Source organism: Psychromonas sp. SA13A (assembly GCF_011378715.1).
In the GTDB taxonomy this organism is placed as follows: Bacteria; Pseudomonadota; Gammaproteobacteria; order Enterobacterales; family Psychromonadaceae; genus Psychromonas.
In genome coordinates, this window is the sequence record NZ_WTKU01000001.1 from 403,701 (window position 1) to 461,371 (window position 57,671).

At 39.0% G+C, this 57,671-nt stretch carries 45 protein-coding genes (2 of these 45 cut by a window edge); 31 read left to right on the forward strand and 14 right to left on the reverse strand.

From position 1 onward, the window contains the following. The 3 genes in view from GQR44_RS01770 to galM are tightly spaced (at most 18 nt apart) and all read left to right on the forward strand, a layout consistent with a single transcriptional unit that may run on beyond the window. A protein-coding gene (locus GQR44_RS01770; protein WP_166368612.1) for a UDP-glucose--hexose-1-phosphate uridylyltransferase crosses the window boundary here: on the forward strand, positions 1-662 show its 3' portion. Its footprint begins 394 nt before the window's first position; only the last 662 of its 1,056 coding nucleotides appear in the window; its start codon lies off the left edge, out of view; its stop codon occupies positions 660-662. Between the two features lie 18 nt (positions 663-680). After that, the gene (gene galK, locus GQR44_RS01775; RefSeq protein ID WP_166368614.1) at positions 681-1,838 is read left to right on the forward strand and encodes a galactokinase; all 1,158 of its coding nucleotides are present in this window, start codon (positions 681-683) and stop codon (positions 1,836-1,838) included. 17 nt (positions 1,839-1,855) lie between these two features. Continuing rightward, positions 1,856-2,908, forward strand: coding sequence for a galactose-1-epimerase (gene galM, locus GQR44_RS01780; RefSeq protein WP_166368616.1), 1,053 nt, complete (start codon positions 1,856-1,858; stop codon positions 2,906-2,908). 64 nt (positions 2,909-2,972) lie between these two features. Here galM and GQR44_RS01785 read toward each other — a convergent pair whose 3' ends face one another. Further along, positions 2,973-3,980 (reverse strand): substrate-binding domain-containing protein, encoded by a 1,008-nt coding sequence (locus GQR44_RS01785; protein ID WP_166368618.1) that lies wholly within the window; start codon positions 3,978-3,980, stop codon positions 2,973-2,975. 365 nt (positions 3,981-4,345) lie between these two features. Here GQR44_RS01785 and GQR44_RS01790 point away from each other — a divergent pair, with 365 nt between their 5' ends. Beyond that, a complete protein-coding gene (locus GQR44_RS01790) occupies positions 4,346-6,448 on the forward strand; it encodes an alpha-galactosidase (RefSeq protein WP_166368620.1) in 2,103 nt (700 codons plus the stop codon). A gap of 257 nt (positions 6,449-6,705) precedes the next feature. Further along, positions 6,706-8,136, forward strand: a complete 1,431-nt coding sequence (gene pyk, locus GQR44_RS01795) for a pyruvate kinase (RefSeq protein ID WP_166368622.1) — start codon at positions 6,706-6,708, stop codon at positions 8,134-8,136. Positions 8,137-8,204: 68 nt separating this feature from the next. Here the strand turns inward: pyk and GQR44_RS01800 are convergent, their stop codons facing one another. Beyond that, positions 8,205-9,272, reverse strand: coding sequence for a LacI family DNA-binding transcriptional regulator (locus GQR44_RS01800; protein WP_166368624.1), 1,068 nt, complete (start codon positions 9,270-9,272; stop codon positions 8,205-8,207). Positions 9,273-9,519: 247 nt separating this feature from the next. Next, the gene (locus tag GQR44_RS01805) at positions 9,520-11,292 is read right to left on the reverse strand and encodes a solute:sodium symporter family transporter (RefSeq protein WP_166368626.1); all 1,773 of its coding nucleotides are present in this window, start codon (positions 11,290-11,292) and stop codon (positions 9,520-9,522) included. A 628-nt stretch (positions 11,293-11,920) separates the two neighbouring features. On the opposite strand from GQR44_RS01805, the gene GQR44_RS01810 reads away from it, so the two are divergent. The 16 genes from GQR44_RS01810 to GQR44_RS01885 all read left to right on the forward strand — a co-directional run bounded on the left by GQR44_RS01810 (position 11,921) and on the right by GQR44_RS01885 (position 31,076). Then, positions 11,921-13,288: a paraquat-inducible protein A gene (locus GQR44_RS01810; protein WP_346774307.1), complete on the forward strand. Its 1,368-nt coding sequence runs from the start codon at positions 11,921-11,923 to the stop codon at positions 13,286-13,288. Beyond that, a complete protein-coding gene (gene pqiB / locus GQR44_RS01815) occupies positions 13,278-14,927 on the forward strand; it encodes an intermembrane transport protein PqiB (RefSeq protein ID WP_166368628.1) in 1,650 nt (549 codons plus the stop codon). Before GQR44_RS01810 ends, pqiB begins: the two co-directional genes overlap by 11 nt. After that, complete coding sequence (locus GQR44_RS01820) at positions 14,927-15,487, forward strand: ABC-type transport auxiliary lipoprotein family protein (protein ID WP_166368630.1); 561 nt, start codon at positions 14,927-14,929, stop codon at positions 15,485-15,487. Before pqiB ends, GQR44_RS01820 begins: the two co-directional genes overlap by 1 nt. Before the next feature lie 431 nt (positions 15,488-15,918). Beyond that, positions 15,919-16,857: a LysR family transcriptional regulator gene (locus GQR44_RS01825; protein ID WP_166368632.1), complete on the forward strand. Its 939-nt coding sequence runs from the start codon at positions 15,919-15,921 to the stop codon at positions 16,855-16,857. A gap of 324 nt (positions 16,858-17,181) precedes the next feature. Beyond that, on the forward strand, positions 17,182-19,161 hold the full coding sequence (locus GQR44_RS01830; RefSeq protein WP_166368634.1) for a TonB-dependent receptor: 1,980 nt from the start codon (positions 17,182-17,184) through the stop codon (positions 19,159-19,161). A 109-nt stretch (positions 19,162-19,270) separates the two neighbouring features. Beyond that, entirely contained in the window at positions 19,271-20,191 is a 921-nt protein-coding gene (locus GQR44_RS01835) for an ABC transporter substrate-binding protein (RefSeq protein WP_166368636.1), read from the forward strand. A 72-nt stretch (positions 20,192-20,263) separates the two neighbouring features. After that, a complete protein-coding gene (locus GQR44_RS01840) occupies positions 20,264-21,220 on the forward strand; it encodes an ABC transporter permease (protein ID WP_166368638.1) in 957 nt (318 codons plus the stop codon). Then, positions 21,213-22,163, forward strand: coding sequence for an iron chelate uptake ABC transporter family permease subunit (locus GQR44_RS01845; protein WP_166368640.1), 951 nt, complete (start codon positions 21,213-21,215; stop codon positions 22,161-22,163). The genes GQR44_RS01840 and GQR44_RS01845 overlap by 8 nt, the downstream gene beginning before the upstream one ends. An 11-nt stretch (positions 22,164-22,174) precedes the next feature. Beyond that, positions 22,175-22,933, forward strand: a complete 759-nt coding sequence (locus tag GQR44_RS01850; RefSeq protein ID WP_166368642.1) for an ATP-binding cassette domain-containing protein — start codon at positions 22,175-22,177, stop codon at positions 22,931-22,933. A gap of 558 nt (positions 22,934-23,491) precedes the next feature. Beyond that, positions 23,492-24,226, forward strand: a complete 735-nt coding sequence (locus GQR44_RS01855; protein WP_166368644.1) for a ribonuclease activity regulator RraA — start codon at positions 23,492-23,494, stop codon at positions 24,224-24,226. Positions 24,227-24,349: 123 nt separating this feature from the next. Beyond that, on the forward strand, positions 24,350-25,315 hold the full coding sequence (locus GQR44_RS01860; RefSeq protein ID WP_166368646.1) for a tripartite tricarboxylate transporter substrate binding protein: 966 nt from the start codon (positions 24,350-24,352) through the stop codon (positions 25,313-25,315). 51 nt (positions 25,316-25,366) lie between these two features. Further along, complete coding sequence (locus GQR44_RS01865; protein ID WP_166368648.1) at positions 25,367-25,849, forward strand: tripartite tricarboxylate transporter TctB family protein; 483 nt, start codon at positions 25,367-25,369, stop codon at positions 25,847-25,849. Positions 25,850-25,852: 3 nt separating this feature from the next. Continuing rightward, positions 25,853-27,364 carry a tripartite tricarboxylate transporter permease gene (locus GQR44_RS01870; RefSeq protein WP_166368650.1) on the forward strand — a complete coding sequence of 504 codons (1,512 nt, stop codon included), beginning with the start codon at positions 25,853-25,855 and terminating at the stop codon, positions 27,362-27,364. 64 nt (positions 27,365-27,428) lie between these two features. Then, complete coding sequence (locus tag GQR44_RS01875; protein ID WP_166368652.1) at positions 27,429-29,006, forward strand: aldehyde dehydrogenase (NADP(+)); 1,578 nt, start codon at positions 27,429-27,431, stop codon at positions 29,004-29,006. Between the two features lie 96 nt (positions 29,007-29,102). After that, positions 29,103-30,044: a 2-hydroxyacid dehydrogenase gene (locus GQR44_RS01880; protein ID WP_166368654.1), complete on the forward strand. Its 942-nt coding sequence runs from the start codon at positions 29,103-29,105 to the stop codon at positions 30,042-30,044. Positions 30,045-30,365: 321 nt separating this feature from the next. Further along, complete coding sequence (locus GQR44_RS01885; protein WP_166368656.1) at positions 30,366-31,076, forward strand: FadR/GntR family transcriptional regulator; 711 nt, start codon at positions 30,366-30,368, stop codon at positions 31,074-31,076. Positions 31,077-31,431: 355 nt separating this feature from the next. Here GQR44_RS01885 and GQR44_RS01890 read toward each other — a convergent pair whose 3' ends face one another. The 6 genes from GQR44_RS01890 to GQR44_RS01915 all read right to left on the reverse strand — a co-directional run bounded on the left by GQR44_RS01890 (position 31,432) and on the right by GQR44_RS01915 (position 41,843). Next, positions 31,432-32,385 (reverse strand): NADPH:quinone reductase, encoded by a 954-nt coding sequence (locus GQR44_RS01890; RefSeq protein ID WP_166368658.1) that lies wholly within the window; start codon positions 32,383-32,385, stop codon positions 31,432-31,434. Positions 32,386-32,568: 183 nt separating this feature from the next. Beyond that, positions 32,569-33,522, reverse strand: a complete 954-nt coding sequence (locus tag GQR44_RS01895) for an alpha-E domain-containing protein (protein WP_166368660.1) — start codon at positions 33,520-33,522, stop codon at positions 32,569-32,571. A 4-nt stretch (positions 33,523-33,526) separates the two neighbouring features. Continuing rightward, on the reverse strand, positions 33,527-34,978 hold the full coding sequence (locus GQR44_RS01900) for a circularly permuted type 2 ATP-grasp protein (RefSeq protein WP_166368662.1): 1,452 nt from the start codon (positions 34,976-34,978) through the stop codon (positions 33,527-33,529). A 45-nt stretch (positions 34,979-35,023) separates the two neighbouring features. Then, positions 35,024-35,902 (reverse strand): transglutaminase family protein, encoded by an 879-nt coding sequence (locus GQR44_RS01905; protein WP_028868041.1) that lies wholly within the window; start codon positions 35,900-35,902, stop codon positions 35,024-35,026. Next, complete coding sequence (locus GQR44_RS01910) at positions 35,899-38,418, reverse strand: circularly permuted type 2 ATP-grasp protein (RefSeq protein ID WP_166368664.1); 2,520 nt, start codon at positions 38,416-38,418, stop codon at positions 35,899-35,901. Before GQR44_RS01910 ends, GQR44_RS01905 begins: the two co-directional genes overlap by 4 nt. Positions 38,419-38,531: 113 nt before the next feature. Continuing rightward, on the reverse strand, positions 38,532-41,843 hold the full coding sequence (locus GQR44_RS01915; RefSeq protein WP_166368666.1) for a transglutaminase family protein: 3,312 nt from the start codon (positions 41,841-41,843) through the stop codon (positions 38,532-38,534). A gap of 961 nt (positions 41,844-42,804) precedes the next feature. Between GQR44_RS01915 and GQR44_RS19680 the strand changes: the two genes are divergently transcribed. The 5 genes from GQR44_RS19680 to GQR44_RS01940 all read left to right on the forward strand — a co-directional run bounded on the left by GQR44_RS19680 (position 42,805) and on the right by GQR44_RS01940 (position 48,817). Next, complete coding sequence (locus GQR44_RS19680; RefSeq protein WP_166368668.1) at positions 42,805-43,686, forward strand: SHOCT domain-containing protein; 882 nt, start codon at positions 42,805-42,807, stop codon at positions 43,684-43,686. Between the two features lie 69 nt (positions 43,687-43,755). Further along, entirely contained in the window at positions 43,756-45,003 is a 1,248-nt protein-coding gene (locus GQR44_RS01925; RefSeq protein ID WP_166368669.1) for a putative zinc-binding metallopeptidase, read from the forward strand. A 162-nt stretch (positions 45,004-45,165) separates the two neighbouring features. Then, positions 45,166-46,539, forward strand: coding sequence for a PepSY-associated TM helix domain-containing protein (locus tag GQR44_RS01930; RefSeq protein ID WP_166368671.1), 1,374 nt, complete (start codon positions 45,166-45,168; stop codon positions 46,537-46,539). Positions 46,540-46,725: 186 nt separating this feature from the next. After that, entirely contained in the window at positions 46,726-47,724 is a 999-nt protein-coding gene (gene gntR / locus GQR44_RS01935) for a gluconate operon transcriptional repressor GntR (RefSeq protein ID WP_205962930.1), read from the forward strand. Positions 47,725-47,932: 208 nt separating this feature from the next. After that, positions 47,933-48,817, forward strand: a complete 885-nt coding sequence (locus GQR44_RS01940; RefSeq protein ID WP_166368675.1) for an AEC family transporter — start codon at positions 47,933-47,935, stop codon at positions 48,815-48,817. Here GQR44_RS01940 and GQR44_RS01945 read toward each other — a convergent pair. After that, positions 48,812-49,339 carry a gluconokinase gene (locus GQR44_RS01945; protein WP_166368677.1) on the reverse strand — a complete coding sequence of 176 codons (528 nt, stop codon included), beginning with the start codon at positions 49,337-49,339 and terminating at the stop codon, positions 48,812-48,814. The two genes, GQR44_RS01940 and GQR44_RS01945, sit on opposite strands and share 6 nt — an antisense overlap. A 450-nt stretch (positions 49,340-49,789) precedes the next feature. On the opposite strand from GQR44_RS01945, the gene GQR44_RS01950 reads away from it, so the two are divergent. The 4 genes from GQR44_RS01950 (at position 49,790) to gndA (ending at position 54,398) form a co-directional block, all read left to right on the forward strand. Beyond that, positions 49,790-50,806, forward strand: a complete 1,017-nt coding sequence (locus GQR44_RS01950) for a TRAP transporter substrate-binding protein (RefSeq protein ID WP_028868048.1) — start codon at positions 49,790-49,792, stop codon at positions 50,804-50,806. A gap of 61 nt (positions 50,807-50,867) precedes the next feature. Beyond that, positions 50,868-51,425, forward strand: coding sequence for a TRAP transporter small permease subunit (locus tag GQR44_RS01955; RefSeq protein WP_028868049.1), 558 nt, complete (start codon positions 50,868-50,870; stop codon positions 51,423-51,425). Next, positions 51,418-52,740 (forward strand): TRAP transporter large permease subunit, encoded by a 1,323-nt coding sequence (locus GQR44_RS01960; RefSeq protein ID WP_166368679.1) that lies wholly within the window; start codon positions 51,418-51,420, stop codon positions 52,738-52,740. Before GQR44_RS01955 ends, GQR44_RS01960 begins: the two co-directional genes overlap by 8 nt. A gap of 155 nt (positions 52,741-52,895) precedes the next feature. Then, positions 52,896-54,398, forward strand: a complete 1,503-nt coding sequence (gene gndA, locus GQR44_RS01965) for an NADP-dependent phosphogluconate dehydrogenase (protein WP_166368681.1) — start codon at positions 52,896-52,898, stop codon at positions 54,396-54,398. 191 nt (positions 54,399-54,589) lie between these two features. On the opposite strand, the gene GQR44_RS01970 is transcribed toward gndA, so the two are convergent. Continuing rightward, on the reverse strand, positions 54,590-55,459 hold the full coding sequence (locus tag GQR44_RS01970) for a DMT family transporter (RefSeq protein ID WP_166368683.1): 870 nt from the start codon (positions 55,457-55,459) through the stop codon (positions 54,590-54,592). Between the two features lie 432 nt (positions 55,460-55,891). Between GQR44_RS01970 and GQR44_RS01975 the strand changes: the two genes are divergently transcribed. Continuing rightward, positions 55,892-56,530, forward strand: a complete 639-nt coding sequence (locus tag GQR44_RS01975) for a hypothetical protein (RefSeq protein ID WP_166368685.1) — start codon at positions 55,892-55,894, stop codon at positions 56,528-56,530. A 161-nt stretch (positions 56,531-56,691) separates the two neighbouring features. Here the strand turns inward: GQR44_RS01975 and GQR44_RS01980 are convergent, their stop codons facing one another. The 3 genes in view from GQR44_RS01980 to GQR44_RS01990 are tightly spaced (at most 9 nt apart) and all read right to left on the reverse strand, a layout consistent with a single transcriptional unit that may run on beyond the window. Further along, complete coding sequence (locus tag GQR44_RS01980) at positions 56,692-57,057, reverse strand: Na+/H+ antiporter subunit G (RefSeq protein ID WP_166368687.1); 366 nt, start codon at positions 57,055-57,057, stop codon at positions 56,692-56,694. A gap of 9 nt (positions 57,058-57,066) precedes the next feature. Then, a complete protein-coding gene (locus GQR44_RS01985; protein ID WP_166368689.1) occupies positions 57,067-57,336 on the reverse strand; it encodes a K+/H+ antiporter subunit F in 270 nt (89 codons plus the stop codon). Further along, on the reverse strand, positions 57,330-57,671 hold the 3' portion of the coding sequence (locus tag GQR44_RS01990; protein WP_166368691.1) for a Na+/H+ antiporter subunit E. The gene runs 159 nt beyond the window's last position; only the last 342 of its 501 coding nucleotides appear in the window; its start codon lies off the right edge, out of view — the gene reads right to left on this strand; the stop codon is at positions 57,330-57,332. Before GQR44_RS01990 ends, GQR44_RS01985 begins: the two co-directional genes overlap by 7 nt.

The window sequence follows — 57,671 nt, forward strand, 5'->3', positions numbered from 1 at the left end:
TTATTGATACTTGGAACGAGCAGATTGAAGAATTAGGTAAAGATTACGTTTGGGTGCAAGCTTTTGAAAATAAAGGCGAGACAATGGGTTGTTCACAACCGCATCCACACGGTCAAATCTGGGCAAACAGTTTCCTGCCTAATGAAATTGAACGCAAAGAAAAACACCTTAAAGAATATTACGACCAACAGGGTTCAAACCTGTTACTTGATTATGTGCAAGCTGAAATGAAAGACGGTGAACGTACCGTTGTTGAAACAGAGCATTGGATTGCTGTTGTTCCTTATTGGGCTGCATGGCCATTTGAAACCATGTTATTACCAAAAACAGCGATTCGCCGCATGAGTGAGCTTTCTAGTGAACAACGTGATGACCTTGCCATTGCAATCAAGAAATTAACCAGTCGTTATGACAATCTATTCCAGTGTTCTTTCCCTTATTCAATGGGTTGGCACTATGCTCCCTTCTTTGAAGCAGGAACGGATATTGACCATTGGCAATTACATGCCATTTTCTATCCACCACTACTACGCTCTGCGTCAGTTCGTAAATTTATGGTGGGCTATGAAATGTTGGCTGAATCGCAACGCGATCTAACCGCAGAACAAGCCGCTCAGAAGTTACGTGATGTCAGCGATGTTCACTACAAAGAACAACAATAAGGGACGGAGATTTACTGTATGCCAAGCACTCACTTAAAACAACGCGCAGCAAACGTATTCCAAGATGTATGTGGTTATCCTGCAACAACATTTGTACAAGCGCCCGGCCGCGTTAACCTGATCGGTGAACATACCGATTACAATGACGGTTTTGTTATGCCCTGTGCCATTGATTATCAAGCCGTTATTGCCTGCGCTAAACGCGACGATGGTGTGATCCGTTTAATTTCGGTGGATTATGATCATATTCAAGATTCATTTGTTGTTAACCAAGAAATAAAACCAACTGAAGATAAGCTATGGGCTAATTATATGCGTGGTGTGGTTCATTTCTTAAAAGAAAAGGGCTACTCACTTGGCGGCGCAGATATTGCTATTACTGGCAATGTTCCACTAGGCTCTGGTTTAAGTTCTTCAGCTGCACTTGAGGTAGTTACAGGTCAGGCCATGAAAGCGCTCTATGAATTAGATGTTACTCAGTCTGATTTAGCACTTATTGGCCAAGCATCTGAGCATAATTTTGCAGGTTGTAAATGTGGCATTATGGATCAGATGATTTCTGCCTGTGGTGAAAAAGGCCATGCGCTATTGCTTGATTGTCGAAGCCTAGAAACAAAATCTGTGCATATTCCCGAAGGTGTTAGCATTATGATCGTTAACTCTAATGTCACGCATAGCTTAGTTGATGGAGCCTATAATGCACTGCGAGAACAGTGTGAAGAAGCTTCTCGTTTGCTTGGTAAAGTGGCATTGCGTGATGCAACGTTAGCAGAATTAGGTGCATCAAGTATTAAAAAAGGCTCAGATGTTTATAAGCGTGCACATCATGTTATTTCTGAAAATGAACGAACTGTAGCCTGTGCTGATGCACTAATTGCAGGTGATTTACAAAAAGTCGGTGAATATATGTATGCTTCGCATGCTTCTATGCGTGATGACTTTGAAATTACTGTGCCAGAGATTGACTATATTGTTGAAGTATTAACTGAAGCATTAGGTAACAAAGGTGGTGCACGCATGACTGGCGGTGGTTTTGGTGGATGTTGTGTTGCTTTGATGCCAACAGAAATGGTGCCTCAAGTTCAGGCAGCTATTGAAGCTAAGTATCAAGCAAAAACAGGCATTAAAGAATCTATTTATATTTGCACACCACAAAATGGTGCAGGCGTTATTTAATACGAAAGGTAATCATCATGTCGAATACACTTTTTAAAACCATGACTGAAGAAGTCGCTTTTGATGGTCAACCTGCAAAATTAGTTAAATTGCAGAATAAAAATGGCCTATCGGTTATTTTTATGGACATCGGTGCAACTTGGCTGAGTTGTGAAGTACCCGTTGCCGATCAGCAGCGAGAGGTTTTATTAGGTGTATCTACAATGGCTGATTTTAAAAAACAAGGCACCTATTTGGGTGCGACAGTGGGCCGTTTTGGCAATCGTATTGCAGATGGGCAATTTAGTATTAATGGTTATCCCTACCAATTATCAATCAATCAAGATGGTAATACACTGCATGGTGGGGTTGATGGTTTCGATAAACGTCGTTGGGAAATAGAACAGCAGACGCAAGGGTTCGTTCGCTTTGCTCTTGTATCAGAGGATGGTGACCAAGGTTTTCCAGGGCAATTACAAGTATCAGTATGCTATCAATTAACCGATGATAATCAGGTTATTATCAGTTATCACGCAATCACTGACAAACCCACGCCAATTAACCTAACTAACCATGCTTATTTTAACCTTGCCGGTGCTGAATCAGGTGAGGACTGCAGAAATCATAGGCTACAGATAGATGCAGACCATTACCTGCCAACTAATAAAGTCGGAATTCCACTCGATGGACCTGCTTCTGTAGATAAAAACAGCTTTGATTTCCGTCAGCCTAAAGTCATTACAAGTGATTTTCTGACCGAGCCACAACAGCAATTAGCAAAAGGTTATGACCATGCTTTTTTGCTTAACAAACCTTGCCAACAAGGTGCCCGTGCAGCATTGCTTAGTAGTGCAGATAATGATCTGTCACTAGAGGTATTTACCAATAAACCTGCGCTGCAACTTTACACTGGGAATTGGTTAGAAGGAACGCCTAATCGCAATGGTGGAGAGTATCAAGACTATGCTGGCATAGCTTTAGAGACAGAGTTTTTACCGGATGCTGTCAACCATCCAGAATGGCAGCCTAGCGCTATTTTACAAGCGGGACAAGAATACCATTATCAAACCACCTATCGATTTATTACTTGAATTCAAGCAAACAAAAAACTGCACCAAGAGCAGTAATTTTCCTGCTCACTGCACCCAATTATATTCACTCTGCGTCATGCTTGCTAACCGACAAACGCTTCACCAGTGTCGGTGAAAAAATACGAGTTTCGGGAGTATATTGTTCTTTTTTAGCAAGTTTAAGTGCCAGTTCTGTTGCTTGTTTAGCCATAATCTCAATGGGATAATTAATGGTTGTTAATTTAGGATGAACATAACGGGAAATTAAGCTGTTATCAAAACCTATTAACGATATTTTTTCAGGTACCGCAATATTATTTTCTTCCAGTGCGCTAAGTACACCAGCAGCCATAAAATCGTTGTAAGTTAACACCGCACTAATTGGGATATTTTTAGATAACAATTCGATCATTGCAGATTTACCGCCTTGATCATTGCTATCTGCAGCAGCAATATATTGCATTGGTGAAGGTAAATTATGGTCCTTCAAAGCCTTTAGATAACCAGCTTGGCGTTCCGAAGCATCATCAATTTGATGATTAGAGTTAATATAAGCAATATGCTTATGGCCATTATTAATCAGAAATTCCGTCGCCATATAGGTCCCTTGAAAATTGTCAAAGGCAATACAGCGATCCGCAATTTCAGGAATATATCGATTAATTAATACTAACCCCGGCACTTCTTTAGCAAAACCAATCAACTCTTCTGCACTTAATGCTTTAGCATGAATAATAAGCGACTCTCGGCAGCTATTAATCAACAGCTCAATCGCTTCTCGTTCACTATCGGCGTCATGGTAACCATTGCCAATTAACAGATGTTTATGATTTTCCCGTGCAACTTGATCCGCTGCTTTGATTAAAGTACCAAAAAAGGGATCTGAAATATCACTCACCAACACGCCAATAGTATTAGAGTTTTGGCTGACCAAAGCGCGTGCGTTAACGTTAGGACGATAGCCCAATTTTTTCATAGCACACTGCACTGCACTGATTGATGATTTCCCTGCTTTAGGGGAATTATTTATCACCCTTGATACAGTCGCAATGGATACACCAGCTTCTCTAGCTACATCTTTAATGGTTGCCATTTGATTCTCTTAAAAGAAGTTTATTTAGTTTCATTATTGCAATCATTATAACGTTATCGATACTCAAAATCAGAAGATGTTAACGTTTCCAATTTTTTAATTAAAAAATACAAAAATAAAGCCTGAAAATTAACAGACTCTAATCGTATTAACAGATTTTATGTTACAAAAGACTTATCATTTACTTTAAAGTTAAACAAAAGTTCAACCCATGTTTTCAAAAACAATTGGTTACATAAAATCTATTGTTTCATATCACATATACCAACTTAAAGGCTGACAAAACCTTTAAAAGGTGACAATCTAACCATAATGTTTACGCAAACAACTTACTTTTTCAATATTCTTTACGTACTGGAGATAAAATGAGCGAAATTATTCACCTAACGAGTAAAAATTGTAGCCTAATAATCAAGGTTGATCGCACTCCTGAGGTGCTACATTGGGGCGCAAAAATAAGTCAGATTGACCCTGATATTATGTTATCTACTGAGCGCCCTATCTCTCAAGCGCGCCTTGATGTTGATGTTCCTTTGTCTTTATGTCCTGAGTTAGGCAGTGGGCACTTTAATGCGCCAGGTATAGAAGGTCATCGTAATAGCCATGATTGGGCACCGGTTTTTTCAGTAATCGATCAAGTAGTTACAGAGCAATCTGTCACCTTCACATTACAAGATGATGTTGCCAAACTACAATTAGATATTGAGCTGAAGCTTGATTTTGAAAGCGATGTTGTGCAAAAACGTGTAACCGTCACTAATGTTGGTGAAGGAAAATACCATCTCACCAAGCTTTCTTCTACGTTACCAGTGCCAAACCATGCGAATGAATTAATGACTTTCTACGGTCGCTGGACACGAGAATTCCAAACTCACCGTCAATCATTCTCACACGGTGGTTTCATGCAAGAAAACCGCCGCGGTAGAACCTCTCATGAAAACTTTCCTGGTTTATTCGTTGGCACGGATCACTTTACTGAACAAAATGGACAGGTTTGGGGTTTTCACTTAGGTTGGAGCGGTAATCATCAACTACGTGCTGATGTTAAAAGTGATGGTCGTCGTTTTGTACAAGCAGGTGAATTACTGCTGGCGGGTGAAACCGTTCTTGAACAATCACAAAGCTATACAACGCCTTGGTTATACGCAACTTACAGTGCCAACGGTTTAAATGGTATTTCTGAACATTTCCACCACTTTGTACGCAACAACATTTTAAAATTCCCCGTTGATAAACCACGTCCAGTGCACCTTAATACGTGGGAAGGTATCTACTTCGAACATGATCCTGAATACATAATGAAAATGGCAACTGAAGCTGCTGTTATGGGTGTTGAACGCTTTATTATTGATGATGGTTGGTTCATAGGTCGAGATGATGATCGCACGTCGTTAGGCGATTGGTATTTGGATGAGAAAAAATACCCAAATGGTTTAGAGCCAGTGATCGAACACGTTAACAATCAAGGCATGGAGTTTGGTCTGTGGGTTGAACCAGAGATGATTAGCCAAGACTCAAATCTTTACCGCGCACATCCTGATTGGGTTTTAGAGCTGAAGGGTTATCATCAACCATCGGGTCGTTGGCAGTATCTGCTGGATCTACAAAATCCAGATTGTTTTAACTACTTATTTGATCGCCTCAATGATCTACTCACTACCTACAATATCTCATACTTAAAATGGGATATGAACCGTGAGTTAGTTCAACCAGGTCACGAAGGTAAACCAGCGGTAAACGGCCAAACTAAAGCATTATATGCATTATTAGATAAATTATTAGCAGCACATAGTGAAGTAGAAATTGAGTCTTGTTCATCGGGCGGTGGTCGAATTGACTTTGAAATCCTTAAACGTACTCATCGTTTTTGGGCATCAGATTGTAACGATGCGTTAGAGCGTCAAGCAATCCAACGTGGTATGAGTTATTTCTTTCCTCCAGAAGTAATGGGATCACATATTGGGCCTGAAGAATGTCATTCAACTAATCGTCGTCACCATATCAATATGCGTGGTATTACAGCCCTAGGTGGCCATATGGGTGTTGAATTAGACCCAGTAAAAGTACCTGAAGATGAAAGACAAGCATTTGCTAAGTACATCGCGTTACATAAACAATACCGTGAATTATTGCACAGTGGCCGTAGTTTCCGTTTAGATACTCCCGATAAGCGTCAAAACATCTACGGTGTACAAAATGAGAATGAGATGTTGTTGACTGTTTGTCAGCTAACCATGCCTGATTATGCATTGCCATCGCCACTGCGTATTAGCTGTATTGATGCAGATGCACAGTATCAAGTGCAAATAGTTGAGATGCCAGAGACTAGCTTCCAATTAATGAAACAGCGTCCGCAATGGTTAGACAAAACATTAACCTTAAGCGGTGAAAACATTAAAGAAATTGGCTTAACACTACCAATCCTTGATCCTGAATCTGCACTCATGCTTTCTGTTAAAAAAATCTAAGCCCCTCTTTATGTCGGCTAACTATATCAATCGTTAGCCGACATAAATTAAATCTAGCAATTCAAACAAATCATTAAAGCTAATAATTCAAACTAAGAGTTCAAACTATCATTTTAGACTTTGACTTCAAACCGTAAGATAAATCAGCGAATATGTTTATAGCAACTCCTAAGATGAGTACAATAAACACACAATACAGGGTACCCTGAGTAGCGCTTTTTTACCTTCATGAGAAAATATATTAATAAGGAATTCACATGACTAGACGTACAAAAATAGTGACAACATTAGGTCCAGCAACTGACCGCGATAATAACCTAGAAAAAATTATAGCCGCCGGCGCCAATATGGTGCGTATGAACTTTTCACATGGTGAGCCAGCGGATCATATAAAACGTGCCAAAGAAGTGCGTGAAATAGCCAAACGCTTAGGCATTGAAGTTGCCATTATGGGTGATTTACAAGGCCCCAAGATCCGCGTTTCCACCTTTAAAGAAGGAAAGATTCAACTTGCCGTAGATGATAAGTTTATATTAGACAGTGATATCGACAAGGGACAAGGTGATCAACAAGCAGTAGGTTTAGATTACAAAACATTGCCACAAGAAGTAGCAGCAGGCGATGTCTTATTATTAGATGATGGGCGTATTCAGCTTATTGTTGAAAAAGTCACTGGCAACCAAGTACACACAACCGTCTCTATTGGTGGCACTTTATCTAATAATAAAGGGATCAATAAAAAAGGCGGTGGTTTATCTGCGGCAGCTTTAACACCAAAAGACAAAAAAGATATTATTACTGCTGCTGAAATTGGTTGTGATTACCTAGCAGTTTCATTCCCACGCAATGGTGAAGATATTCACTATGCTCGCCGATTAGCAAAAGAAGCAGGTTGCCATGCTAAAATTGTTGCTAAGGTAGAACGTGCAGAAGCAGTAGAAACACAGGAAGCATTAGAAGATATTGTCAAAGCTTCTGATGTGGTGATGGTAGCACGTGGTGATTTAGGCGTTGAAATTGGTGATGCACGATTAGTTGGTGTACAAAAAAATATGATCCGTACTGCTCGCCGTTTAAATAGAGTCGTGATCACTGCAACACAAATGATGGAATCGATGATCAGCGCGCCAATGCCGACTCGTGCAGAAGTAATGGATGTCGCTAATGCCGTATTAGATGGTACAGATGCAGTGATGTTATCGGGCGAAACAGCGGCAGGTGAGTATCCTCTAGAAACCGTTAAAGCCATGAGTGACGTTTGTATCGGGGCAGAAAAGCACCCAAGCATTAACATCTCAACCAATCGTATGGATTGTACCTTTGATGACCCAACTGAAGCATTAGCAATGACAGCCATGTTTGCGGCAAATCATACGGTTGGTATCAAAGCGATCATCGCTTTAACTGAATCAGGCAGCACACCATTATTAATGTCACGCTTAAGCTCTGGGTTACCTATTTTTGCACTTTCAAGTAGCACCCAAACTCTTAATTACTGTGCTTTATATCGTGGTGTCACACCGATTAGGTTTAGTTCGACTGCAACCAATAACAGTGATTATGTTCGCAACGCAATTGATACATTAAAAAATGCGGGTTACCTAAAAACGGACGATCTTATATTGATTACTCATGGAGATGACCATTCTGCAGGCTCAACGAATACCTGTAAGATCATAAAAGTGTAAATCACCAATATTGATAATCTTAGATATATCCTTTAATTAGCAGTTGGCTTAACAGGATATTGAACAGATTAATCAAGCAGTTGTTCGCATTGTTTGAGTAACGCACGCAATTGCTGTTTATCACTCAGGTTTTTTTGGTAGGCCTGAGTGCTTTTTCTTTCAATAATTTCAGTAACAATCGATTCTTGCTTAAACTCAGCATCAGACTCCTCTTCCATGCTCAACGCCATTAAAACACTACGCTCTCCGATCAATAAAAAATCTTGTCTTATCGTGGTTAACGGTGGGGAAAAATACGCACTATCTGCCGTATCATCAAAACCAATAACAGACACTTGCTGTGGAACGCTCAAGTTAAACTCATTTAATGCTCTTAACACCCCAAGCGCCATCTGGTCACTTCCCACTAACACCGCATCGAAATGGACACCATTAGTCAATGCGTGATGTGTATGCAAATAACCACTATCCGCTTGCCAATCACCTTCAAATTGGCTGATAACTTTAACATCAGGATATTCATTAAGCACATCTAACCATCCTTTTAAACGTTGTTCAGCAGCACTTGAGTAAAGTGGACCTGTGATGATTAAAAAATGTTTTCTTTGTAATGTGATCATCAATTCAGCAGCTTTCTTTGCGCCCTCATAATTAGCACCACATACGATATTAACTTGGCTATCAAGTGGCACATCAATAAATACAAAATGAATACCAACATAACGTTCGATTAATATTTCTGATTCTTCTTTGCTGAGCGGAATATTCATGATGATAAACTCTACTTGCTGAGATTTTAGTTCATCTATGGCCGCCGTAATTTTATTCAAGGAGTGCGTCGAAACCACCGCTAACGAGGTCCCATAACCTAACCTTCTTGCCTGTTTACGGATACCATTGGCAATCAATGATGCACCATGCAACAAAATATCAAGGGTCACAACGCCAATCATATTTGATTTAGCACGGCCTAATATCTGCGCGCCTTTATTGGGAATATAACCAAGTTCTTTAATCGCAGCATTCACTTTGATGCGTGTTTCTTCAGCCACATTAGACGAGCCATTAGTGACACGAGAAACAGTTTGCGTCGATACATTCGCTAGTTTAGCAACGTCTTTAAAAGTTACATTCATAATCTCTTTCCATCTCTGTTAATGTGAATACTAAACACATAATAATAGCCTCACTTCCTTGTTACGCTAAACAAACTTCTTAGGCGGGAATAGGTTTTATTCAACCAGACCTTCATTTTACACACTTATTAAAAAAGAGGACATTCATCAGATTAAGGTTTTTGATTCTAAGCAGATTAGGTCATTTTTAAAACGAAAAAAGCAGAGTTAAATAACTCTGCTTTTGGGAAGGGTAAAATATTACCTATTATTTAGCAGATAACGCTTCCATTTCGCGCATGCTTTTATGTTTTGTTTTAATTCTGAAGTACATACCAACAAGAAGAACCAAACCAACGATGCCGTAAATAACCATCAAGCCTTTATCTCCAGTAACAAGACCAAGGTCAGAGAATACAATGTATGCACCTAATACCATATAAAGAATGATACCTGAAGCTTCAAAGCGGAATGCCCAAGGTGTGATATCAATATTTTCGTTAACAGGCATTACGTAGGCAGTTTCACGAGGACGCAATTTACCGATAACATACATAATTCCACAACAGATAACGAATAGTACCGCTAGTTGATGGAAGAAATGTAACTCTGCAAGCGGTTTAAGTGGGCCTAATGAATCTTGGAATTGAGTTGGTGTAAACTGAATAATACCGTAAGCAACCACGAAGAATGCTAACGAAACTTTTGCAGCAACAGCAGGCACATACTTGGTTAAGTAACCCATGAATACGATAGTAAAGATTGGCACACTAAATAGACCAGCAAGACGTTGCAATAGATCGAATAGACCATTTGGTGCATACATAACGAATGGGGCAATAACAACTGATGAGATTGCAATTAACACACCAAATATACGTCCTTTATGTACTAACTCTAGGTCAGAAAGCTTGTTTTCTTTATCAAAGAAAGGCTTATATACATTTAGCGTAAACAGCGTTGTTGATGAGTTCAATACACCGTTAAAGGTAGATAGAATTGCACCGAACATCGCTGCGATGAAGAAACCTACTAATGGTTTAGGCAATACTTCGCCAACTAAACGTGTGTACATCGTATCTGCTTCAAACGCTTGTCCAGCAGCATCGGTAGTACCAAACATATGATAAGCAATAATACCTGGGATGATTAAGAATAACGGTGTAATTACTTTAATCGCACCGGCTAAAATAACCCCTTTTTGACCTTCTTTAAGATTCTTTGCACCAAGAGCACGTTGAATAATCGCTTGGTCAGTACCCCAGTAATATAAGTTAACAAGTAATAAACCCGTAAACATAGTTGAGAATGGTACGTTCGGATCATCTGATGCACCAACAGCTTGTAATTTATCTGTTGCTTGGGTTGTGATTATTGTAAAACCGTCCATGAAGCTACCATCACCTAGGACATAAAGACCAAAGATAGGGATCATCAAACCACCAACAATAAGACCAACACCATTCATACTATCTGCAATAACAACGGCTTTTAAACCACCGTAAATAGCGTAGAACAAACCTAAAAATCCGATAATAGCAGAGATAAGTAACACCGACTGGAAGCGGTCAATACCTAGTAGCGCTTCAACATCAAAGATACCACCGATTACCATTGCACCAGCATAAAGCGTGTTAGGTAATAAGTTAATAACGTAACTTAACAGGAACAGAATCGTTACAAATTTCTTTACCGACATGTCATAACGCGACTCTAAGAAATCAGGAATAGTTGTTATCCCCTGCTTCAAGTAACGCGGCACTAGAAACAGTGCAATGATGACTAGGGTAATACCCGATGCCACTTCGTAGCCCATTACTGACATGTTGCCTTTGTATGCAAGTGCGCTCATGCCAACAAAACTAGTCGCTGAAAGGTTGGTAAGGATTAGTGAACTTGCAATAAGACCACCTGTTAAACTACGACCACCAAGGAAGTAGCCATCTTTAGAGTCATTTTTATCTGCCTTTACACGAGTCCATGTGACAAAAACCACAAGGCCGGTAAAGAACAGAAATGACAAAAGAATTGTTATTGGCATGATGTTTCTCCGGTTTATTTAAAGTAATAAGGAAGCTCTCGAATGTTTTCGAAAACATTGGTTAATATAGTAGCAGTATTCGCGATATGGTCTCGATTATAGAGGTCATATTGAGAGGTAGCTCACCTTACTAAATGACATAATGAGATCCAGATAACGTTAAAAATGATTGCGTAAACATAACTGATTGATATGTGAAATTACAGCGTAAAAAGAGATAAATTGTCGATTACCTCTTAATTGTTACTTTCATCGCTAGAAAGTGCTTTTACAATGAAAAAACACAATTTCATGTTTTTGAAAACATAATTTAATATTGTTGAGGACATGAATTAATATTCTTGAAAATATAATTTAATATGGTTGAAGGCACAGCTTAATGTTATTGAAAATATAATGCAGCTAATTGGTAGGATTAACGCTAAATACAATAGTTCTGTTATTATGTTGCTTAGATCTTCACCTTTATGTCTATAATCTGTTCACCTCACGTCTTACTGACTTTTACACCTTAGAGGGTGATGGGGATATACCCACCAGCAGTTTTAAATTAACCAGTACCAGTTTCAAATTAACCATTAGCAATTTTAAATTAGCCAATAGAAAAATAAGTGAGCCCATCAATAACGTGACAATAGACATCAACAAGACACCAGTTAATTTAATGATCCCTTGTGAGGAATGCGGGTTAGTTGTAGCTGTGCCTAAATTACACCAAGCGCAGAAAGCACACTGCCCAAGATGCGCGCACATGCTGACACAAACTATCGCTAAACCTCATCAAACTGCGATTGCTTATGCATCGGCCTGTTTACTAATGATGGTGCTAAGCGTTAGTTTCCCATTTATGTCATTTTCAGTGCAGGGATTGACGCAACAAATAACCTTGCTTCATGCAGTGCAAATGCTCGACCAATTTCAAAATTCATTACTCGCCTTGTTGTTATTAGCCACTGTGATTGTATTACCGACCCTATACATCAGTTCAATGCTGTATCTGTATTTTATGGCGGCCAAAAATAAGCCTAACCTCGTTGTAAAATCATCGCAAAAGCATATTAAGCGACTCTGTAAACTGTTGCTAAAAATAGAGCCGTGGTTGATGGTTGATGTATTTTTATTGGGTGTATTAGTCAGCCTTATAAAAATTTCGTCACTGGCAGATATTAGCCTCGGTTATTCATTTTTTGCATTTTGCATCTATACCGTATTGGTTGTTAAGTGCGTTTCTTTAGTTGATAAAAATTGGCTCTGGGAACAATTTATTCCTTCGATACAGTTCAAAAAAGATTATCAAGGTGATACTCATCATTCCAACACCCATCTCAACTGCCATGTATGCCACCAGATAAATCCTCAGCCGATAACCAACAATCACACCTGCATTCGTTGTGACAGCCCAATACATCCCTTTAATATGCAAGCAAACTTGCAAAAAGTATGGGCATTATTATTTACAGCCATTATTTTTTATTTACCCGCGAACCTATACCCGATAATGTATACAGTAAGCTTAGGTTCAAGCAGTCCCTCGACTATTATGGAAGGTGTGATTGTATTGTGGCAATTAGGCTCCTACCCAATTGCAGCCGTTATTTTTATTGCCAGCGTCTTTATCCCCTTAGTAAAAATATTTGCCCTGTGTTGGCTTTTCATCAGCGCAAAAAAAATGCACACTTTGTCTAATAAAGATGCACTTCAAAAACTAAAGGTGTATCGAATAACTGAATTTATTGGTCGCTGGTCGATGATAGATATTTTTGTAGTGGCTATATTAGTTGCACTTGTGCAATTACAAAGTTTAATGGCAATCTACCCCGGACCCGCTGCACTTTCATTTGCTATTGTGGTTATATTTACCATGTTGTCGGCGATGTTATTTGATTCAAGAATGCTTTGGCCTGATCGCAGTAATAAAAGCCTAAAAATAAACAGTGAAATAGAAAGTCCCTCTCACTTAACCAATGATACAAAAGAGATAAAACATGACGAGTAATAGTACTCAGGCAGAAGCTAATATAAAGAAACAAAACTCAATATCAGCGATATGGATTGTGCCAATAGTTGCTCTGGTCATTGCCCTATGGATGCTATTTCAATTTATTAATAATAAAGGCCCTGAAATCACTATTATCATGCCCACTGCAGAAGGCATTAATATTGGGAAAACAGAGATAAAATCCTTAAATGTAAAAGTAGGTATGGTTACCGATATCACGCTCAGTGAAAACTATGATCATATAAAAATCAAAGCGCAAATGAATAAAGATACCGAGCGAATGCTTAATGATAAAACACAATTTTGGGTGGTCAAACCAAGGGTTGGCAGTGCAGGCATTTCAGGTTTAGAGACGATCTTATCCGGTGCTTATATTCAGATTCAGCCCGGTGAATCCACCACAAAAAAACTCGATTTCACTGCGTTAGAGTTACCTCCTATTACTCCTCTTAGCAGTAAAGGAGTACGCGTTTTATTAAGTCATGCTAAAGCAGGAAAGCTAAATATAGGGGATCCAGTCAGCTATCAAGGTTTTACCGTCGGGCGCGTAGAAAAAACATCTTTTGATTTAGCAGAAAAAAAAGCACTGTATCAACTGTTCATTTTTGAACCTTATGATGGTTTACTTCTTTCTGGCTCACAGTTTTGGCTCACCTCAGGTATTGATGTAAAACTGAATGCCGATGGTTTTAATGTGCAAGTCGACTCGTTACAAAGCCTACTATCCGGTGGTGTGACTTTTGGTATTCCTGCGGGTGAAGATGTTGGACAACCCTTTGACGATGAATTAGTTAAACTGCCTCTCTTTGATAATTATGAACAAGTTAAAGAAGGACTTTATAAACAATACGTTAAGTTTATTATGGAATTTGATGAAAGCATTCGAGGTTTGACTGCAGGTGCTCCCGTAGAGTATCGAGGTATACGTATCGGCACCGTATTAGAAGCGCCCTATGATGTCGCCTTTTCTGAAAATAATGCATCATCAAACAAAATTCAGATTTTAGTAAAACTCGAACTAGGTAGGCTGTTTGATAAAGGTAGCAACATTTCCTTAAACACATTCCAACAAGCCTTTGAACAACACTTTAAAAATGGCTTAAAAGGGAAACTAGAAACAGGTAATTTATTAACCGGTGCTTTATTTGTTGATACTGAATTTGATGCACCTGAGCCAAACTTCAAGATGACAGAAGTTGGTAAATACAATGTGTTTCCAACAAAAAAAGGCGAATTTGCAATGGTTCAACAGCAACTTTCATCATTATTTAACAAGGTCAATGATCTACCTTTAAATGATGCCGTCGAGTCAATGGCACGATCAATGAATTCTTTAGATAAAGCCTTAGTATCAGCCAATACTACCATCAAAAACTTAAATGGTTTGGTTTCTGAAGAAGCAACTCAAAACCTACCGGCAGATATTCAAACTAGTTTAAAACAGCTACAAAAAACATTAGATGGGTTCAGTCCGAACTCAGTAATGTACAATGATTTAGAGCAAACAATGAAAAAGTTTGAGCAAGTCATGTCTGAATTACAACCTGTTTTGAAACAAATTAATGATAAACCAAATTCACTTATATTTGGCACAGGCACCGTACAAGATCCGATCCCAGCGAAGAGAGTAAATTAATGAAAATATGGCTTACGTTATTCACCCTCTTTATCGCGGGGTGCAGCAATACTGCAATACAACAAGATTCATTGTTTTTACTACCAGTGAATAGCACTGAAGTCGTCACCTCTAAAAGTGCACCAATTGTAGTAGTTAAAACAAATTTGGATGAGTATTTAGATCAAGTTGGTTTAGTGTATAGGGTCTCTGATACCGAAGTAATATTGGCCAAACATAATCGCTGGGCACAAAAAATATCCATGCAAATTAATCAACGAATGATACTTAATCTACGGGCAAAACAAAGCGCTTACTGGCCAGTGCAATTAAACGCAGCAATGGTTTTGAATAATCAACCGCAATTACACCTCTCTCTCTCTAGATTCAATGGCGTATATACCGGTAATGCTGAATTAAGTGGCGAGTGGTTACTGATTAATTCACAGGGCAAGGTTATTCAAAGTGACAATTTCGAAATAATCAAACCGCTAAAAAGTGAAGGTTATCAACAATTGGTGATTGCACTTGCAGAAGGTTTAGATGAATTAGCATCACAGATTGCAAAACAAATAAATTAATAGCTCACTGTTATAAGTTCACAGGGACTCCAAAGTAACATAACCATCAAATATTCACAGCCAGTGATTATTGGCTGTCATTGTTAACCACTCACCACCCTATAGCGTAGATTATCGATAGTTTCATGGATAATGCCTGACACATTCGACAAACCCTAATGAGAATGGTAATGATACCTTTTACTATTTAAAAGTTAAGAGTAAGTCGCTATAATCGATACTAATCCCATTAAGTATGCGATCAAATATTGGGCATAGATTACGTCAAAGAATAATTTTCTTTACAAAATTTTTGCCCTAAGTAGTGAAGTATTTCAAGCATTGGAATAAAAAGTTGAGCCGTAAAATGGGTATAGGTTATAGGTGCCGTTTTAATTTTTTATCAATCAACTAGTCACACTAACTAAGCAAACTATCAATTTAAGCGAACTATGAATTTAAACCAAGTCGACCTCAACTTACTGCTGCTCTTAAAACAACTTCTGAAGGAAAAACACGTCACTAATACGGCATTAACACTTAATATGAGTCAATCGTCGGTGAGTCGTGCGCTGTATAAATTGCGTAAGCTGTTCTCTGATCCATTATTAGTAAAATCCAGTAATGGTTATGCGTTAACGCCTAAGGCAGAAACCATTAAACGTGATTTAAATACGGTGCTTACTAGCTTAGAAAAGTTGATCGATGGCAATGAGTTTTTCCCATCAAGCAGCGAGAAAACTATTCGTATTTTTGGACTAGCGCCGCAAATGGATATATTGCTACCGAAATTAGTTAATATATTGAGAGATAGAGCTCCACAAATGACGCTCGATGTGGATACGGTATCCAAACCACACTTTACTGGCCTGATCTCCGGTGCACATCATTTTATTATTACTAACCAAGAGCCGCCAGCTGCTGACCAAGACTTATATCGTCAACATTATTTAGACCGTGATTTTCGTTTAATTATGTCTGCTAACCATCCCTTAGCAGATGCTCCTCTTGATGCAGAAAAATTACGCAATTGCCAATTTGGACAAGTTTCGCTGCAGGGAGACAAAAAATTATCCATTGAACCACGCTTTAAAGCCTTAGGTATAACAGGTGACAATGGCAAAATAGCGACCCCTGTACGTCTTAATAATTTCTCATCTGCTGCTTCCATTGCAGCCAACTCAGATATTATTTTTCACCTTCCAACGGACTACGCCCTACAGGCAGCAAAGTCGCACAACATAGTTTGTAGAGAGGTGCCAACAAACCTACAACATCCTACCAAGCGACTCTATTTATACTGGCACAAACGTTATCATCAAGATCCTATGTGTGTGTGGTTTCGTTCAATCATTACCGAGATTAGCAATCTAGAAAATAAGTACTTATAAAACAATTTTTTAGTGGAAAAATTATTAACAAACTAAAAACTAAAAACTAAGCGACGATTATTCAGAAGATCCATGCCACTGTAAGCTTGATAATTTAAATTAGTCCATAGTTCCAAAGTGGCATAACTACCATTAACTAAGTGAAAAATCGAGCACTCACTAAGTAACATAAGGACCATTCATAAGCTGCATAATAGCTATCCAGAAAATGAATATGAGAATGATTGCTTTTAACATCACCATCAAGTCTAATGATAACCATTATCACAAAGGCAATGTTAAACCGACTTATTACTCATCATTATTTCAGGACGAGATAGAAAAATGAAAAAATCTGCACCATTTCAACGTAAACGCATCGCAATAATTATTAGCTCATTATGTTCAAGTTTAGCCTTTTCTGTACAAGCAGAAGAACCAAAGGTGAGTACTTACGAAACGGTTGAGGTGTGGGGAACACAAATCAATAATGATAGCTCGCTATTAAGTAATGATATTGAATCTAAGCAGGCAGATCATCTCAGTGACTTGTTACGTGACCAACCGGGTATCGATGTGGGTGGTTCACATGCACTTAATCAATCGATAAATATTCGTGGTGTTACCGAGTCTGACTTAAATATTACGATCGATGGTGTTGATCAAAGTAACAACGTATTTCACCATGTTGGTAACCTATTAATTAATCCAGATATTATTAAAGCGGTTGACCTGAAATTAGGTAGCAACTCTATTATTAACAGTGGTCTTGGTGGGGGGGTTGCCTTTGAAACCAAAGATGCTGATGACCTATTAAAAGACGGCCAAAAGTTAGGAGCAAGAGTTTACGGTGGTTATGCAGATAACGATTACTACACCTACTCTGGCACTGTCTACTCTCGTTTAAATGACCACTTTGATATGCTCGCTTATTACAGCGCGATAGATCGTAACAACCCTGATGACGGTGATGGCGTAGAACAAGTGGGTCAAGAAGGAAAAATGCAAAATGTTCTGCTTAAAGCAGGTTTTGATATTAATGATTCAAATCGTTTAGAGCTAAGTTACGATTATTATAATGATGATGGCGATTACACTATTAAATCTAATTTAGGCGCTGGTTACAGCCATGATAATTTGATTTATCCGATTGAATATACACGTGAATCAATTGCATTAAATTATGAATTATCGCTAACCAATACAGAAGTGCACTCTACTCTGTACAGCAACGAAATGAATTACAACCCAGATCGCCGCGATTACGGTAGTACAAACGACGAAGGGATCACCAATAACATTGGCTTTAAAGTATTAGCAGAAACTTATCTTGAAACCGCAAGTATTGAACATACTGCTCGCTACGGTGTTGAAGGCCAGCAACAAGAGTCAGAGAAAAAAGTTAATGGCAATCGTTCGGGTGAGAAAGAATCAATCGATAGCTATGCAGTTTATGTTGAAGACGAAGTACAGTTAACTGAAAAATTATCTGTCACACCGGGTGTGCGTTACGATCATCATGCCATGGATGCTAACTCTTCTAACGATACTTTCAAAGAAACCAGCTTTGCATTAGCAGCTAAATACCTGATTAATGATCAATGGACTGCACGTGCTAGTGCCACTGAATTATTCCAAGGCCCTTCATTACCAGGTTCATTCCTAAGTGCTCCAGAAGTTATCAACGAAGACTTAAAAGCTGAGACAGGTGTTAACTATGAGTTAGGTTTATCATTTGAACAGCAAAACTTAGCAGGATTAGATAGCGTCGGTTTCTCTGTAAGTGTATTTGAAACCAATATCGATGATTACATTGATAACTCAACAACGGGTAAAACAGGCCTTGAAAACTTAGGTGACGTACAAATCCGTGGTGTGGAGTCTTCAATTAACATGCGTCAAGGTGAGTTTACAAGTCGCTTAACTTACGCTCATTCTGATTCTAAATATACCTCAATCAATGCCAATGCAACGGGTGCGCCGACTAAAGGTCAAGCCTTAACTAATGAAGTGGGTGATAGCTTCTCTTTAAACCTAGGTTATGCCATCCCAGCATTAGATGTATCACTTAATTGGACCAGTATGTTGACCTTAGATTTGCATAAAGATGTTGACGCTGATGTCGCTAAAGAAGGTTACGACGTACATGACCTATCTATTCAGTGGACTCCAAAACAAGTGGAAGATTTAACCATTACCGCTGGGCTTGAGAATATCTTTGATGAAACTTATGCGTCACATGCTTCATACAATAATTCAATTAATGGTTACACCGATTTTGAACCAGGTAGAACAGTGAAATTAACTGCATCTTACCTCTTTTAATTGAAAAAATGGTCTCGATAACTTTGCAACCATTATAGTAAATACAACCCAGTTTAATCACTGGGTTGTATTCGTAATAGCTCCACACTAAAGAATAGGAATAAAGAACATGACCTTTGCTAAAAATGTTTTTCACGGATTATTAAAAGTAATACTGTTAGTGGTTGTGACCAGCCCTGCTTTTGCTACCACTTATGAACACAGCCTAGGAACCGTAGAGATAAATGGAGTGCCAAAACGAGTAGTTGTATTAGGATTCGGTAGCTTAGACTTTGTGGATGCACTCGGTGTTACCCCTATCGCGATGCCAAAAAGCCTACTGCCAACCACACTAGAAAAATACAAAGCAGATAAGTATGTCGACACAGGCACGTTGCAAGAAGTTAACTATGAGACTCTGTTTACGCTAAAGCCTGATTTGATTATCGCTGAAGGACGAATGGCTAAGCTTTATCCTGACCTTGCAGCGATTGCACCTACTTACCTATTTCAGGTAGAAGCTAAACACTACTGGGAGTCAACGCAAAAACATTGGCTTAACCTAAGTAAAATATTAGGAAAAGAAGAAAAAGGTGCGCAACTTATCGCCGATATACAAAATCGTATTGATAAAATAAAACAAAAAACGCAACGTACTCCTTTAAAAGTCCTCACCGCTATGAGTAATGGTAGTAATATCACTTCATTTAGCCCAACCAGTCGATTTTCATTTATTTATGATGACGCTGGCTTTATGCCATCAACTTCTACCAATGTCGCTTCAAAAAATCATACTCACGGTAACTTAATTTCCTTCGAATATATTGCAGATGCTCAGCCAGATGTACTGTTAATACTGGATCGAGACCAAGCTATTGGCAAAGCAAGTGGCCAAGCACAACAACTATTTAATAACGCATTGGTGAATTCAATCCCTGCTGCAAAAAATGGCCGTATCATCTACCTTGATACTACAGCTTGGTACTTAGCGGGAGGTGGTTATCGATCAATTAAACAGATGATACTCGACCTTAATAATGCCATCCGTTAACAATTAAAATATGAACGGCTTGATAGGTTTGCTTAAACTCGCAACCTTTCAAGCTCTTCAATGTAGATAATAATGAAGTTTACCCACTTTCTCGCTATTGCCATTTTACTGGCTCTTACCTGCGCATCACTAATGGTCGGCGTTGCTGATTTTTCATTGAGTGATATATTCCATGCGGATCCACACGCTCTTAGTATATTAACAACCAGCCGCTTACCACGATTATTAGCAATTATGTTAGCCGGAGCAGGGTTAAGTATTGCAGGTTTGATCATGCAGCAGATTGTACAAAATCGATTTGCAGCACCTTCCACAACCGGCACCATAGATTGGGCAATGTTTGGTTACATGGTCGCATTGGTTGCATTTGCAGAGATGAGTAGTTGGGTTCATTTATTAATTATTTTTGCATTCTCAGTGTTTGGCACCATCTTGTTCATACATTTTTTACAACGCTTGAAGTTTAAGAGTACGGTGATGGTGCCCTTAATTGGCATTATGTACGGCAATGTTGTTTCTTCCATGACTACCTTTATCGCCTACAAATACGACTTAGTTCAATCTTTAAATTCATGGACAGTGGCCAATTTTGCTTCTGTATTACGCGGTAACTATGAATTCCTTTATATCGCCCTACCTGTTGCCGTCTTAGCCTATTTTTATGCAAATAAATTCAGCGCTGCCAGCGTCGGTGAAAGCTTTGCAAAAAATATAGGGTTAAATTACCAGCGTATCATCATGATTGGCGTTATTTTAGTGGCACTGCTTTCTTCTTCAGTGGTAATGATTGTAGGTATGATTCCGTTTTTAGGGTTAATTGTGCCTAACATCGTTTCGCTATTTATTGGTGACAATATGCGTCGTAACCTGCCCTGGACTGCTTACGTTGGTGTGGTGCTTGTACTGAGCTGTGATATTTTAGGCCGCCTGATTATTTTCCCTTATGAAATCCCTATCTCGATGATCATTAGCCTTTTAGGTGGTGCTGTGTTTATTTATCTGATCCTACGGGACAAGTCTAATGCGTGATCCTATTAAGCTATTCATTGTCGGCGCTATCGCATTTATCATTTGCGCACTTTTTTTAAGTAAAGGGCTGACCGTTGATAATTATCAGTTTTTCTTATCACGCCGGATCCCAAAAGTATTGGCCATTATTTTATCAGCAATGGCGATTGCCTCTTCATCTCTGATTTTTCAAACCGTCACCAATAATCGAATCCTTACCCCTTCGATACTGGGGTTTGATTCCTTGTATGTCATGATCCAAGTGTTATTAGTGGCTGTATTCGGTGGTTTTAGTGCAGTTGTCATTGATAGTGAAATGAACTTTTTACTATCAACTAGCATCATGATATTTTGCTCGATGGTCTTATTTCATTTTTATTTTAAAAGCCGACAACGCAACATATTCACCCTGTTATTAATTGGCGTAGTACTCAGCAGTCTGTTCAATAGTGCGACTGGATTCTTTACCATGGTCATTGATCCCGATGAATTTACCTATATTCAAGATTCAATGTTTGCCAGCTTTAATAATATTAATGCAGAGTTAGTTTACTGGTGTGTAGTGCCACTTTTACTGTGTTTTGCTTATCTAATGAAACTCGCTAATAAACTAGATGTCATGTGGTTAGGCATTGATAACGCAACTAGCTTAGGGGTGAATACACAGAAGTTAACCATGCATATCATGTTTGTTATCACTTTAATGGTTTCAATTTCTACTGCATTGATCGGCCCAGTTTTATTTTTGGGCTTAATTGTAGTGGCATTAACACGACAATTATTTCGGACTTATCAACATCGATTTCTACTACTCGCAAGCGCTCTAGTCTCTATTGTGATGCTTGCTGGCGGACAATGGATGGTTGAAAACTTATTTAATTTTAATACCACTATTAGTGTCATTATTAACTTCCTCGGTGGTGGTTATTTCCTATTTTTATTAATGAAACATAAATTTGATTAAGGTCTAGTCTCGTGATCACAGTTAGCGGATTAAGTAAAAAATATAACGATAAATACGTTGTAAGCAATGTCGATGCCCTTTTCCCTCTGGGTAAAGTGACCAGTATTATTGGCCCTAATGGCGCAGGTAAAAGCACCCTATTATCAATGGTTAGCCGTTTAACAGAAAGTGATGCAGGACAAGTCATGATTGCGGACAAACCATTAAATCAGTGGGACAGTGCAAGTTTAGCAAAGCGATTATCGGTATTAAGACAATCTAATAATATTAATATGCGCTTCACTGTACGTGAGCTAGTTGCATTTGGCCGTTTTCCTTATTCGCAGGGCAGACTCACAAAAGAAGATAATAGCTTCATTGACCGAGCAATGATTAATTTGGACATTACTCACTTGCAGGATCGCTATATTGATCAATTATCCGGCGGGCAACGACAAATGGCCTTTATCGCTATGGTTGTCGCACAGGATACTGATTATGTTTTTCTTGATGAGCCCTTGAATAATCTTGATATCAAACACTCGGTAGATATCATGAAAACACTAAAGAAATTAGCAAAAAAACACCATAAAACAGTGGTCATAGTGATCCATGATATTAACTTTGCATCTTGTTATTCCGATAATATTATCGCCATGAAACAGGGACAACTCATTAAAAGTGGTACGGTGTCAGAAGTCATTCAAGAACAGGTACTCAGCGAGATCTATGAAATTCCCTTTAAAGTACAGGAAGTAGAAGGTAACCGTATTTCGCTTTATTATAGTTAAGTATTTTTTAAGGCAGAAAAACGATTAAAAATGCTTATCTATTTCAACAAATGTCTACGCCTACCTAATAACATAAATTTAAATCAATGATTTTCAAGAACCAATAATTGAATAAAAGCAGCAATTACTATTACAGCTTTTATTTAGTTATTGGTCGATCTCACCCTCGATATATTCAAAAAGTACAATAATTTTCACCAGCAATATGAATGCGAATAGTCGATTAATATAATATTCCCCCTTAAAATAGTTGTAATAATGTGTAAAAACAATAAAACAACAAAATTCCTAATATAGAAATTTATTATCTATCCTTAAATTTCACTCTAAAAATAAATATATTTAAAATCAATACATTAAATAAAATAAAAACAATTATCATTATGAATAATCGCTTAGAAATAAGGATAAAAGGCAAACATGCGCAATATCTCATTATTTAAGAAAGTGAGATATCGCGCCTAAATTAGTAAATATTAGTAATAATTAGTTTGAATTGTTGTTTTTTTAGTCATATCTTATTAATGGTCAAACGTCATATACACAAGGGGATTATTAATGAGTAATGTAACTAGTATTCAAGAATTAGATGAACAAGTAATAAACAGATTTCGTAAAGTTTCTACCGCTACTTTACATACCGCTCTTTTTAAAAGAGGGTTCCGTAATACCTTCATCCAGAATGTCAGCCGAGTTAACAAAAAGAAAGTAAAAATGGTTGGGCAAGCATACACATTGCGTTACATACCAGCTCGCGAAGACCTTGATACGGTTGCCGCTTTCAAAGATCCGCAACATCCACAAAGGGTCGCAGTAGAAACCGTGCCAGAGGGCATGATCCTCGTTTCAGACTGCCGCCAAGATGCCTCAGCAGCAAGTGCAGGCAGTATTTTATTAGCTCGATTAGAATTTAGAAAGTGTGGTGGTTTTGTATCGGATGCTGGCATTCGCGATTTTGATGATTCATCAAATATGGACTTACCTATTTTTTGCGCAAAACCTAGTGCTCCTACCAATTTAACCAAGCACCACGGTGTTGAACTTCAAGTACCTATCGGTTGTGGCAGTGTTGCTGTTTACCCTGGTGACGTATTAGTCGGCGATGGTGATGGTGTAATGGTTATTCCACTTGAAATTGCTGAAGAAATATCACTTGAAGCAGCTGCGATGGAACGTTTTGAAGCCTATGTGATTGCTAAAGTGCGCACTGGCAGCAAAGTCATTGGCCTTTATCCACCAACAGACAAAGTATTAGAAGAATATAACCAAGCAAAATTAGCTGAGGCTAATTAATTCAAACAAGCTTTTCATTGATTAGTACAAACAGTGACCAATATTAAACCGAGTGGATAGTTTATTTAAGCATCTCACTTATTGTTTAATTATCAACCGTTTTATAAAAAAAGGAAAATAGTTATGTTATACAAAGGATTAAAAAACAAACTTATGTGTGCATTAGGAGCTTGTATTCTTAGCTCTTCAGTCATAGCAGCAGATTTCCCATCACGAGATATTCGTCTCATTGTTCCATGGGCAGCAGGTGGTGGCGCAGATGGCATTTCACGTAAAATTAGTAATATTGCTGAGCAGGAATTACCTAAATCTATTTATGTTGAAAATATCAATGGAGCCGTTACAGCAACTGGTTTAATGCAAATGACGCGAGCACGTCCAGATGGTCAAACAATTGGTATTTTAACCTATGACAGTGTGATCACTTTGCCACGTGGAAAAATGGTACCCGGTTACTCTCTGGATAAAATGTCACTGATTGCACGCATCACAAAAGAAGCTGATTCCATTGTTGTTTCTAAACAGTCCGGTTTTAACAGCTTTGAAGAGTTGATTGCGGCGGCAAAAGCCAAACCAAATACAGTACGAATTGGCGTTGCTCCAAAGGGTTCAGGTCCTTACTTAGCGGTACATCGCTTAGAAAAACTCACCGGTGTTAAGTTTAACGTTATTACTTACCCTGGTTCATCAAGTGCAGAAACAGAAGCATTATTATCAGGTGAGCTTGATGGTGCAATTTCAAGTTTAGGTGATTTCAGCGGCATCATTGAATCAGGTGATGCGAAAGGAGTTATTGAATTAGCCTCTGAGCAGAATCCATCTTTCCCAGATGTCCCACCAATCAGTACCCTCGGTTATGAACTAGAAACAGGTAGCTTTATATTATTAGCCGCGCCCAAAGGAACGCCTAAAGACACCATTGCTATTATTGAAAATTCATTCAAAAAAGCTTACGACAGCACTGAATTTCAAGAGTGGATAATGAAAGTGGGTGTTACACCTAGCTGGTTAGGATCTAAAGATGTGCAAGCCTGGATTGACGAACTTCAATCTAGCACGTTCAAAGAAATGGATGCATTAGGTCTATAAGGACTTAGTAATATACGCCTCACGTAAATACGAGGCGTAAATGGAGGGGTTATGCTTTTAAACAAGAATGTAGTATTTCATTTTTTACTTTTTTTTCTATCAGTCGGATATTTTGTCATTGCGATCAATTTAGGGGCTCCATTTGCTAATAATGGATTGCAACCATCCTCTTTTCCTTTGCTTATTGGTCTTTTTGCAATGATGTTCAGTTCAATTTTGCTGTATAGAGAAGTGAAATTAATGAAAAGTAAGGCTTCTTCTTTAGAAGACGACACTCAAACAGATAATGCTTTATCAGGGAAAGGCCGATTTGCTCCACTTGCGGTGATGTTATCAATCTTTTTATATATTTTGTTATTTTCACCTCTAGGGTACTTTTTCTCATCTATTTTGTTTGTTTTATCAATCATTATTATTTTTTCATCACTGGAAAAAGTGCTTCAAAAAATAGTGATATCAACAATTATAGTCTCCTTTGGATATCTGGTATTTGAACAGATGTTTGGTGTAAGACTTCCGACGTTATGGGGATAGACCATGGAATTTATTAATCTTGTTTTAGGTAGTTTTTCATTATTGCTGTCTCCTCAAATTCTTCTTTATGTGGTTGCAGGGTTTCTGATTGGTACTATCTTTGCCTCAATTCCAGGATTAACGGCAACACTTGCATTAGCACTTTTACTACCACTTACCTACAGCCTTGACGTATCCACTGCACTAATGGCATGTGCCAGTATTTATATGGCAGGTATGTGTGGAGGGAGTATTACAGCAACCACCATTAACATTCCAGGTGCACCTTCATCGATGATGACCGCTTTGGACGGCTACCCGATGCAATTGCAAGGCAAAGGGCCTTTAGCTTTAGGTCATGCAGCTTTTGGCTCTATGGTCGGTGGAGCATTAGGCGCAATATTACTAATTGTACTCGCCCCCTTTGTAGCTGAGGTTGCGCTATTAGTTAAAACAACGGGTAAATTTTCACTATTAGCCTTTGCAATTGTAGTCATTGTGATTGCACAGCGCGGCAAAGTAGTTAAAGCGGGTATGGCTGCCTGTATTGGTTTAATGCTAGCAACGGTCGGGTTAGATGCAATGGAGCCAATGACTCGTTTCACTTTTGGTTCTAGCGAACTCACTGCCGGTCTCGATTTAATGCCAATGATTATAGGTACATTTGCAATCAGTGAAATCCTGATCCAAGCAAAGTCCAATGGTTGTGCTGAAAAAATGGTTGAGGCATTAAAGAAAGTAACGATATCTCGTCGAGACTTTATTCCACCTTTATCTGAAATACGCAAAATAGGGGTAATGTGCTACCTAAAATCTAGCCTTATTGGATATGCAGTAGGAACATTGCCTGGCGCAGGTGGTTCAATGGGTAGTTTCCTCGCTTATGCGGAAACAGTACGTACTTCTGATGAACCTGAAACCTTTGGTAAAGGTAACCCGAAAGGCATTGTCGCATCTGAAAGTGCTAATAATGCGGTATGTGGCGGTGCATTAGTGCCCATGTTGACCTTTGGTATTCCGGGTGACCCAGTGACAGCTATTATGTTAGGTGTATTAGTGATCAATGGTATCCAACCAGGTCCACAGTTGATGGTAGGACAAGCCGAATTGATCGCGCCGATGTTAGCTTCATTACTGTTTAGTGCATTAATATTGATCCCATTAACCTTATATTTACTTGGCCCATACTTTATAAAAATAGTCGCAATCCGCAAAGACGTTTTGTACGGCATCATTGCTTTATTAGCCGTGGTAGGTAGTTACGTTGCGACGTTCTCAACATTTCAAATGATGATGTCATTAATCATAGGTATCTTAGCTTACTACTTAAGAAAACATGATTTCCCTGTCATCACTTTACTTCTTGGATTTATCCTTGGCCCCAATTTAGAAGAATTTTTAAGACGCTCATTATCATTATCAAATGGTAACCCGATGACCTTCTTTACTAATTATGACAGCCTATTTTTTGTCATTTTAACTTTGATCTTTGTGTACTTCTTAGCGATAAAGAAACCATTAAAGAAACCTTTTTAGGCTAATTCATCAATTAAATAAGGCTCTGAAGAGCTCAATATATTAAATACTTAGGAGAACAAAAATGGAATTAACTGGACGACTATTAATAGGTAAAAAAAGCGTCGCTATTGCTGAACCAGAGATTAGAGCAATTAACCCTGCGACCGGTGAGTTGTTAGAGCCAGCTTATTATTCAGGCGGTATTGCTGAGGTCAACCAAGCATGTGAATTAGCGACACAAGCCAGTATCGAATTTCGTAATACTTCTTTAGAAGAGCGCGCTGTATTTCTCGAAACAGTGGCAGAAGAAATAATGGCCATTGGTGACCCACTAATAGAACGAACAATGCTTGAAACTGGACTACCTAGAGCGCGCATTGAAGGTGAGCGTGGACGAACCTGTGGGCAATTACGTTTATTTGCTTCAGTAGTACGTGCAGGTGAATGGCTAGATTTACGTATTGACCCTGCGATGCCAGATAGACAACCATTACCTCGTCCGGACTTGCGCTTACAAAATATAGCATTAGGTCCAGTGGCGGTGTTTGGTGCAAGTAATTTCCCATTAGCATTTAGTGTTGCAGGTGGTGATACTGCTTCTGCATTTGCAGCGGGTTGCCCTGTCGTGGTCAAAGCGCACTCAGCTCACCCAGGCACCTCTGAAATGGTAGGCCGAGCGATTCAATCTGCCGTTGCTAAATGCGGTTTAGCAGAAGGTGTGTTTTCTTTATTATATGGTTCGGGAAATGAACTTGGACAAGCATTAGTAAGTGACTCACGTATCAAAGCCGTAGGTTTTACAGGGTCGCGTAGCGGAGGCCTAGCATTAATGAATATTGCGCAATCTCGTCAACAACCGATCCCTGTTTATGCAGAGATGAGCAGCATCAATCCTGTTTTCTTATTGCCTGAAGCACTTCAAGCACGCTCAACTCAGCTAGGTGAAAGCTTTATTACTTCATTGGCGATGGGTGCAGGACAATTTTGTACCAACCCTGGGCTAGTTATTGCGGTCGGTGGAAAGGCACTTGAAGATTTTTTAACAACAGCAACAAAAGCAATTAATAATATAGCTGCCCAAACCATGTTAACACCAGGCATTCATCAAGCTTATCAACAGGGCGTAAGCGCATTAGCTAATAACAAAGCAGTCAAATCACAAGGATATGGAGTTAGCAGCGAGCAACCAAACGGCTGTCAGTCAGGGCTATTTGTCACTACTGCTGAAGATTTCTTAAAAGATGAAACACTACGTGATGAAGTATTTGGTTCAACGTCTTTAGTGGTTGAATGTAAAGATATCGAGCAAATGCTGTTAGTCGCTACTGGGCTTGAAGGGCAATTAACGGCGACGTTACAAATGGATGATTCAGATCTAGAAGTGGCTTCTGCATTATTGCCAATACTAGAAGAAAAAGCAGGTCGAGTAATGGTAAATGGTTGGCCTACAGGCGTTGAAGTTTGTCATGCAATGGTACATGGCGGCCCCTTCCCTGCAACATCAGATTCACGAAGCACTTCCGTAGGTAGTGGTGCCATTCAACGCTTTTTACGTCCAGTATGTTATCAAAACTTACCACAGGCATTGCTTCCAAAAAGCCTTCGAGATGATAATCTAAATACTACATCTCATTTATTAGACGGTAAACGTATCAATTAAAAACTTTATGGTCATACTAAAGCCTGATATTTATCAGGCTTTTATCCGTTGTATTCTATTTTAAATCAAGCATGGACCCTATCAAGGAATATATTAATGAAACCAAATATATTGGTACTTCGCGCTCTTGAAGCAAAACAAATGGCCATACTCGAGCAGAATTTCACACTACATTTTTTCAACATTACTGCCCCCGTAAAGCAATTACCTGAACAAGTTGCGGCATCCATTATCGCGATAGTCACTAGCGGTACAATTGCTTTAACTAATGAGCTTATTGATCGATTACCTGACCTTAAAATCATCTCATCATCAGGTGTGGGCTACGATGCTATTGATATTGAATTATGCAATAAACGCGGTATTAAAGTATGTAATACTCCAGGATTAATGACAAATGACACGGCTGATTTAGCCATAATGTTGATTCTTGCAACTCGTCGTAGATTAATGTTCGGTGACCAATGGCTACGCAGTAATCAATGGGCAGAAAAAGGGCCAATGCCTTTAACCTCTTCATTGTCCGGAAAGAAGCTAGGTATTGTTGGCTTAGGTCGAATAGGCCAAGCTATAGCTACTCGGGCGCAAGCAATGCAACTAGAAATTGCTTACTTCGGTCGTAATAAAAAAAACAATTGCGACTATCAATATGAAAGCCAATTAATCGACCTTGCTAATTGGGCTGACATTTTAGTCGTTTGTTGCCCTGGTGGTAAAGATACCGTCGGACTTATTAACAAACAAATACTTATTGCGCTAGGGAAACAAGGTACTTTAATTAATGTAGCAAGGGGTTCGGTAGTGGATCAGACGGCCTTAATAGAAGCGCTTGCTAACAATACCATTGATAGTGCGGGGCTAGATGTTTTCACTGAAGAGCCTTGTCGTGGTGATATTTTTAAAGGTTTACATAATGTTGTTTTATCACCACACCACGCTAGTGGAACGGTGGAAACTCGAGCGAATATGTCGCAAATGGTTGTAGATAATTTAGAAGCCTATTTTTCTGGGAAAGCTTTAATAACACCCGTTAATTAAATAAAGTTAATCCAAGATAATGATCGGAAAATAATGACCGATAAATAATGATCGGCAAATAATGTGCAGTAAACAACTGGCTACGATCAATAAATATTAATCAATACAATGATATAATTTTTATTTAAGAAAGCTAATAGCAAACACTGATGGAAACGTTAACACTATTATCGTTTGTGTTAACCATCAAGATTGCTCTGTTGCGCAGTGGAATTAGCATTACATCACAATACTATCAACACCTTAAAGGTAATTCTTAGTACTGTGCTAGAGTCAATAAAGAATAAAATAGCTTAACCGCTGGACGTTGGAAAATAACTTATGAGCAAAACTAATCACCTACCCAAAAGCCACCAACAATCATTGGGTGCGATCGTTTATGAACAAATACTGACGGCTATAATAGAAGGGGTTTATGAACTCAATACAAAACTCCCTGCAGAGACTCAATTATGTAAAGACTTTAAAGTTTCTCGCCCTATTCTTCGCGAAGCTTTAGCACGCCTTCGAGAAGATGAGTTAATTACTTCACGCCGTGGCTCAGGTAGTTATGTAATAAAAAAACCTGACAGTGATGTGTTAAAATTCTCTCCTCTTTCTAGCATTGCAGATATCCAACGCTGTTTTGAATTCCGAGCTAACTTAGAAGCTGAAGCAGCAGGATTAGCGGCAAGCAGAAGAACTAATATACAGCTTGAAGCCATTCTAGATGCCTATGAGAAAATAAATGTTGCTAACGCTTCCAGTAAACTGGCTACCGATGAAGATTTCAGTTTTCATTATGCAATTATCGATGCAGCCAATAACTATTTTTATAGTACCGTTCTGAAATCATTGGAAAAAAGTGTCAAAGAAGGAATCAATATCACCAGAAACTTATCGTTACGCCACCCTCCTTCTCGATTAGAGCTTGTACAACAAGAACACCTAGCAATTGTAGATGCAATAAAAGCAGGGGATGCAATAGCAGCAAGAGACGCAATGAAGAGCCATCTTAATAATGCGCGTACTCGTATGTTTGATGGAGTTTAAGGAGAGGATTTAAGGGGTAGCTTTTGAATTCTCTCATCAACAGTATTTTATAGGCTGTGCTTTTATCCATATTCTATTCTGAAGTATAAAATCAACTAGCCAAGTGACAGCAATAAGTTAAGTAACTTCAGTTCTGGATAAGTATAAAAATTTGTACTTATGATCTGAATTCAAGAAATTCAAGAAAGAAAAATGATCTGATATTACGTTTTAATCCTTAAAAACTAAGCAAGCATCATTAGTAAGCAGATCATTAATTATACAATTTCTCTTTTCTGAATAACTAAGTACATATTATGAGAATCTAGGCTAAATACTTATCTATTCAGAGTACTTAACTATTCAGAACACTTAATTACTCTTGAACGTTAATAACAATATTACCCGTTGCGCCAGAGCCCATCACTGCAATATGCGCCTCCGTTGTCTCTGCCAATTCAAAACGTTTCGCAATGACGGGGCTAATATCGCCTTTTTCAGCAGCCGTAAACAAGGCTTCATGTATTAAGGTAACTTGTTCAGGACTTGCATTTGCTAGCGCTATGCCCATTACACAAGCATCTTTAGCCATCAAATCACGCGGATTGATTTGCACTTGACCGCGACTACCAATGACTACTACCCTGCCATTAACATTGAGTAGAGGTAAATCATCACCTAGATTTTGATTCGCGAGCATTTCTAAAATAATATCAACTGCGCCAGCCTCTTTTACACTTTGGTAATGTTCAGGATCATGATGATTCACCACCAAATCTGCACCTTGCTGCTGTAATAATGCTCTGCCTTGTTCAGAACTCGCACTAGCAAAGACTTTACAACCAGCTGCTTTAGCTAACTGCAAAGCCGCTAAACCAACACCACCACTAGCGCCATGAATAAATACCGTTTCTCCTGCCTGGCAATTTGCACGAATAAACAAAGCTCGCCAAGCGGTAGCATAAGGAGTACCAAGGCAAGCACCTTGCTCAAAGCTAAGGCTATCAGCTAAAGGAAAAACTTGAGCGGGTGTTGCTAATGCAAACTGTGCGCTGGTACCTGTTTTAGAACCAGAACAATAAACGCGCTGACCAACCTTAAAACCAGTGACTTGACTCCCTAACGCAGTAATAACACCGGCGCCATCTTTGCCAGGGGTGTGAGGAAAAGTAGCGGTATAACCATTGCTTCCAGCAGCGATATAAGTGTCAACAGGGTTAACCCCTGACACTTTAACTGCAATTAAAATATCCTCATCTGTAACGCTTAAGTCAGCACATTGAGTCAATAAAAGTGGGTCGCCATGGTGATGAATTTGAATCGCTTGCATAAAATAATCCTATTGGTGCGGAATAAAGGGGGCTAATACTTAAATGAATGTTTCGAAAACAGAAAACGAGCAAAGCGCTTGGCAGTACCCGTGTCGATTTTTATCTGAAAAGTGAGTAGTAGGCGTAGGTACCTTGCACTTTATTGAACACACAAGGCTCGCCCACTGCTTTAATAAAATGACTTATTCAGCCGCTTCAGTTTCAATTAATTCAGGTGCTTTTAAGAAGTACAGTTCAGCGAGCTGATTATGTACACCAGCTAATTTAAGCTGTATTTTATCCACATAATCATGCAGATCACCATTCTTTAGCATTCTCACATCTTCATTTTTTAAACTATCACATACTTGATCAATGAGCTTAATTAATTCCTCAGAATGAATAACCGGCTCCATCATTTTTCTTAATTCATTTAGACAAAATAAAATCGAACGAGGGAAAACCTCACTATGCATTATAAACTCAATTACATCGGAACGTTGAACACGTACACCCATTTGTTGACGATACATTTGATAAGCACTCATTGAACGTAATAAACTGATCCATTGAATGTTTTCAAAGGGTTTACCTACTTCATTAGTGATCAGCGTAGCGGATCGAATGTCTAAAATACGTGAACTCATGTCGGCGCGTTCTATCATTAAACCAAATCGGCTAAACGTATAACCGTGATCATGGTTAAGAGTGGCATCTAAAGTACCAAAGATCATATGCGTTGATTCGATGATCTTTTTTAAGTAAGCAAAGCGTCCGCGCTTGCTCAGCCCTTCGTTTTGATTATCTTTGACATAATAATATAAAGAGTTTATTTCTTCCCAAACGTCTCTTGGAATAACATCTCGAATAGTACGCGCATTCTCTCTAGCATTAATGACAGAATTGAGGATAGATGAATTATTATCGTAACCGATTAATAAATAACGCAATGCTTTTGGTTCTGAAAAGTCAGTATGATTTTCTTGGTAGGCTTGACGCATACCAATAATATCAATTAAAGGCTCCCAACCAGTGCTCACCCCTTTAGGTAGATCCATGATCAGCATATTATTAACATTAATTAAACGCGCTACGTTTTCTGCACGTTCAATATAGCGAGACACCCAATATAAAGTTTCACATACTCTTGATAGCATATTATTACGCCTCCTCGTCAACAATCCAAGTATCTTTACTACCGCCACCTTGTGATGAATTCACCACCAGCGATCCTTTGTTCATAGCAACACGTGTTAATCCACCTGTAGTGACCTGAGTATCATGCCCAGATGATAAAATAAACGGCCTTAAATCCACATGTCTTCCATCGGGTTCAACGCCATCTAATGTTGGCACTGTGGATAAGTCTAATGTCGGTTGAGCAACCCAATTACGAGGATCTGCTTTAATTTGAGCAATGGTTTCTTGTTGTTCTTTCTTGGTTGACTTGGGACCAATTAACAAACCATAACCACCTGATTCATTTGCGGGTTTAACCACTAATTTATCAATGTTTTTAATAACATGATCGCATTCTTTTGGATCCAGACACTTGTACGTAGGCACGTTCGCTAGTTTCGCATCTTCGCCTAGGTAATATTTAATCATTTCAGGCACATAGGCATAAACTACTTTATCATCGGCAACGCCGGCACCTGGAGCATTTACTAATGCAACATTGCCTTTTGCCCAAGCACGCATTAATCCAGGTACACCTAATTGAGAATCCGGCAAAAATGCTTCGGGATCTAAAAATAGATCGTCTATACGACGATAAATAACATCAACACGCTGCAAGCCAGTGATGGTACGCATATATACGCAATCATCTTTCTCTACGACTAAATCACGACCTTCTACTAACTCGCAACCCATCTCTTGTGCTAGGTAACAATGTTCAAAATAAGCTGAGTTAAAAACACCTGGCGTTAAAACAACTACTTCAGGCTTATCCTGTGGACGAGGTGACATAGCTGCTAACATATCAAATAATTGAGACGGATAATCATCAACAGGTAGGATCGAGACTTGTTCAAATAATTCAGGGAAAACACGCTTCATTACGGATCGGTTTTCAAGCATATAAGAAACACCAGATGGGACGCGTAAGTTATCTTCTAAGACATACATGGTGCCGTTGCCATCACGTACTAAATCAGAGCCACAAATATGTGCCCATATTTTGTTAGGAGGGTTAACCCCTACACATTGCTTGCGAAAGTTAACTGACTTTTCCAATAGACCTTTTGGAAAAAAACCATCTTTTATTATTTTTTGGTCATGGTATAAGTCATCAATAAATAAGTTAAGCGCCTCGACGCGTTGCTTTAAACCGACTTCAATACCTTGCCATTCTTTTTTACCAATGGTGCGTGGAATAATATCAAAAGGCCAGGCTCTATCGATCATGTTACCTTCATCGTAGACGGTGAAGCTGATCCCCATTTCTTTAATCGCTAAATCTGCAACAGCCCTCGCTTTGACTAACTCTTCACTTGATAAACTCGAAAAGAACTGAGCTAATTGATTGCCGTGTAATCTCACGTTCCCTTTAGCGTCAATTAATTCATCAAAAAAACCATTTGTTTGATACGCTTTCCAATCAATTCCCATACACTTCTCCGCCTTTTGATTATTAACTCATATAAGATATTAAAATTACTCTAATCGAATCATATCTACCGCAACGTCTAGCAATTGAGATCCGCCACCAAATACAACACCTTTTAAAGGAGTGACATCGGAAAAATCTCGTCCTACTGCTAAGGTGATATGCTGGTCTGTGGGTACTACATTATTGGTGGGATCAAAATCAACCCACCCAAAATTAGGCAAATAGACGGCAAACCAAGCATGGGTTGCATCAGCGCCTTCTAATTTTTCTTCACCTTCGGGCGGCATGGTTTCAATATATCCACTAATATATCGCCCCGCTAACCCAACACTTCGTAAACATGCGAGCGCAAAGTGTGCAAAATCTTGGCAAACGCCCCTTTTTTGTGCAAAAACAACGCTTAATGGCGTACTTATTGTTGTAAAACCTGGGTCATAATAGAACTCATGAAAAATTCGTGCCATCAAGTCTTTACAACCTTCAATTAAATTCACATCGGGTGCAAATGACACCAGCGTATATTCTTTTATTCCTTTCTCCAGTGGTGTGAGCTGAGAAGGTAATACAAATTCTGAAGCTCTTAATAGCTCCATGGTGTTAGCACTTTCCAGCAAATCTCGTACTTTTATCCATAACATATCAAAACCATTTATATTGGCTTTGGCATCTGTTAATAGCTCAACCTCACTGGTCATGGTGACCTTAAGTGTCTTATGTTGTGTTGCAACCTCGAAAACTGTCACGTTATTATTAAAATAATCAGTAAATTGCTGTAAATAACTGGGCGGTGGAGAGATATCAATACGGCTATGATGACAGATTTGCCCGCGATCAGTTTTGGGTGTCAAGCGAGCTTGATTCTGGCATATACTGACATAGTCAGCATATTGATAAGTCGTTGAATGTTTTATTTTATATTTCACGATTGAGCTTGCTCAATGTTGGTCCAATTTAATTTATGGGACGTTTTAGTATGTGTGAAGTATTGTAATAACAATACATCACAGAAAGTATTCAAGTTCATTCGAATATTATGACTGAACTCTATCAATTGTTTACGTTTGCCATCTTCTGCTTTCTGTAGGTAATCTTTTTCAGTCAAATAACAAGTAGTTTTAGACAGCAAAATTGCTTTCTCGTGGGCGGCAATTAAACCCGGTCTACGCTTGGTCGGTAAATGCTGACAAAGCTGATTAATTTGCTCTAGTTGGAACAATAACGAACGAGGGTACTCGGCATCTAACAATAACAACTCTAAACCAGTGCCAATAGTTTGGTACATACGATAACGACGTTTATGCGTAATTAAACTGACTTGGCAGCTCAATACTGCTTCTAACAACCCTAATTCTTTAGGTGTATCCATCTCATCGGTTAACAGCGCTGAACTTAAAGAAGTAATTTGAATACTGCGTTCAATACGGCGACCAATCTCCAATAAAAACCAGCCATTACTATTAGGCATACAATCTGCAATCGAGCCATTAAAAGCCATGATTGAACCGATCACTTTATCTAATATACTTTGCATGGCACGTGTTGAGATATCTCGAGTAGTATTTCTTAACTGTTTAACTTGGTCATTAATATCATCAATCATGCGTCGACTATCATGCGATAATAACTCCCTCGTTTGCAAAGCAGTATTCGACAAGTACTTAAGTGTATTAATAATACTCCCAGCACATTGTTCATCGGCTAATAATTGAAATGCAACTTGCTTGGATAAAAGCGGGTCAAAGCCCTCTAATTTAGGTTCCTGTTCAATGTAAGGGTAAACAATATGCTGCGACTTAATCGCGTTGGAGAAGCGCCCGACAATACTATGTCGTATTGGATCGGGGTAAATAGCCAACTCCGTATACCTATCAATGAAGATTCGCAAAATACGCACCGTATTCTCGCACCGCTCTAAATAACGTCCGAGCCAAAATAGATGTTCAGCAGTACGGCTAGAGATAACGCCTTCTAACAATGCAACATCGGTTCTTTTCTTGATCGGTGGAGGCAATACAACGGCTTCTAGATCGACATCACTCGCTGTATTTATCCAAGTATCTTTGATCCAGCCTGAAACATTAGGATCATTACTAATCTCATTGGAAAAGCATAATGCCGAAGGTAATATTTCAACCCCATGCTCAGTGGTTAAGGCGTAACACCTAAAAACAACTGGTTTAGATATTAGCTTGCCATTGTCCCAAAAGGGCGCGGTACTAAAAACAGGTTTATCTTGAAAATAATATTGTTCAGGTTTTGCACTGATCAGCGCTTTTATTTTCTCAGCATCGACACTGCCATCAAGTTTCAAACTTCTATCTTTATAACTTGCTAACTCTAATCGCGACCAATCTAAGTCTTTAGCTTTTTCAACATCATAGTAATTAGGTTCGGCAATCATCAATGGCTGCTTTAAAAGATGTTGCGATAAATGCGTTAAATTACATTGCACTGCAGGCGAAGATAAAACACCACTTCCAAATGGATTTAATACCTTAACAGCACCTTCTCGTACTGCTTGTAATAAACCTGGGATGCCATGTAAGGAATACTCTGTTTGCTCTAAAGAGTCGATACTGCGATCCGGCACCCAACGCACTATCACGTTAATTTTACCTAATCCCTGTAGCGATTTTAAACACACCTCGCCGTTACGTACCGTGAGGTCTGCGCTCTGTACTAGGGTATAACCAAAATAAACGGATAAAAAGGCATGCTCGTTATAGTTAGGATCATCGGTCCCTTGGGTTAAAATAACCACCCGAGGATCATCCATATATTGAGTATATTCATTGATCCCTTCTTGAAATATTTTCAAAAAGTTTTTGATTTGCTGAACGTTACAATCAGCAAACTCTTCAGCCATAACACGTCTGGCGATAATACGGCTTTCAACTAACAATCCCATCCCTAATGGGCATTGGCAATGATCCGCTAATACTTTGAATTCGCCCGATGGTGCCCGGTAAATATCCAAAGCGGTAAAAAATAACTTCACTTCATTGCTTGGTAAGCTAAAGCCCTCTCTTAAATAATTACTATTTTGATATAATTGTTGCGCAGGGATATGACCTTCAAGCAACAATTTTTGTTCGCCATAAATATCCTGCTGAATAGCATTTAAAAGTACAGTTCTTTGTTTAATCCCTTCTTCTAAAAAGGTCCACTCTGACTTAGAAAACATAAAAGGAAGCGGGTCAAAATGCCAGCGCTGATTGCTTTCAGGTTGCGTATTGCCATTTTGTAATAACTGGCTTATTTCAACAGCACGACTACTCAAATCTTCCGCAGTTAAATTGCCTAAACGCTTAAATAAAGTATCCCAATGTTCAGGATATCGTCCACCATGATTAGCCAGCTCATCGTGAACATGGACCTTATTTAAATACAGAGACAGCCATTTAGGTAAGGCCGACATGGTGTGGTTTTTTATATACAATTTAACATTGCTCCGTTTTATCAAACATCATGATCAGCAGTCATTAGCTTCGAGACCATAAAATCACTCTACCTTAAACAATCGACAGGTAGAGTGATTAATGTCGCTGTCTTTTATTTAAAAGCAGGTTGGCGACGTAAATCCAAGGTATTTGGATAATCTTGGTTAACACTTTCTTCTTCTGGCACCACAAATTCACTGACTGAATTGGCCACTTGGAAGCTGTGTGTCACCGCTGATGGGCTCCAACTTGGTTGATCTGAAGGCAATAAAGAAGGTGTATGACCATGCTCCCAGAATCGAGCCACCCTTCTTCCTTCCGCTTCAAACGCATTCACCGGTAAAGTTTCAGGATTACGTCCACCAGCATGACTCACATGATAAACAAAACCACCCAAAGAGCGTCCTTCCCAAGTATCAATTAGATCAAACACCAGAGGAGCATGTACCCCAATAGTTGGATGCAAAGCCGTTGGTGGTTGCCATGCACGGTAACGAATACCTGCGACACGCTCATCTTTGGCTTTGCCTTTCACCACTTTAAGCGGAACGCGGCGGCCATTACAAGTCACTATATAACGGTCACTCATAGTCCCTTGAACTTTTATTTGCACCCTTTCTAAAGAAGAATCCACGTACCTTGCAGTACCTGAAGCACTGGCCTCTTCACCGAGTACATGCCACGGTTCAATCGCAGTTCTTAATTCCAAGGTGATATTATCCAACTCACGGGTACCACAAACAGGGAACCTAAATTCAAAGAATGGGTTTAACCAACTGAATTGGAATGCAAAACCTGATTGTTGTAAATCACGACATACTTCTGCCAAATCATTTTCAACATATTGCGGTAGTAAGAATTTATCATGTAGCTCAGTACCCCAACGAACCAATGGTTTGTGGTATGGTTTTTTCCAAAACCAAGCTAATAAGGTACGTAGTAATAACATTTGCACCAAACTCATTTGCGAGTGAGGTGGCATTTCAAAGCCCCTAAATTCCACAATACCCAAACGCCCTGTTGCAGAATCTGGCGAATATAACTTATCAATACAGAACTCGGCACGGTGTGTATTACCGGTTAAATCAACCAATAAATTACGTAATAATCGGTCAACTAACCAAGGTTCTGGAACCTCGCCTTCAGGCATATGTGAAAATGCAATTTCTAATTCATATAACACTTCATCGCGAGCTTCATCAACACGAGGAGCTTGGCTTGTTGGGCCAATAAATAAACCAGAAAATAGGTAAGATAACCCAGGATGATGTTGCCAATAGGTGATAAAGCTTCTTAAAATATCAGGGCGACGTAAGAATGGGCTTTGATCTGGCGTTTCACCACCTAAGGTCACATGGTTACCACCACCGGTCCCCGTATGACGACCATCGGCCATAAACTTATCGGTCCCTAAACGCGCCTCTTTGGCTAACGCATATAAGGTAGTCATTCTTTCAACTAACTGATCCCAAGATTTAGAAGGGTGAATATTCACTTCAATTACACCTGGATCAGGCGTTACCGCATATTTTTCAACACGGCTGTCTTTAGGTGGGTTATAACCTTCAATCACCACCGGCATAGATAATGCTTTTGCTACCCCTTCAATGGCAGTCAATAAACCTAAATAATGTTCAAAATGGCTAGTCGGCGGCATAAAGATATATAAACGACCATCTCGCACCTCTAAGGCCATCGCCGTTTTAATCATCTCTTGACCAATAAAGCCTTTTTTCAGCTTTTTAGGTTTAGAAAATTCTTCAGGAATATCAAAGGGGTCACGGTCAATAATATTACTTGTCCACTCCAAGCTATCTAAAGGTAAGCGATAACCCAATGGAGATTCACCTGGCAATAGGAAACAATGCCCGCGCGTAAATTCCCAAGTACAAGATTGCCAGCAATTTTTACCACCATTCCATTGTAATGGCAGCACATAACCGACTGGTTTTTCTATGCCTAGCTCCATTTTTTTCAAAAAGCCTTGGCGGCTCATGGCATGTAATAATTCAGGCTGTTTAGGGCCAACTTCAGTAGGTAAAGAACCTTCTTGCCAGAGGTGATAAAGAATATCTTCATAGGCAGTGGTCAATGCTTTTTTACCTAAACCTAACGCATCACTCAGCTTTTCAGCAAATTTCTTGGTATCTGTATGGTCTAACTTGTAGTCTTTATTGGGATCCGCTAATAAATTTGCATCTTTCCATAGAGCTACACCATCTTTGCGCCAGTAACACGCGTATTGCCAACGAGGTAACGGCTCACCTGGATACCATTTACCTTGTCCATAATGGGTAAAACCGCCTTGCGTGAACACCTTATTCATTTCTACAAATAAGTTTTGCGCTAACTGACGTTTTTCTTTACCGTCGGCTTCCGTATTCCATTGCGCATGTTCCATATCATCAATGGAAATGAACGTAGGCTCGCCACCCATAGTTAAATGAATACCTTCTTCATCGTAGGTTTTATCAACATGCTGACCTAAACGATTAATGGCAGACCACTGCGCTTCTGAATAAGGCTTAGTCACACGTGGGTCTTCATGAACACGCGTCACTTTATTGTAAAAGCTAAACTCTGATTTACAGTCGTCAATACCACCGGTAACTGGTGCTGCAGAACTTGGTTCAGGCGTACAGGCTAATGGAATGTGTCCTTCTCCCGCAAATAAACCTGAGGTAGGATCTAAACCAATCCAACCCGCACCCGGAATGTAAACTTCCGCCCACGCATGTAAATCAGTAAAGTCTTCTTCAGGGCCACTCGGGCCATCCAGTGATTTTTGGTCAGAAGTTAATTGGATTAAATAGCCAGAAACAAAACGAGAAGCTAATCCTAAATGACGGAATAATTGTACTAACAACCAAGATGAATCACGACAAGACCCAGTTTTTTTACTCAGGGTTTCATTGGCGGTCTGCACTCCGGGTTCCAAGCGAATGCCATACCCTACTAACTCATAAATGGCCTGATTAACCGCCACTAAAAAATCTACACTGCGAAGCGGCTCTTTAGGTTGTAGCGATGCAACTAACGCTAGCATTTTAGGGCTGGCTTTACGTTTTTTTAAATAGGGTGCTAATTCTGACTTTGAAATGCTGTCATAAACAAATGGAAATTCTTCTGCATATTCTTCTAAAAAGAAATCGAAGGGGTTAATGACCGTCATCTCTGCGACTAAATCGACGGTAAAACTGAACTCTGTGGTGGGTTGGTTAAATACGACGCGGGCTTGATAATTACCGAAGGGATCTTGCTGCCAATTAATATAATGATCTTCAGGTAATATTTTTAAGGAATAACTTTTAATCTTAGTGCGGCTATGAGGTGCAGGGCGTAAACGAAATATATGCGGCCCCATGTTAACAGAACGGTCATATTTATATTCAGTGTGGTGTGAAATACCAACAGTAATTGTCATCGACTAATCCCCTTTCATAAATTACAGCTATATAGATAACATGAAAATCTTTCTTAGTATTGTATTTATTTTGTGCAATATTTATTCCACTTACTTCAAACATAAAAAATAAAGGTTTTAAGTTAATTAATCGGTCAAATAGCACAATTAAACAGCGAATATGTTCAATAATGGCTTTTAAAATAACCAAGATTTTTAGAAATGGTGCAGTGATGCACTAAAATAGCCCTTAAAAATCAAATAGAATAAAAATATTTTTGGTGGACAAACCAGTGCTAGAACAGAAAAAACGATACATACAGGATTATATTTCATCTTTACCTTATCAAAGCACTATCACCGCTATTATCTTTAAAAGTAAAAAAATATTAAATAAGCGTTAATGAAATTAACATCATTTATACGTACAAAAAACACAATTGAACAGTGTTTAATCACACATGTTTGAGGCAAATAACATTTAAATACTTAATTCGTATCGAATATAAAAATCAATTTTAATTAAATATAAAAATAATGAAGACAACTTTATCCATATATCTTTTTATTTAAACCATCAAAAAGAAACAATTAAATAGATGAAAAAAGCGATCTAAATAGTTCGAAAAAGTCTAACTTTCGAAGATATGTAGGGATCATAAAAAACACTACCTGTAATAGCTTTTTCCATCATTCAGAGATCTTAAGTCTTTATTAAAAAAGAGATTAATTTATATTAAAAAAAAATAAAAAAGAGTATCCGATAAAGCTGCTAAGAAGCTCAAGAATGATGCTATGATAGTGCATCTTTTAACCGCCACCTTGCGGTTAAACAAACGACCTTAAGATATAATCAAGCGGTATTCAGTATGAGTAATATAGGCAGGATGTTTATTAAACAACCTATTACACAACAGACGCTAATTCAGCCTTTTTCTTTGGCTATTCATTCCCACTCAATTTATAAAAAGGGCGTATTATTATGCAAAAACTAACCAATGTTGGTGAAAACCTCGTCAATGATATAGCGTCACGTTATGGCTTAAGCCACGGTGCAGTGACTCACATGTTAGTTGCAGTGAATAATGGCGGCGGCTCTATGGCACAATTTAACTGTCCTGAATTAGGCGGTTCTGGACAATGGATGCGTGGTGGTATGACCATGGTCGGCGATATGTTTAATAACGGCCTAAAAACAACCGTCGATAATTTATGTAATGAGTTAGCAAACATACTCAGTAACAACCAAATTTTTCCAGAAATTCCAGCAGGAACACCTGGCAGCAATCAATGGTGGCCAAGTAACCTCGGCAGTCCATTTAGCAGCGGTGCTCAAAACAATATACGTTATGCGGTTTTTCCAAATCGTCTAGCTGTGGAATTGAATGGTCAAGTATCAGTTTATGACACATTAGATCATAACATTGGTGGTGTAAGCCAACAGCAAGGTAATAACACTTCTCTGACTTTCAATAGCCAATGGGGCACTATTAATGTAAGTAGTTTGCCTTTAATCACAGGTCAAGCTCTTCCAACAGTGGAAAATACTAATTTTGCAGATGTGTCAGCGCCTACTGCGAATAATATGCCTGACAACCTGCCAAAAAATAACAACTTTAACAATAACAACGACCTAAATAACAATACGAATAACAACAGCAGTAACCAACAACAATCAACAAATACTAATCTAGACAACAATTACACTGCTAACAGCAACAAGCAACCGGTAGATCAGAACAACCAAAAATCTATTACTCAAACGCTTGAGATCATAGAAAAATTATCACAACTGCATGAGATGGGCGCATTAACTGATGACGAGTACAATACTAAGAAATCGGATTTATTAAGTCGTATCTAAGCAAGTGTATCTCAGCACGGTAAAGCATTAAATATGCTTGCTTTACATTTTTGTTAATAGAGTATTTATATGAAAACATTTCAATGTGATTGTGCAGAACAACCTATTTTGTTTTTTGAAAGCAGTCATTGCCTCGTTTGTAACAGAACCGTAGGGCTTGATGACAACTTTGATCAAGTAGAGCCCTATGAACTTGATCAAACAACAGGTACATTTTTTAAAGCGGTTGCCCCGACTATCCATTATCAAAAATGCGATAATAATGCCCAATTTGAAGCTTGCAACGGCATGGTTAATTTAAGCACATTTGTACCCGTTGAAGGCAAAGATGAAGTGTTGTGTTTTGCTTGTCGTTTTAACGAAACCGTACCTGACTTGAGTATTGCTGAACATATTCCGTTATGGAAAAAAATGGAAGTAGCAAAACGTCGTGCGTTATATACCTTAAAAGCCCTCTCATTGCCGCTCAATACAATCGCTCAAGACCCAGACAATGGGTTAAGCTTTGATTTTATTACCGACCGTAATGTTAATGACCACTTTACTAGCCCATTAGTCGGGCAAGAAACCGTGTTTACCGGTCATGATTGTGGTCATATCACCATCAATCTAGCCGAAGCCGACGATGTTTCTCGCTCACAAACAAAAGATGCGATGGGTGAACGCTATCGTACATTGCTAGGGCATTTTAGACATGAACTAGGGCACTATTACTTTGACCAATTAATCGTCCATACACCAGAAAAGCAGCAACTATGTAAGCAATACTTTGGTGATGATCAACTTGATTATCAAGAAGCCCTAGACCAGCATTACCAACATGGTGCACCAAAAAATTGGCCAGAACATTATATTAGTGAATATGCCACTATGCACCCTTATGAAGACTGGGCAGAGACTTGGGCGCATTATATGCACATTATTGATACCCTAGAAACAGCACAAAACTTTTCCATTACCGGCTCAACATCTGGTGAACAAGCAGATTCTGATGAGGTAGGGGAATTAAACTTACCACAAGATGCTTACTTTTTTTCAGGGCAAACAGCGATCAGTAATATTCTAGATACGTGGGTCGATTTTTCAGTGATCCTCAACTCTTTAAACCGAAGCATGGGATTAGCAGATGCCTACCCCTTTGTATTAACACAAGCTGTGCGCACTAAGCTGTCCTTTATCCACCATGCAATTCATCATAAATTGCATTTATTGCCTGCACTCACGCACAAGACAATACAAAAAAAAATAAAAAAAGCAGCTCCTAAGGTAACTCCTGCAGCAGTCCCTAAAACTGTCCCTAAGCCTCTTGTATCTTAATCACAACTTCTAACCTTTAGTTAATTGATAATGCGGCTGTATAAAGCCGTATTATTAATACAATAAATTTCCCCCTTATTATTAATCTACTAGCCATCTATTTATCACTCCCTGTATCATGCCGCCGATATCAGCAAAGACAAAGCCATAAGAGAAGTGATCATGTCATCAAAAAATAGCAATCCAGACAACGCCTTAAGTGACTTCATTAAATGCTTACATTTTTATATAGGGTTATTGATTGGACCGTTTATTTTTATCGCTGCTTTGACGGGCACCTTATATGTATTGTCTCCTCAAATAGAACAAATCATTTATAAACAACAACTCACAACTAATAGTCAGGTTCAGGGACTTGATCAGAGCCAATCCCACTCATTACAGACACAAGTGACAGCTGCTCGAGAAAGCTTAGTAAAGCCTTTACAACTTAAAGCATTGCGCCCATCACCTGCTCAAGGCCAAACCACCCGTGTATTATTTATCGATCCCTCATTAGACCGTTATCGTGCCCACACCGTCTTTGTCGACCCTGTCACCCTCAACATTCAAGGCAACTTACCAAGTTACGGAACAAGTGGCATTTTACCCTTTCGTATCTATCTAGACTTTATGCATAGTGATTTATTACTCGGATCAGTAGGACGTTATTACAGTGAATTAGCTGCGTCATGGATGTGGGTGGCAGCTGTATCAGGGATATTTTTATGGCTACAACTAGGTCGTCGTCGCAACATAAAAACCACCAGCCAAAAGCAAACAAAAAATACTAAGAATGGTTTCATTCGTTCACGTACACGCCATGCTAATATCGCTATCTATATTAGTCTCGGTTTAATTTTCTTTTCAGCAACAGGTTTAACCTGGTCGAAATGGGCTGGCGCTAATATTTCACAGTTGAGACAAGATATAGGCTGGATAACACCTAGCGTTTCTCGCCAATTAAGCACACCAAGTATCAATCTAAATACAAGATTATCGGCTCAAGATAATCAATTTGATCAAGTCTTATTGGCTGCCCGTAAGTTTGGAATTGATGCCAACAAAATAGAAATAATCCCATCCAATAATAATAAATCAGCTTGGTTGGTACGTGAAATTGATCATAGTTGGCCAACACAAGTCGATTCCGTTGCAGTGGATACCGCTTCAATGACGGTGATTGACCATGCTGAGTTTAAAGATTTCCCACTCATTGCAAAACTGATCCGCTGGGGAGTCGATGCACATATGGGCGTATTATTTGGTGTCATCAATCAACTCATATTGGCCGCTTTTGGGTTCGCATTATGTGCAATTATTATTTACGGTTACAAAATGCTTTGGCAACGTCGTCGCAATAGCAAAGGCAAACAAAACACCCTTACCGCAGTTTGGTTAAAACTCAGCAAAAACACCCAAATAACCCTCAGCATAATAACCATCGCCCTAGGTTATTCCTTACCCCTAATAGGCATCAGTTTATTTTTGTTTTGCATGATCGATCTACTACGTTGGCGAAGCGTTAAGCTCACTTTAAAAACAGCAAAAAACTAGAACAACAACATCACATAACCACCTGAATAATATGATAATTATTTTAAAATCCTTTAAACTGCGTACTTCATGTTTTTTGTTACCGGTTAACACTTTTTATTATTTGTCTATGCCAAGTTGATTAATATTGTGGCATCCACTAACAAGTATTGTTATGTTACAGGTAACATTCCATAGGCTATGATTATGAGCAAGAAAAGAAGACCTACCCTGCAAGATGTCGCTAACATTGTTGGCGTAACTAAAATGACTATTAGTCGTTACCTGCGAGACCCGCAGCAAGTCTCCTCAGAGATGCAAAAAAAGATATCACTTGCGGTAGAAGAATTAGGTTACATACCTAATCGTGCGCCAGATTTACTGTCTAATGCAAAAAGCCATGCTATTGGTATCTTAGTGCCCTCTTTAACCAATCAAGTATTCTCTGAAGTGATTCGTGGTATTGAACGGGTGACTGAAGCAGCAGGTTACCAAACCATGTTTGCCCATTATGGATACAGTGCAGAACTAGAAGAAAAACGTATTAGTTTTTTATTGTCTTACCATATCGACGGTTTAATTCTTTCTGAAAGCCATCACACCCCAAGAACGTTAAAGATGATTGAAACAGCGGGTATTCCAGTGATCGAAATGATGGATGTAGCGTCACCGGCCATTGAGCAAGCGGTGGGTGTTGATAATCTCGAAGCGAGTTATCAGATGGTTTCCGCGATGATTGCAAAAGGTTACCAACATATTGTTTATTTAGGTGCACGTTTAGATACTCGAACCAAATTAAGACAGCAAGGTTATGAAAAAGCGATGCGAGAGCATGGCCTTAGTTGTAAAAGTATGATGACTGAAGCGGCTTCTTCATTTTCACTTGGCGCTGAACTATTAACACGCACGCTGGCTGCACATCCAAAAACAGATGGCTTGTTTTGTACCAATGATGACTTGGCGATCGGTGCTATTTTTGAAGCACAACGAATGGGCTTAAAAATTCCTGAACAGATTGCAGTTGCTGGTTTTCATGGTCACGATATAGGCCAATCTATGGTGCCTAAGTTAGCTACAGTGGTAACACCGCGTGAAAAAATAGGTCAAGTCACCGCGCAACAGTTGATTGCACGTTTGGCAGGTGAAGCGATCACCGAAGCTGTGATTGATTTAGGGGTTGAGATCCGCCATGGTGAGAGTATTTAATCTCAACTTGGAATAGTTAAATAAGGGATTACATTGCAAAATACTCTCGATGCTAGCTTTGTGCTCTAGGTTATAGATTAAGTGATGTTTTTCCTAAACGATTAAAAAATTAAAGCATTCATTAATAAGTTTGCTTTGTGGTTTTACCTGCGCTGCTATTTCATCTATCAGTATGGCGGTCAACTTTCACTATGGTTGAATTATTATTATGTTATTACGCATTATAGAAATTTTATTCCCTATGTTTATGGTCGTATTGGCCGGTTATATTTGTGCTCGCCGTACTTCGATCGACATGGCACCGATTAATAAATTAAACCTCGATTATTTTGTACCAGCACTGGTATTTGCTTCTTTAGTGAATATGCCTTTAGGCAGCAAGCAGGTAAATTTGATTACCGCGAGTGTAATTGCGGTGATATTACCCGGCCTTTTGATTGCCATGTTATGCCGTTTCTATCATTGGAATGTGAAGGTTTGGGTACCTCCGCACATGTTTCGCAACAGTGGTAATTTAGCGATCCCGCTTTTTGTTTATACCTTTGGTGAAGTTGCTAAAAGTGATGCGGTGTTATTGATGATAGTCGCAACCTGTATACAATTCACGCTGGGCATTGTGATTCTCAGTGGTATTAATAAACAAGGTATCAAGCAATTGTTAAGCATGCCGATCATGTATGCAACTGTTATTGCACTGGCATTGAATTTAAGCGATGTAACTATTTGGGCGCCGGTATGGGAAGCCGCTAATTTACTTGGTGAGAGTGCGATCCCTTTGATGCTTTTTTCATTAGGTAGCCAATTGATTTATGTTAATCGTTCGGGGGTTAAAATTGGTTTAGTGAGTACCGTAACTTCCCTATTAAGCGGCGCGATCACCTTTACGGTGATCTATTTATGGGTACCTTTAACCCAACTACAGCTACAAATGATGGTGTTCTTTACGATGCTGCCACCAGCGGTAATGAATTATTTACTCGCAGAGCGATACCAACTAAATGCTGCGGCAGTGGCTTCTATGGTGTTGTATGGCAACCTCTTATCGGTGTTAAGCATGCCGCTACTGTTATGGTTTGCTTTAACTATTTTATAAATTTAGGTTTTGCGTCGCTTCAAGACAACGCTGCACCACGGCTTCGGCACTGCCATCGATATCGATTTTAATGACGTTCACTTCATCTTCAGTGGGTAACTCTAATGCCTCGAACTGACTTTTTAATAAAGCCACCGGCATAAAGTGTCCTTGACGATTTTGCATACGTTGTAGCACTAGTTCAAAACTGCCGTGTAACAATAAAAAAGTCACTTGATTGTTATCTTCACAAATTAATTGGCGATATTTTTGTTTTAACGCAGAACAGACGATCACCGCATTTTCATTCTTTTTCTCAATACTAAAAGCCGCATCTCGAATTCTTTCTAGCCAAGGAATACGGTCTTGATCATTTAATTGCTGACCAGAAGCCATTTTTAAGATGTTAGCTTTAGGATGCAGGTCATCACCATCAATGAATTTTACATTTAATGCTTTTGCCAGCGACTGACCGATTGATGATTTACCACTGCTTGCGACTCCCATTATTATCAATACCGCACCACTAGGTAGTTTATTCATCCCGTTCCCCTATCCATCTTGCTTATGTTGATCAAGTTATATGACTAATATTTTTAAAAACAATATCACGTTACGGGTAACATGTTACCCGTAACGTCTAATAATGTGAACTGTACCCCAACAATAAAAAACGCTCACTAGGTCCTATTTGCAATGTTCACACCATGTAAACTTGCTTACTTAACAAACTAAATCAACAATTAAATTATTTAATTTCAATAGGATAGAGATTAAAAGCAGCACTTACAAATAACAATAAAAAAGCCAAAATAAGTGCTAAAAAATGATCTTTATCAAGAATAAGGTTAATATCTGCTTATGAATTTGTGATCAAAAACACGAAAAAAGTCAGCAGTTACCGGTAACATGCGCTTCAAGTTACCGGTAACCTATTTGTAACTGGACATGATTAATTTGAAATTTACACTTATTGGAAAAAGGAATCTCAACATGAAAAAGCTTCACAAATCATTACTCTCGGGTGTTATTGCAGGCCTGTTATCGACTTCTGCAATGGCGGCTGATTTTGTGTTTAAAATTCAATCGTCTGATCCTTCTGGTGACAAAAATTTCCAGGTACAACAAGAATGGGCGGATCGTGTAGAGAAGATGTCTAATGGGCGTATTGATATCAAGTTATTGCCCGTTGCAAGTGTGGTTAAACATACTGAAACATTAGGTGCAATTAAAATGGGCATTTTAGATGGCCAAATTACTGCAACTGGTTATTTCTCAGGTCAAGATCCAGCCTTTGGTCTAATTGGTAATATGGTCGGTGCATGGTCTGATACAACACAGCTTTTACAATATATGAACTACGGTGGTGGTAATCAGTTAATGACTGAGTTATACGCGCCTTATGGTGTTAAATTTGTTGGTGCATCAACTACCGGTGTTGAATCATTTGTTTCTAAAGTACCGCTGAATGGTGTCGCTGACTTAAAAGGACTTAAACTACGTGCCCCAGAAGGCTTAGTACAACAAGTTTTTGCTGCGGCTGGCGCGTCACCAGTTAACTTACCAGGTTCAGAAGTATTTACTGGGCTAAGCAAAGGCGTTATTGATGCAGCTGATTACACTGTATTCTCAACTAACCAAAAAAATGGTTTAAATGATGTGGCAACACACCCTGTTCAACCTGGTTTTCACTCATTACCTCTGATCGATATTTCAGTAAGTCAGAAAAAATGGGATAAATTACCAATGGATCTTCAAGAGATCTTAACGGTATCTGTACGTGATTTCTCTTACGATATGACGACGCAGTTAAAAATTGCCGACCAAGCAGCGATTAAAGAAGCACAAGCAAATCCTAATATCACTATTCACGACTGGTCTGCTGAAGAGCGTAAAAAATTCCGTAGCATTGCCCAAGGTGAGTGGAAAACATTTGCAGCTCGCTCGGATAACGCCGCTAAAGTATATCAATCGGTGACTACCTTCTTAGCAGAAAACGGTCTGTTATAAGCAATAATCTCAACTTAATCGCAAGGGTTGCCTAAACCCTTGCTTTATCTGGAAGCCTCTTATGCCTACCAAAAAAGTCATGCCACAACCTCAAGAAGATGAGCAACCTAAGAACAAACTTGATGCTGCCATTTTAAAAGTAAGTAACTGGCTGAGCATGTTGTTTATTTTCACTGTCTTTATCTCTTTTTATGAAGTGGTAATGCGTTATGCATTTAACTCGCCAACCATTTGGGTGCATGAAACGGCGTCTTTTATTGGCGGTTCATTATTTGTGATTGGTGGATTGTATGCCTTCGCATCTAACAAACATGTGCGTGTAGTGCTTATTTACGATGTTGTTTCTCAGCGTACCCGCCATTACCTTAATTTATTACACCATATCATCGGTATTATTTTTTCTGCATTGATGACTTATGGCGCTTATACACTGGTTGAAAGTGCATGGTTTTCTCCACTAGGCGAACTGCGACTCAATACTTCAGGTAGTGCGTGGAACCCTCCTTTCCCTGCACTCTTAAAAGCGGTTATCTTTATTAGCTTTTGTATTCTTACCATTCAATTTTTATTGCATTTGATTGCCGAAATCAAAGCGCTAAGGAAACACTCTCATGTTTGATTTATCTGCAATTGGCATCGGCTATGGTAGCTTATTAATGCTGTTTATGATGATAGCGCTACTGTTAACCGGTATGCAGCTAGCATTTGTGACGGGTTTTGTTGCACTCTTTTTTACCGTGGGTTGGTTTGGTATCGACGCACTTCCTTTGGTAACTAGTCGCCTCTATAGTTTTGTAGACAGTTATATTTTTCTTGCGGTGCCAATGTTCGTATTAATGGCCGCGTTATTAGACCGCTCCGGCATTGCCCATGATCTATTTGAAGCCATGAAGTTATTTGGCAAACGTTTACGTGGTGGTGTTGCGGTACAAACTTTATTGGTTGCGGTTATATTAGCGTCAATGTCAGGTGTTATCGGTGGTGAAACGGTATTGCTTGGTATATTAGCGTTACCACAAATGTTGCGCTTGGGTTACGACCGTAAACTAGCTATAGGTACAACCTGTGCAGGCGGTGCTTTAGGCACTATGTTACCTCCAAGTATTGTACTTATTATTTATGGTTTAACCGCCAGTGTATCTATTGGTGACTTATTTAAAGCCTCTTTTGTACCTGCATTATTATTGGCTATTTTTTATATTTTATATGTATTAATACGTTGTAAATTAAACCCTGCTTTAGCCCCTTTACCTACGGCGGAAGAACTCGCGGAAGATGCTAAAACACAACCTAACTTTTTTAAAGCCTTGTTCTTCCCATTGTTGTCAGTGGCAGTGGTACTTGGCAGTATTTATAGTGGTATTGCATCAGTTACAGAAGCCTCTGCATTAGGGGTTGTAGGCATTATGTTAAGTACTTGGATCCGTAAAGAGCTTAATATTTCAATGTTACAAGATGCCGCTATCTCGACCATGAAAACCTGTGGCATGATCATCTGGATAGGGATTGGCGCCAGCGCATTAGTGGGTGTTTATAACCTGATGGGTGGAATTGATTTTGTAGGCGACACCATACTAGCACTTAGTGGCGGTAGCCCTACAACAACACTGCTTATTATGATGGCTATTCTATTAGTATTAGGTATGTTCCTTGATTGGGTTGGTGTTGCGTTATTAACTATGCCTATTTTTGTACCAATTATTGTTAGCTTGGGTATGGATCCTGTTTGGTTTGGTGTTGTCTTCTGTTTAAATATGCAGGTCTCATTCCTTTCTCCTCCTTTTGGGCCGGCTGCTTTCTATTTGAAATCAGTGGCACCTAAAGATATTAGTCTGGGTGAGATATTCAGTGCACTAGTGCCTTTCATCTGCTTACAAGTATTAACACTTGGATTGGTGATTATTTTCCCAATCTTAGCCCTGTGGTGGAGATAATCGCGTTAAAAGTCGCCATGTTAAAAATAGCGGCGTTATAGATAATAACGTAATAACAGAACGAAAAAATAATAATAAAGATGGCCTAATAAGAAGCATAATAAATAAGGCCATCGAGCCATAAATCAGGCGTCCATTTAAATATTGAGGTTTTAATGCAAGTACAAAAAGATATTGCCGTGATCGGCTTGGGTGTAATGGGTGCGAACATGGCACTAAACTTAGCCGAGCGTGGGTTTTCTGTGGTCGCCTTTGATACCAATCCACTACGTAGCCAAGCGCTACTAACGCAACATCAGTCATTAACAGCGGCACCATTACAAACGGTGCAAGATCTAACACAATTAATGGCACAACTTACTACGCCTCGCCGTATTGTATTATCTGTTCCGGCGGGTCCTATCGTTGATATTATTTGCCAAGATCTAATTACTGCCGGCTTAGCACCCGATGATGTTGTGGTCGACACTGGTAATAGCCAATGGCGAGATTCCATTACGCGTCACCAAGCTTATGTGAATAAATTCCATTTCTTTACCTGTGCTATTTCCGGTGGAGAGCAAGGTGCACGTTTTGGCCCGTCATTAATGCCCAGCGGTGACAAAGCTGCATGGCAACAATTAAAACCGATGTGGCAAGCTATCTCAGCAAAAGTTGACCCAATAACAGGATCTGAAATTGCACGTACTCACGTTGAACAACCTCTACCTGAAGGCGAGCCCTGTGCTGAATACATTGGTCCAATTGGATCTGGGCACTTTGTGAAAATGGTACATAACGGCATTGAATACGCTGATATGCAAATGATTGCCGAGACAGTTCAATTCATGCGCCAAGTATTAGCCATGTCTGCCGTTGAAGTTGCTGATATCTTTAATCAGTGGAATAAAGGCAAGCTACAAAGTTATCTGATTGGCATCACCGCTGATATTTTACGTACCGTTGATCCTAAAACAGGCCAACCTATGGTTGATGTGATTCTAGATCAAGCCGGCCAAAAAGGCACCGGTAACTGGACAGCTCGTGAGGCTTTGGAATTAGGTGTACCTGCGAATGCGATTGCAGCTTCGGTATTTGCACGCTGTTTAAGCACACAAAAGAAAACACGTACTATTGGTGCATCACAATTAGCCGGACCAAAGGTACAAGCAAAAGATAAAGCACTATGGATAGATAAATTAGCAGACGCTTTATATTGTTCAAAAATATGCAGTTATGCACAGGGTTTTGAGCTGATGTCAGCTGCGGACAAAGAATATAACTGGCAACTTGATTATGTGGTGATTGCTAAAATTTGGCGTGCAGGCTGTGTTATTCGCGCCACTTTCCTGAATGATATTGCCGAGGCTTATCAAAACCAACCAAAACTTCCCAACTTAATGCTTGCAGAGCGATTTAGTAACGACCTTGCTAAAGGACAATTAGCATGGCGACAAGTATTGACCGAAGCAATCGGCCAAGGCTTACCAATGTTAACCACCAGCTCAGCGATCGGCTATTATGATAGTTATCGTGAAGCAGACTCGTCAGCAAGCTTAATACAAGCAATGCGTGATTATTTTGGCAGTCATACCTATCAGCGTAAAGATCAAGATATTACACAGCATTTCCATTTTGATTGGCACTTTGGTCAAGGCGAGCAAACACTTAATCATTAATCTGCATTAAAGATGACTTTGCAAGGAAATATGCTTTGCAAAGTCATCACTTCAATTTTTATTTCTTTATTTTAACTCTCTTATTTTCTTATTTTAATTCTCTATATTGTGCTCACCATTATTTTATGAGCATACGACGTATTAATAACAAACCTGCCATCATCCATCGGCTATGCAATCATTTATACGATTTATCGTGAGTTATAACTTGCATAAGAATACGCCAAACAAGCGCTGACAATAATCGCTAAACCTACGACTTGAAATAGCTGAAATTTTTGTTCAAAGAAGATCGCTTGTAGTAAAGCGGCAATAAATATATTTAAATAAAATATAGGAGCAAGTTCTGCGCTAGACAGAGATCGTTGGTACGCTTTCGTTCTGAATAATTGTGTGCCAACACTCAATGCTCCCATTAACACGATCACTGCCACGTAAGGAAACAACCAATAAGTAAATTCAGAAGTGGATGACTCCATTAATAACGTTGCAATGGGTAACACTAATATCGCCGCAATTAAAAAACTAACGCCATTAGTCATAAAGGGATTTAATTTAATTTGACTGGATTTGTACATCGATACCTGCGAACAAGCATTAAAAAAGCCCGCTAATAACCCTAGCAACATGCCCCACTGAAACTGCACACCGTTAATCACTCCAGATTGCACAATAACGCCAAAAAATGAAAAGACTAATGTCAGCACTATCGGCCTAGATATTGTGGAGCCATATAATATCCTTTCAATAATGGGGATAAACAGTGGGCCAGTGCTAAATAAAACCACTAACTCAATCAGGCTTAGTTTCGATAATGATAAAAAGAAGCAAAACTGCGTTAACGCGATAAAAATAGAACGTTTGCCGATCACCTTTGTTTCAGCGAAGGTTGGAAGTCTCGCTCTTAATATAAAAGCAGTACCTAACATAATAATCGCAGGGATCGTTAAACGGGCCATAAGTAATACATTGATAGGCACAATATGCTCTAAGTACTTAGCAAGAAAGCCACTTAATGATAAACATACAGTAGAGAGAAGCATTAATAAAAGAGGTGACATTAAGCTTGATACCTATTGTGATTGTAAGATGTGGAGCGCTTTAAGCAGGATAATCTGCTGTTAGATATTTGAGCACACGCAAGTCAGGAAGAGGCAATATAATAGACTATTAAAGGGAGTGAAAGTGATTATTAATGTTATTAAACAATATGCTATAAATACAATAAAAAGAATCAAGTACACTGGGTCTATTTGTATTGAACCGAGATTAAAAACAAATGTTTAACCAATGCCAAAGAGCAGAATGAGGCACGAAAATGAGTAGAGAAAATAACGTAAGACCATCTTATCCTCCCTGTTTAGGCTTTGCTAAGCGAAACACACAGCTTCAAAGAGTAATACTGAAAAATCGATAAACAACGCTATTTATGACTTGCATTCAAGCTTAATAAAAATGAACAATAGAGAGGTAAATATGAAAGGGAAAATCTCATGTTAATTTTTAACTGCACCAACGCGGCAGCCGATTTTTTTAGTGTTAAACGCGATGGTAAAAAAATCACCTGTATTGAACCATCACCACACAAAACGATTGCCGAATCGATTGCATCCCCTGTTTTTCCAGAGGATGTAGACCCACAGGAAAACGGTGCATTTCAATGGCAATGGGTAGTCCACTGCGTAACGATACAGCGCAAAAAATATTGGTTAGTAACCGACTACCACAGCCGCTATTGCATTATGTTTCCTGTCGGTAAAAAAGGCGATAATGTTGAATTTTTAAATAGCTTTGAATCAGGTCTTAAGGCAAATTTCCGCTACTGGGTAGATAATGCAAAAATGGGTCAAGATAAGGCTACACAATATATAGAGAAGTATAATGCGGCGATTAGTACCTGTGCATTTTATCAACGAGGCGACCGAAGTGTGCAAGGTAATATCAATACTACTGCTTGGTATTTGGAGAGCGTTTGTCTCGAAAAGGGGCATTTAACCGAAGCTTTGGATTGCTTATTATTTAGTGTAAGGGTATCTGAAATTCCAAAACCAAGACCTAAAGAAAAAGAGGATTTTTATACTTATAAAGCCTTTTATGCTTACTGGTTAAAAACCTTTTCTCCAAGTTTGTAGTAGCAACCAATTACGTTATCGCGATAAGCTAAGGACTGAATAAAGCATTTCGATTGGTAGCGGGTTATATAAAGTAATATCCTATTCAGGGGATAGACTTAACAATACCCCTTTAAAGGATATGTAAGTCACTATCCTTATTTACTGCCAGCAAGAACGAGTTACTTATCATCTGGGTGTTGTTGTAAATAGGCTTTTTTAGCCAGATGTTGGTTTTTAGTACTATCAGCCATTTTGACTTTATAGTGCAAGCCTGCTTTCGCTAACATGTGTGCCGCAACGGGAGCAGTGATCAACAAGAACATGCTTATTAACATTTCTTTTAAGCTCACGTGACCAAGTTGAACGCTGAAAAATATCATCGAAGCGATCAAAATAGAGGCACAGCCTAGAGTGCTGGCTTTGGTGGGAGCGTGTAAGCGCGTAAAATAATCTGGGAGTTTTGCTAAGCCAATAGAACCGATTAGCATAACAATGCTACCAAACACCAATAAAACACTTATTACTACTTCTAAAAATACAGTCATCTGCCTTCCTTATTCGATAATATCGCCACGTAATAAGTACTTACAAAAAGCTGAAGTACTTACAAACCCAAGAAGCGCAATCAATAATGCACTTTCATAATAAATGGCAGAGCCTTGGTGAAGCCCTAACAATATGATCAATGCAATGCTATTAATGTACATCGTATCAACGGCAATAATTCTATCTGGTGTAGTAGGACCAATAATTAAACGCCAAGTATTTAACGCTAAAGCACAACAAATTAGCGCACAAGCAATCAGGATAGCGACACTTAACATCCGAAAATCTCCTTTAAAGGTGCTTCATAACGATCTTTGATAAGGTTAATTAACTCTTGTTCATCTTCAAGGTGCAGCACATGCACATATAACCATGTTCGGTCATCTGACAATTCAACGCTCACCGTACCGGGTGTTAATGAAACACTACTGGTAAAAATGGTGAGTGGTAAAAGCTCTTTAATATCTAAAGGCACCGCAATGAAAGCGGGCTTTAAACCGCGATTGCTTTGCAACACACGCTTTGCTACATCGTAATTAGAGGCAACAATATCAATTAACAAGCGAAACAAATACATCACCGCCTTGATAGGTTTTTTTGCTACTGCTTCTTT

Excerpts from the sequence above, each read along its gene's own strand:
- galK (WP_166368614.1), top strand. The coding sequence starts at position 681 with ATGCCAAGCACTCACTTAAAACAACGCGCAGCAAACGTATTCCAAGAT.
- galM (WP_166368616.1), top strand. The coding sequence starts at position 1,856 with ATGTCGAATACACTTTTTAAAACCATGACTGAAGAAGTCGCTTTTGAT.
- GQR44_RS01785 (WP_166368618.1), bottom strand. The coding sequence starts at position 3,980 with ATGGCAACCATTAAAGATGTAGCTAGAGAAGCTGGTGTATCCATTGCG.
- GQR44_RS01790 (WP_166368620.1), top strand. The coding sequence starts at position 4,346 with ATGAGCGAAATTATTCACCTAACGAGTAAAAATTGTAGCCTAATAATC.
- pyk (WP_166368622.1), top strand. The coding sequence starts at position 6,706 with ATGACTAGACGTACAAAAATAGTGACAACATTAGGTCCAGCAACTGAC.
- GQR44_RS01800 (WP_166368624.1), bottom strand. The coding sequence starts at position 9,272 with ATGAATGTAACTTTTAAAGACGTTGCTAAACTAGCGAATGTATCGACG.
- GQR44_RS01805 (WP_166368626.1), bottom strand. The coding sequence starts at position 11,292 with ATGCCAATAACAATTCTTTTGTCATTTCTGTTCTTTACCGGCCTTGTG.
- pqiB (WP_166368628.1), top strand. The coding sequence starts at position 13,278 with ATGACGAGTAATAGTACTCAGGCAGAAGCTAATATAAAGAAACAAAAC.
- GQR44_RS01820 (WP_166368630.1), top strand. The coding sequence starts at position 14,927 with ATGAAAATATGGCTTACGTTATTCACCCTCTTTATCGCGGGGTGCAGC.
- GQR44_RS01825 (WP_166368632.1), top strand. The coding sequence starts at position 15,919 with ATGAATTTAAACCAAGTCGACCTCAACTTACTGCTGCTCTTAAAACAA.
- GQR44_RS01830 (WP_166368634.1), top strand. The coding sequence starts at position 17,182 with ATGAAAAAATCTGCACCATTTCAACGTAAACGCATCGCAATAATTATT.
- GQR44_RS01835 (WP_166368636.1), top strand. The coding sequence starts at position 19,271 with ATGACCTTTGCTAAAAATGTTTTTCACGGATTATTAAAAGTAATACTG.
- GQR44_RS01840 (WP_166368638.1), top strand. The coding sequence starts at position 20,264 with ATGAAGTTTACCCACTTTCTCGCTATTGCCATTTTACTGGCTCTTACC.
- GQR44_RS01845 (WP_166368640.1), top strand. The coding sequence starts at position 21,213 with ATGCGTGATCCTATTAAGCTATTCATTGTCGGCGCTATCGCATTTATC.
- GQR44_RS01855 (WP_166368644.1), top strand. The coding sequence starts at position 23,492 with ATGAGTAATGTAACTAGTATTCAAGAATTAGATGAACAAGTAATAAAC.
- GQR44_RS01860 (WP_166368646.1), top strand. The coding sequence starts at position 24,350 with ATGTTATACAAAGGATTAAAAAACAAACTTATGTGTGCATTAGGAGCT.
- GQR44_RS01865 (WP_166368648.1), top strand. The coding sequence starts at position 25,367 with ATGCTTTTAAACAAGAATGTAGTATTTCATTTTTTACTTTTTTTTCTA.
- GQR44_RS01870 (WP_166368650.1), top strand. The coding sequence starts at position 25,853 with ATGGAATTTATTAATCTTGTTTTAGGTAGTTTTTCATTATTGCTGTCT.
- GQR44_RS01875 (WP_166368652.1), top strand. The coding sequence starts at position 27,429 with ATGGAATTAACTGGACGACTATTAATAGGTAAAAAAAGCGTCGCTATT.
- GQR44_RS01880 (WP_166368654.1), top strand. The coding sequence starts at position 29,103 with ATGAAACCAAATATATTGGTACTTCGCGCTCTTGAAGCAAAACAAATG.
- GQR44_RS01885 (WP_166368656.1), top strand. The coding sequence starts at position 30,366 with ATGAGCAAAACTAATCACCTACCCAAAAGCCACCAACAATCATTGGGT.
- GQR44_RS01890 (WP_166368658.1), bottom strand. The coding sequence starts at position 32,385 with ATGCAAGCGATTCAAATTCATCACCATGGCGACCCACTTTTATTGACT.
- GQR44_RS01895 (WP_166368660.1), bottom strand. The coding sequence starts at position 33,522 with ATGCTATCAAGAGTATGTGAAACTTTATATTGGGTGTCTCGCTATATT.
- GQR44_RS01900 (WP_166368662.1), bottom strand. The coding sequence starts at position 34,978 with ATGGGAATTGATTGGAAAGCGTATCAAACAAATGGTTTTTTTGATGAA.
- GQR44_RS01915 (WP_166368666.1), bottom strand. The coding sequence starts at position 41,843 with ATGACAATTACTGTTGGTATTTCACACCACACTGAATATAAATATGAC.
- GQR44_RS19680 (WP_166368668.1), top strand. The coding sequence starts at position 42,805 with ATGCAAAAACTAACCAATGTTGGTGAAAACCTCGTCAATGATATAGCG.
- GQR44_RS01925 (WP_166368669.1), top strand. The coding sequence starts at position 43,756 with ATGAAAACATTTCAATGTGATTGTGCAGAACAACCTATTTTGTTTTTT.
- GQR44_RS01930 (WP_166368671.1), top strand. The coding sequence starts at position 45,166 with ATGTCATCAAAAAATAGCAATCCAGACAACGCCTTAAGTGACTTCATT.
- gntR (WP_205962930.1), top strand. The coding sequence starts at position 46,726 with ATGAGCAAGAAAAGAAGACCTACCCTGCAAGATGTCGCTAACATTGTT.
- GQR44_RS01940 (WP_166368675.1), top strand. The coding sequence starts at position 47,933 with ATGTTATTACGCATTATAGAAATTTTATTCCCTATGTTTATGGTCGTA.
- GQR44_RS01945 (WP_166368677.1), bottom strand. The coding sequence starts at position 49,339 with ATGAATAAACTACCTAGTGGTGCGGTATTGATAATAATGGGAGTCGCA.
- GQR44_RS01950 (WP_028868048.1), top strand. The coding sequence starts at position 49,790 with ATGAAAAAGCTTCACAAATCATTACTCTCGGGTGTTATTGCAGGCCTG.
- GQR44_RS01955 (WP_028868049.1), top strand. The coding sequence starts at position 50,868 with ATGCCTACCAAAAAAGTCATGCCACAACCTCAAGAAGATGAGCAACCT.
- GQR44_RS01960 (WP_166368679.1), top strand. The coding sequence starts at position 51,418 with ATGTTTGATTTATCTGCAATTGGCATCGGCTATGGTAGCTTATTAATG.
- gndA (WP_166368681.1), top strand. The coding sequence starts at position 52,896 with ATGCAAGTACAAAAAGATATTGCCGTGATCGGCTTGGGTGTAATGGGT.
- GQR44_RS01970 (WP_166368683.1), bottom strand. The coding sequence starts at position 55,459 with ATGTCACCTCTTTTATTAATGCTTCTCTCTACTGTATGTTTATCATTA.
- GQR44_RS01975 (WP_166368685.1), top strand. The coding sequence starts at position 55,892 with ATGTTAATTTTTAACTGCACCAACGCGGCAGCCGATTTTTTTAGTGTT.
- GQR44_RS01980 (WP_166368687.1), bottom strand. The coding sequence starts at position 57,057 with ATGACTGTATTTTTAGAAGTAGTAATAAGTGTTTTATTGGTGTTTGGT.
- GQR44_RS01985 (WP_166368689.1), bottom strand. The coding sequence starts at position 57,336 with ATGTTAAGTGTCGCTATCCTGATTGCTTGTGCGCTAATTTGTTGTGCT.